Consider the following 57,671-nt stretch of genomic DNA (forward strand, 5'->3'; position numbering starts at 1 on the left):
GACGGCCCTCACCGCTGCGGAGGCCGAGGCGTGGGCGCGCGCCGAGATGCTGCGCCGCGGCCGCCGGTTCGTCACCGCGGCGGGCACCACCAACGGCAGCCCCGACCTCGTCGTCGGCGGCCGGCTCACCCTGCGCTCGGTCGGCGGCCCCTTCGAGGGGGAGGGCTACTACGTGACCCGCGTCCGGCACACCTTCGACCCGGAGCGCGGCTTCCGCACCCGCTTCGACGCCGAACGCCCTTCCCTGAACGAGGTGGTGTGATGTCCCTGCCGGCCCCGGCCGACGGAAGCGCCCCCGGCTACTTCGGCGTCTACCCGGCGATCGTCACCGACATCGTCGACGAACAGCGGCTCGGCCGGGTCGAGGTGCGCTTCCCCTGGCTGGGCACCGAAGGCGAGCGCGACGTACGCGCCTGGGCGACGCTGTGCTCCCCGTACGCCGACGACGGCCAGGGCCTGCTCGTACTGCCCGAGGTGGACAGCCAGGTCGTGGTGGCCTTCGAGGCCGGCAACCCGCGCCGCCCCTACATCCTGGGCGCGGCCTGGAACGGCCGGGCCGCCCTGCCGCACCAGCCCGAGCCCGCCAACGACCTGCGGCAGCTGCGGACCAGGGCGGACAGCAGACTGCGGTTCGTCGACACCCCCGGGGCGGAGCAGGTCCAGATCACCACGGCCTCCGGTCACGAGGTGACCCTCGACAACGCCACCCAGCAGGTGACGGTGCGGCACGGCGGCGGCTGCGTGGTGCGGCTGACACCCACCTCGGTCGAGATCGAGGCGAACGTGTCCGTGGACGTCAAGGCACCCCTGGTGACCGTGAACGCCCCGCTGTCCACCTTCAACGGCCTGGTCAAATGCGCCACGCTGGTCACCGAGCAGATGGTGATCTCCCCGGCCTACACCCCCGGCGCCGGGAACATCTGGTGAGCGCCGCGGGCCCGCCCGTCCCCGAGCACGGCTTCAAGGTTTACGCACCTTGGTACGTGTGCGAGCGCGGGGGATTCGACCGCTTCGACCCCAGGGCCCGCACACCGGCCCTCCAGAAGTACGACTCCGCCGAGTTCGTCCGCCGCCTCGTGAGCGACCCGCGGGACTCCCTGCGGTTCGAGGATGCCGACGACGTCTGGTCGTACGCGGTGCCCGTGCCCCTCGGCGACCGGGGCCCGGGCCGCGCCCGTTTCGCCACCCACCAGCTGGTCCGCACCGGCCTGCGCAAGCTCTACCAGCCCGCCCACGACCGCTTCTACGCCTTCACCGTCGAGCTGTTCTGCGACCGGCCGGGACTGCCCCGGCCGCAGTCCCCGGACGGGCTGGAGGTGGGCTTCGTCATGCGCCGCCGCCAGGTGGAGATGACCGCCCCGCCCCGTGTGCTGCGCAAGCTCGCCCACCGGCTGACCGCCGACCTGCTCGCCGCCCAGAACGGCAGCCGCGGCGAGGGGGGCGTCCACGGATCGGAGGTCGAGGACGTCCTGTGGGCCGACCTCGCGCAGCGGCTGCGCTTCGAGTCGGACCACCGCGAACTGCTCGACCAGGTGGGCCTCCAGACACAGACCCAGGCGTGGATGACCGGAGCGGCGGGCGGACAGTGGCGCGCGCTGGGCACGCCCCCGCCGCAGGGCCGCCCCGCGGACCGGGAGCAGGAGCTGCCGATGTGGCGCCTGCCGGCCCGCTCGGGCGACTGCACCGGCGGCTCGGGGACGGGGGCGCCGCCGGAGCGGTCGCTGTGGTTCGGGGTCGTGCCGACCGCCTCCGGTGACCACGACGACCTGGGCCTGCCCAAACTGGACGAGCACCACGTCTACGAACTGAGCTGCTTCGTACGCCGCCCCGCGCGCCCGGGCCACGAGCACTGCCCCCGGCAGACCTCCTGGAGCGAGCCGGGCGAGCCCTTCCGGCTGGCGGCCTTCTTCGACCCCGAGGGCACCAAGAACCGGCGGATCTCCCTGACCCTGCCCGACCTGCGGGCGGTCGCCGCCCGGGCCGGCGGCCCGCCGGGGCCGGGCGGAGTGGCCGTCACCAGCCCGCCCGGCTCCCAGCTGTCCTTCGACCCCGGCGGCGGAACACCGAGCGGCGGCTCCGTGGGCGGCACCGTCCCGCGCACCTGCACCTTCGCGCTCGAAATCTTTATGATCGTGGCGTTCTTCCTGTTCAGCATGTTCCTGCCGATCGTGGTGTTCCTGTTCCAGCTGTGGTGGCTGCTGGCCCTGCGCTTCTGCCTGCCGCCCTCCCTGTCCGCGGTCGCCGCCCTGAAGACCTTCTTCGACGGCGGCGGGAAGCTGTCCACCATGGGCCCCGCCGAGCTGGCCCAGCTGGACGAACTCCTCGGCTCGCAGGGGGCGGCCGCCCGGCTCAAGGAATCCGGCGACGTCGCGGACGAGCACGGCGGGGACCTGCTGACCACCCTGACCCCGCCGCCCACGGTGCCGCTCCCGGCGCCGACCCGGCCGGAGCCGCCGGTCGACGACCCCCTGTGCGGGGGAGGCTGAGCGTGGCGGCCCCCGCCCCGGCCGCCCGGGAACCGGTCCCCGCGCCCGCTCGCGCCCCCGCCCCGCCCAGGCCCGCCCCGGCCGCGGGCCCCGCGGCCCCCGGGCCCGGCGCGGCTCCCGGCAAGCTCGCCGGTGAACTCGCGCGGGTCCTCGTACCCGCCGACGTCCCCAAGGAGGAACTGGCGCTCCACGGCGGGGCAGCCCTCACCGCTGGCCCCGCGGTCACGGAGTACCTGGACCGCAAGGGCCCCGCGGGCGGGCCGGTCCGGGTCCGGCTCGGCGCCGTGGCCGCGGGCACCGTCCACCTGCGCAGGACCGAGCAGGGCCTGACGACCGGCCCGGGAGGCGACCACCAGGCGGTGCCGCTGCTGCACCCCTTGCTGCTGCCCCTGCGCGCCGAGGGAATCGAACCGGTGCTCGCCCTGCGTGTCCACGACGGCGTACTGGAGGGCCACGCCTCGGCCCTGGTGAAGGGCCGGCTGCTCGGCGGCGGCCGGGCCCTGCTCGACCGGATGGAGGAGTGCGCCGGGGCGCTGGGGTGGGCCGGGGTGGCCGGGCTGCGGCTGCCGGGCGTGGAGAACGAACTGCGCGGTACGACGCTGGTGCTGAACGCGGGGGAGATGTCCTTCACCCTCGGCGGCTTCCTCAAGGCCTCCGGCAGCTTCGGGCTCACCAACGAGGTGGTCACCTTCCGCGCGCTCGCCCGGGGCAGCGTGGCCGGCCTCGGCTCGGTGGAGGTGCCGGTGGTGCGGGGGCCGGACGGGGCGCTGTCCGGGAGCGCGACGGCCGATGTGGTCCTGCGCGGGTTCACCGGTCAGGTGACGGCCGCGTTCGCGGCGGGAGCCGTCGACGTCCGGGGCACCGTGCGGTACGCGAACGACAGGTTCGACGGCCAGGTGACCCTGGTGGCCACCGACGCCGAGACCGCGCGGCAGTTGACGGACGCCAAGGTTCCGCAACTGCCGAAGCCGGCGCAGGCCGTGCCCGCCGGACCTCTGCCGGCGGGGCCCGTGCCCGCCGGCCCCGCGGCCGGATCCGCGGGGCCGAGGCCCGGCCCGCGCGTGGTGGCGGGCTGGGGCACCGTCGACGTCCGGCTCGCCGACTGGCTGCGCGGCGAGGCGCTGGTGGTCGTCGACCACCGGGGCGAGGTCACCCTCGTCGGCAAGATCACGCCGAGGATGGACAAACCGCTCTTCGAGCAGAAGGACCACCTCAAGCAGCTGGCGAGGTTCGAGGTCCGCGCCGCGTACGGGGTACCGCTGGTCGGCAACGTCTTCCTGTTCGCCAACATCGGCCTCGAAGCGGTCGCCAAGATCGGACCGGCGACGCTGGACCGCATCGAGCTCACCGGCACCTGGTCGACGAGGCCCGAAGTGCTGAAGGACTTCGGCCTGACCGCCACCCTCAACGTCCCGGCCTTCGCCGGGCTGCGGCTCAAGGCCGAGGGCGGCGCGGGCGTCCAGCTCCTCGGCCACGACATCAAGGCGGGCGTCGCGCTCGGCGCGCTGGCCGGCATCCGGGGCTACGTGGAGGCGACCCCGCGGATCGGCTTCCGGGAGGTCGCCGATCCGAAGGCGGGCAAACGGGGCGAGTTCTTCCTCGCCGGGCACATGGAGATCGCCGCGCAGCCCTTCCTCGAGTTCGCCGGCGAACTCTTCGTGGAACTGGACAGCCCCTGGTGGTCCCCGGCCCCCGACGAACGCTGGAACTGGCCGCTGGCCCAGCGCGAGTACCCGCTGCCCGGGCAGTTCGGCATCGGGGCCGACATCGAGCACGTGGTCGGCTCCGGCAAGGTCCCGGAGATCACCTTCGGCGAGGTGAACTTCAGCGCGGACAAGTTCCTGACCGACCTGGTCGGTGACCACGTCCCGGCGAAGACGGCCAAGGACGCCCCGCAGAAGGGCGTGTGGAAGGAGCCCGGCGCCGCGGCCACCGGCGCCCCGGCCGCCAGGACCCCCACCGCGCTCCCGTCCCCGCCCCGGGCCGCCCCGGCCGCCCCGGCCGCCCCGTCCAGGCCCGGCAAGGACGAGGGCAAGGTCCCGTCCCCGGCCAACCAGGCCCGCTGGCTCGCGGGCATGAAGGCCGTGGGGGAGCTCCGGCAGAAGTCGCACAGCAATCCCCTGGACCAGAAGGAGATGGACGCGGCCCTCGCCGACCTCCGGACCCGCTTCGGCTTCACCGCGTTGACGGCCCGTCAGGCAGGGGCGCGGTGGCACCTGCACGCCGAGATGAACCCGAAGGTCGACGACCCCGAGATCTGGGCCGCACTGAAGGAGGCGTGGGAGTCGGGCCAGGACTTCGACCGCGCCATGGCGCGGCAATACCCGGTCCACCAGGTCGAATTGGTCGAGCCGGGCAGAAAGCGCGGTCCGATCCTCGACGCCTACGTGCCCGGTCAGTGGATCATCTCGCACAAGCGGGCGCAGATCGTGGACCTCGACGACGCCGTGTACCTGAAGTTCCTCAACCAGCTGGAGGACCACTACGCACCGGGCCGGATCATCGCCGACAAGCCGCACGCGGAGCAGCACTTCCCTCAGTTGAGGGGCCAACCACTCAGTGGACGCTGGGTGTTGGAGGTCTCCGAGCAGCGCCGGCTCCGCGAGGGCAGCCGTGAACAGGAACTCTTCTTCGACCGGATCGGCCTCGCCATGCGGCGCGGCGTACGGGTGCGCGACTGGACCCATCACGTCTACCGCGACGAGCGGGACCGCACCTTCCCCTGGTAGTCGCGACGCCACGGTGACGGTCTCCCCGGACCATCGGGGGCATGACCGTGAGCACAGGGACGACCGGGGGCCCAGGCCCGCTGGATGTGGACGGGCCAGGGCCGGCGGGCGGGGGCGCTCAGCCCTGGCTGGGGACCGGGGTCCGGTTCCCGGTGCGGCCGCGCGGAGCGGGCGGCGGGGAAACGGGCGCGCTGGCCTGGGTGGGCGGGGAGGCGCTGATCAGGCAGTCGATCGAGACGATCCTCGACACCGAGCCCGGCGAGCGCGTGATGAGGCCCTCGTTCGGCTGCGGACTGCGCCGCTACCTGATGGCACCGAACACCGCCGCCACCCGCACCGCCCTCAGTGAGGAGATCAGCGAGGCCCTCACCCGCTGGGAGCCCCGGATCAGGGTCACCGAGGTCGCCGTGACACCGGGGGAGGAGCCGACCCTGGTGTGGATCGACATCGCCTACGTACGGCTGGTGGACCTGCGTCCGGACCGCCTCGTCTACCCCTTCTACCTGCGGTAGCGGCCGGGAGATGACGGCATGCCACTGATCGGCCCCATCCTCGACGACCGCACCTTCGAACAGCTGCGGGACGAGCTGGTCAAGCGGATCCCGGTGTACGCCCCCGAGTGGACCGACCACAACGCGGGCGACCCGGGCATCGCCCTGCTCGAACTCTTCGCGCACCTCGGAGAGTCCCTGCTCTTCCGCTTCAACCAGATCCCCGACACCACCAAGGTCGCCTTCCTGCGGCTGCTGGGCGTGCGGCCGCGTCCGGCGCTGGCCGCCCGTACCCTGATCGTCCTGGAGACCGAGCGTCCCGAAGGGGTCCAGGTGCTGCGCGGCGCCGAGGCCCGCGCCGGCGCCGTCGTCTTCGAGACCGGCAACGAGGTGGTCGCCTGGCCCCTGGAGGTCCTCGCCGTCGGCAAGACCGCCGCCCCCGTACCGCCCGCCGAGGGGGGCGGCCGGACCGCGACCGAGCACCGGCGGCGGGACGACGCCGTCGAGGCACTGCCCTTCGCCGAACGCGAGCGGGCCCGGAGCGGGGCGGCGCCCGTCCTCTTCTACGTCACCACCGCGGTCCCCGCCGACCCGCTCGCCGAGGACCCGCCCCTCGACGTCGCCACGACCGTCGACCAGTGCCTGTGGATCGCCCTGCTCGGGAAGAACACCACCGACCCCCGGCAGCTGCGCGGCCAGACCCTCTTCATCGGCGTGGTGCCCGACGAGGAACTGCCCCGCCCCTTCGACCTCGTGGCCCGCGACCCCCACGACCCCACCCGGCTGCGCGCCGGCGATCTGGCGACCGCCCCGCCCGGCTTCCTGTGGGAGCTGTGGAACGGCCCCGGCGAGGCCACCGCCTTCACCCCCCTCGCCGTACTGGGCGACACCACCCGCGGACTGACCACGGCCGGAGTCGTCAGCGTCGCCCTCCCCGGCGCCTTCCCCACCCACCCCCCGGCGCAGAGCAGTCCGGGCGGATCCGGCGCCCCGCCGCCGCTGGACGACGAGAAGCTCGCCGCGCGCGTACTGGGCTGGCTGCGCGTACGCCGCCCGGCCGGCGAGAACGACGCGATCCACCGCATCCGCTGGGTCGGGGTCAACGCCGTCGGCGCGGTGCAGTCCCGCACCGCGGCCCCCGAACTCCTCGGCACCGGCACGGCCGACGCCGGACAGGCCTTCCGCCTCGCCCTCGGCCCGGTGGTCCCCGGCAGCGTACGGCTGGAGGTGGAGGAGGCCGACGGCTGGCGCCCCTGGACCGAGGTGGAGGACTTCGCCACCAGCGGCCCCTTCGACCGCCACTACACCCTGGACCCCGAGGCCGGGCTCGTCCGCTTCGGCACCCGCTGCCGGCTGCCCCAGATCGGCGAGCGGATCCGGGTGCTCTCGTACCGCTACGGCGGCGGCTCCGCCGGGAACGTACCCGCCGGCGCCATCGGATCACTGACCGGGGTCGCGGGCGCCAAGGTCCGCAATCCGCTGCCCGCCACCGGCGGCGCCGACCCCGCCTCCCTCACCGACGCCCTGGACGCCCTCCCCGCCGAGGTGCACCGCCGCGACCGGGCCGTCACCGCCGAGGACTTCCGGGCCCTCACCCTCGAAGTCCCCGGCGTCCGGCGCGCCGAGACCCTGCCCCTGCTGCACCCCGACACCCCCACCCAGCCCGCGGCGGGCGTCATCAGCGTGCTCGTCTTCCCCACCGAGGACCTGCGCGACCCGGGCGCGCCGCTGCCCGACCTCGCCCTGCTGCGCCGGGTGGCGGCCCATCTCGACCCGAGGCGCCTGGTCACCGCCGAGCTGTACGTCATCCCGCCCACCTACGTGGACATCGCCCTCTCCGTCGGCATCCGGACCCGGGAGGGCTACCAGCCCGACGCCGTACGCCGCTGGGTCGAGCTGATCCTGCGCCAGTACCTGGCCCCGCTGCCGCCGTACGGGCCCGAGGGCGGCGGCTGGCCACTGGGGCGGGCCGTGCGCCGCGCGGAACTGGAGGCCGTGGCCGTGCAGGTGGAAGGGCTGGAGTACATCGAGGAGGAGCTGCTGCTGGCCCGGCGCGGCGAAGCGGGGGCGGGCGGCCCGGGGGCCGGCGGCGGGGCGTGGACCGCGCTGCCCCTCGTACCGCTGCGGCCGTGGGAGGTCCCACGGCTCGCCGAGATCACCGTGGTCACCGGCAGCCCCCTGCCCGTGGGCACCGGGTACGGGGAGCCGGCGCCGCCGCCCGGCGACCCCACGCCCGTCGTCGTACCGCTGCCGCCGGAGGTGTGCTGATGCACGGGGACCGAGACCTCGCTGTGCTGGCCGACCCGGATCAGTGGGCACGCTGCCGCCACGAGTCCACCGCCCTGCTGGATGCGGGCGGGGTCTGCCTCGGCTGGGAGCCGGAGGAGGGGCCCGGCCCCGCGCCCGGGCCGGGCGGCCCCTCCGGACACGGGCCCGCGGGGCTCGCCTTCGACCGCTGGGGCCGCACCTACCGCTCCTTCCCGCGCGCGGGGCGCGTCGAGGTCACCTCGGCGGCTGCCCCCGTCGGCACCGCCGCCCCCGCCCGTGCCGCGTCGGCCGCCCCTGCCGTGTCGGCAGCGCCCGCCGCCCCTGCCGCCTCGGCCGGGCCTGCCGCCCGTGCCGCGTCGGTCGCCCGTGCCGCGTCGGCAGGGCCCGCCGCCTCTGCCGCGTTGGCCGGGCCTGCCGCCCCTGCCACCTCGGCCGCCCCTGCCGTCCCGGCAGCCCCCGCCGCCCCGCCCCCGCCGCGGGGCGCGCCGCACCGGCCCGGTGTCCTGTGCGTCCCGCGCGGCCTCGCCGTCGACGGCGCCCAGCGGCTCTACATCGCCGAGTCCGGCGCCGGCGCCGTCCACGTGGTGGACCTGTGGGGCGAGCGGCTGCTGCGCCGGATCTCCGTACGCGACGCCGCCCACCCCAGTCGGCGGCCCCTCGACGTCACCGCCCAATGCGACGGCGCGGTCGTGCTGCTCACCCGGCCCGCCGGCCTCGCCGTCCTCCAGGGCCGCCGCGGCCCGCAGCGGGGGCCCGCGCTGCGCCGCCCGCCGGGCGCCGACGGACTGCGCCCCACCCGGATCGCCGCCCGCGCCGGGCACCTCCACGTGCTGTGGACCGACCCCTCGGGCACCCGGGCGGTCATCGCCCGTACGGACGGCAGCCGCGCGCTGGTCGTCCCGTACGCGTCCGACCTCGACCTGGCGGCCGACGGCACCCTGGTCGTGGCGCGCGCCCCCGGGCAGCCCTTCCGCCGGTTCAGGCCTGACGGGGTCTCCTGGTCCGAGGCCGAACCGCTGCGGGCACCGGGCTTCGACGGCGGCGCCCTGTCCATCGACCCCGACGGGCGGATCGCCTTCACCACCCCCGCCGGGACCGGCCGCACCGCCGGGCCCGCCGCCCGCTACACCCCTGCCGGCAGCGTCCTGTGCTACCGGCTGGACGCGGGCGCCTACCGCACCCGCTGGGGACGGCTGTTCCTCGACGCCTGCCTCCCGCCCGGCACCGAGGTACGCGTGAGCTTCCTGTCCGGCGACGAGGACACGGTCCCCGACCCGCTGCCCTGGTCGCCACCCGCCCGCGGCGGACGTACCGTCCGGCACCCGGACCTCACCCCTCCGCTGCCTTCGCGCGCCAGGATCGCCGCACAACTGCCCCCGTCCACGCCGCTGTTCAAGCGGCCCACCGGCCGGGAAGGGCCCTGGGCCCAGATCGCCCCCGACGACAGCTACGAGACGTACGAGACACCCGTGCACGCCCCGCCCGGCCGCTACCTGTGGATCGTGCTCCGCCTCACCGGCACCCGAAGGCTCACCCCCCGCGTCCGGGCCCTGCGCGTGGAACGCCCCGGGCACCGGCTGCCCGCCCAACTGCCCAGGTCCTGGAGCAGGGAGGAGGCCGACGCGGCGTTCCTCCAGCGGTTCCTCGCCCCGGCCGAAGGGCTCCTGCACGAGCTGGACGACCGCGCCGCCCTGCGCACCCTGCTGCTCGATCCCATGGCCACCCCGCAGGAGGCCCTCGGCTGGCTGGCCGGCCTGGCCGGACTGGCGCTCGACCGGCGCTGGCCGGTACCGGCCAGGCGCGCCCTGATCGCGCAGGCGTACGACCTGTTCCGCATCCGGGGCACCGTGGCCTGCCTCGAACGCATCCTCCGGCTCTACCTCCCCCTGCCGATCAGCGTGGTCGAGAACTGGCGGACGCGCGGCCTGGGCGGCGCGGTGCTCGGCACGGCCCCCGGCGGGCCCGCCGCACCCGCCGTGGGAGGCGGCGCGAGCACGGCCGGGGCCCTCGGCCGCTTCACCGTCGGCGGCACCCGGCCCGGAGCGGACGGCTACACCGCCACCGCGCACCGCTTCAGCGTGCTGATCCCCGCCACCCTGCGCCCCGAACAGCTCGACGTCGTCCGGGCCGTCGTCGAGACCCACAAACCCGCCCACACCCTGGTGGACCTCTGCCCCCTGGGCGCGGGCATGCGGATCGGGCGCACCCTGCACCTCGGCCTCACCTCCGTGGTCGGCCCCGGCGCCGCGTGGGGGCCCGCCGTGGTCGGTGCGTCCTGGGTGGGCGGGGACGGCGTCGTGGGTGTGCCCGCTGCCGGGGCTCGTGTCGGCGAGACGTCCGTTGCCGGGGCGGTGAGGGTCGGATGAGTGGTCCCGCCGTCGTGATCGACCGCCTGTCGGCGACCCTGCGCCACCTCGCGGCCGCGCCGCCGCCCGCCGCCGACCGGCTGCGCGGACCGCTGCGCCACGCGGTCGGCGGGCAGCTCGAAGCGGCCCTGCGCGCCCTGCGGCTGCCGCCCGGGCGCTGGTGCCTGTCCCGTCTCGACCTGACCGTGCCGCTCGACCTGGCCCGCCCCGACCTCGCGCTCGGCCAGGACTGGTCCCGGGCCGTCGCCGCCGCGATCGAGCGCACCGTACGCGAGGGCGGCGGCGCCGTCGTGCACTACCGGCACGACCTGGAACTGCTCGCCGACGCCGTCGCCGGCCTGGCCGGCGGGCGGACCGAACGGCTGTGGGCCTGGCGGCAGACCGGCGCCGTCCGCCCGGAGGACCCCTCGCCCACCGCTTCGCCCGGCGCGGCCGTCCTCGCCGTGCTCGACCGGCACCCCGAACACGTCGCCCCGGCGGTGCTGCGCGCGGCCGAGGAGTGCGGACTGGCCGCGCTCGACCGGGTGTTGGGACGCGGCGGCTGGCGCCACCTGGCCAGCACCCTGGCCCCCTTGCCCGGCACTTCCCCAGGGGCGGACAGCCCGGCTGCCGGGCCGCCGGAGCCGTGGCCGGCCGGGGGCTCCGGCGCCGCCGCGGACCCGGCCACCCGGGAGCTCGCCCGGGCCCTGCTCGCCGGATCGCGGCTGGCCGCCGTGGTACGGGAGACCCGCCTGCGCCCCGGCGAAGCCGCCCTGGCCGCCTGGGCGTTGCTGGTCGCCGCGGAAACCGATCCCGCGTCCCTGTACCGGCCGGCGCGCCCGGGGCTGGCCCGTCTGCTCGCCGAGGGGCTGCGGGGCCCGACCGGAGCCCCCGAGGGCTCGCCCATGCCCGTACCAGCCCCACGCGGGCCGCAGCCCCCGGCGGAGGACGGCAGCCGGCCCCGTCCGCCGGAGCGTCAGGCCGAGGCGTCGGAGGCCGAGGCCACGGACCGGGGCGGGGCCCCGGCCCCGTCGTTGTCGCCCCGAGCCCGTACGGCCGCGGCCGCGCCCCCGGCCCGGCCCGTTCCGGAGCCGCGCCGGGCGGCCGGAGCGCCGGGCGCGCGGCCGACCGTACCGGCGCGGGCGAGGGACGCGGGGGAGCCGGGGGAACCCGAACGGCGGACGCACGGACCCGCTTCCGAGGGCGGCGCCGCCACCTCCTGGGCCGGCCTGCTCTTCCTGCTCGCCACGGCCGCCGACGCCGGCCTCCCCGCCCGCGCCCAGGACGAACCCGCCCTCGCGGCACGGCCCTTGCCCTGGGTGCTGCACGCCGTCGGCCGCGCCCTCCTGCCCGCCGCGGCGCCCGACGACCCGGCGCTGCTCGCGCTCGCCGGCCTCGGCCCCGCCCGGTCCGCCCTCGTCCTCGGCGCCCCGCCCCCGACCCCGACCGAACGCGCCGTCGTCGCCGCACTAGCCGCCCACTGGGCCCGCACGACCACCGCCCGTCTCCACGCCACCGCCCCGGCCACAGCCGCGTCCGCCCCGGTCGACTCCTACTCCGCCGGGCCAGTTGCTGCCACATCGGCCGTCTCCGCCCCGGCAGTCGCGGACCCCGCCGGGCGAGCGGCCGCCGACCTGGCGGTCCCCGACCCGACCGTCCCCGGTCCCGCAGGGCCGGCCGCCGCCGAACCGGCCGTCCCCGCCCCGGTCGACTCCTGCCCCGCCGGACCAGCTGCCGCCGCACCGGCCGCCCCCGCCCCGCCCGGGCGAGCCGCCGACCCAGCCGTCCCCGGCCCGGCCACTGCCGCACCGGCCGTGCTCGACCCCGCCGGGCCAACCTCCGCCGAACGAGCCGTCTCCGCCCCGGCCCTCCCCGCCCCCGCCGGGCCGGCCGCAGGCGACCCCGTCGCCGTCGTGGCCGCGCTGGCTCGTCGGGGCGGGCGGATCGTCGCCGAGCCGGGGTGGATCGAGGTGCGTCTCGCTGTCGCCGACGTCGATGTCGCCGTCCGCCGGGCCGGGCTCGACCTCGATCCAGGCTGGGTGCCCTGGCTCGGTGCGGTCGTGAGGTACGTCTATGTCTGAGCGCGTCAGCCACGACCTCTCCGCGCGGGCCGCGGGCGTCGCCCTGCGCCTGGCCGAACTGCTGGAGTCGACCTGTAGCCAGGAGGCCGGCGGCGACGCCTCGGGCTTCCTGCGCGACTGGGCCCGCGGCGCGGCCGGCCGCGCCGAACGGGTCCGCGGCACGCCGCCCCTCACCGGCGCACCCCTCGACCGGCTCGCGCAGCGGCTCCGCATCACCCCGCTGGAAACCGAACTCGTCCTCCTCGCAGGGCTGCCCGAGGAACACGAGGGCCTGGCCGCCACCTTCCGCGCCATGCACCCCGGCGGCGAACCCCACCCCGGCGTGGGCCTGGCCTCCCTCCTCGTCGACCGCGCCGCACGCAGGAAGCCGGTGGGCGGGCGCGTGTACGGCACCCGGGCGCACGGCCAGCCCCCGGACCGGGTGGCCCTGCGCCGCCTGCTCCACGAGGGCGCCGCCGTACGCGCCGGAGTGCTGGTCCTGAAGGGGGAGGGGCCCTTCCACGAACGCTGCCTCACCCTCGCCGACCAGCTGTGGGAGGCGCTGCACGCGTATCCCGCCTGGCCCCGCTCCCTGGAGGAGGTGGACCCCGGCCCGCCGGTCGCCGGACTCGACGGCTGGCTCGCGCTGCCCGAGACGGCCCGGGCCGTAGCCGCCCTGCGCTCGCTCGAATCCCGCGTCCTGCTCGTCACCGCCCGGGACGAGACCGTGGCGCTGAGCCGGTGCGCGGCGCTCGCCGCAGCCGCCGGCCTCGGCGTCGCCGGAGCCCGGGCCCGGGCCGAGGACCCCGGGGCGGTGGCGCTGCTGGGACTGCACGCCGCCGTACGGGGCGCCGTACCCCTGCTGGTCGCCGTACCGCCCGCCGGGGGCGCGCCGCCGCTGCCGCCCGCCGCCCTGCGGCTCCCGGGCCCGCTGCTGCTGTGCGCCGCGCCCGGCGCCGTACGCCCCGGGCCGCAGCAGCCCGTACTGACCGTGCCGCTCGGGCCGATCGGCGTGGAGGACCGCCGTAGGGCCTGGCGCGCCGCGCTCCCCGGGGCCCGGGAGCGCGCGCCCGAACTGGCCGCCCGCCACCCGCTCGACCCGGCGCTCACCGCACAGGTGGCACTGGACCTGCGCAGCCGGGCCGGTCTGGCCCCGGACGGTATCGGCCAGGACCCGGCGGAGCCGGACGTGTCCGGGGCGATCCGGGCCCGGGCGGGCGCGCTGCTGCCGCCGGGAGTGGAACTGGTCAGTCCGGGCGCCCGCTGGCCACGGCTGGTGCTGGCGGAGGAGGCGGAGGCCCAACTGCGGGACGCCGTCGCCCGGTTGCGACACCAGGCCGTCGTGCTGGACGACTGGCGGCTGCGCGAGGCGGCCCGCGCCGCCGGCGGAGTACGGCTGCTGCTCACGGGCCCGCCCGGCACCGGGAAATCGCTGGCGGCGGAGGTACTGGCGACCGAGGCGGGGCGGGACCTGCTGGTGGTCGACGGTTCCGAACTGATCTCCAAGTACATCGGCGAGACGGAGAAGAACCTCGCGTCGTGCTTCGAGGTGGCCGAGCGCACCCAGGCGGTGTTCCTGCTCGACGAGGCCGACGCGCTCTTCGGCAGCAGGACCGAGATCTCCGAGGCCAACGACCGCTTCGCGAACATGGAGACCGCCTACCTGCTCCAGCGGCTGGACCGCTTCGACGGTCTGGCCGTGCTGACGACCAACCTGCGGCAGAACATCGACGCGGCCTTCATCCGCCGGATGGACTTCGTCGTGGAGTTCCCGCTCCCCGACGACGCCGGGCGCCTGCGGATGTGGGAACTACACCTGCCCGCCCGCCTGTTGGCCCTGGACGTCGACCTCGAAGCGCTGGCGCGCTGCTACCCGGTGCCGGGCGGCTGGATCCGCAACGCCGCGGTCGGGGCCGCCTTCCGCGCCGCCGACGACGGGAGCGCGGTCCACCAGGACCACCTCGTCGACGCCATGCGGCGCGAGTACGGGAAGGCGGGCCGCCCGTTCCCCGGCGCCCCGCCCGGCCGCGGCGGGGCGGACACGGACCCGCGGGCGGCCCGGGCGCTCGCGGCGGCACGGACCACCGGCCCTCCCGGGACGGCCGCCGCCCCGGACACCGTGCACGACAGGCCCACTGAGAAGGAGAGATCATGACGGCGCTCGGCACCGGCAGCACCCCGTGCGGCTGCGGCGGCGGGTCCGCCCCGGACCTGCCCGACACCACCGTGCACGGCTGCGGTCCCTGCGGTCCGGGACCCTGCGCCGGGGAGGAGTTGCCCGTCAACCCCTTCCTCGCGCTGCGCGTGGCCTTCGGGATGCTGCTCGGCGAGGACGACTTCCGTGTCCTGATGGGCAATCCGCGCGGCAAGCACATGCTGCACAACGCCTGGCTGCACGGCCCGGGCGTGGTGTGGGGACTCGGCGTGGAACGGGACGGCGACGAACTCAAGGTCCTGCCCGGCCTCGCCGTGGACGGACTGGGCCGGGAGCTCAGCCTGGACGCCTCCTGGTGCCTGTCCCTCACCGAATGGGCCGCGTCCTGGATCGCCCGGTACCCGCCGCAGGAAGAGCCACAGGAAGAGCGGCAGGCAGACGCCCGGCCGGACGGCGGGCACCGGCCCTGCCCGCCCCAGCCCCCGCGCCGGACGGTCAAGGCCTGGGTGCTCGCCGAGTTCGCCCCCTGCCCGGACCGTCCGGTGCCCGCGCTGGCCGACCCCTGTGACGTCACCCGCCGGCACGACGACTTCTCGCGGGTCGTCGAGACGGCGCGGATCACCATCCGCCCCTGCGCCCCCGATCCCTGGCGTCCCTACCACCGCCTACGGGTCCTGCTCGGCCTCGACGCCGCCGAACCCGGCGACGCCGCCGGCCAGGAGGCCCTGCGCGCGGCGGCCGAAGTGGCCCAGGCGCCCGCGCACTCGCGGGCGCGCGCCCTGCTGCGGGCCTTCCGGTGGCTGGCCGCCAAGGACGCCACCGAGCAGCGGCCCCAGTGCGCGGAGGGCGACGCCTGCCCGCCCTGGGCGCCCGTGACGGAGGAGCACGCGGCGGTGGTGCTGGCGCGGCTGACCGTCGAGCTGACGGAGTACGACGCGTGTGTGCGGATCGGCGGGGTGACGGTGGACCCGGCCGTCCGCACCGCGATCCTGCCCACCACCACCGTCCAGGAGCTGGTGTGCGGCCTGGCGCCCGGACTGATCGGCTCCGGGGCCGAGGAGGACGCGGGCGGCCCGCGCCTGATCCCCGCCAGCCTGACCTGGGAACGGGAGAACACCCGCCTGACCTTCGAGGTCACCGCGCCCCTCGCCGCGGGCTCCGCCGAGCCCGAGGGCGTGGAGATCACCTCGCTGTCCGCACAGGGGCGGGGCTGGGCCACCGACGAGGTCGCGGCGGTCCGGCTGTCCCCGGACCGCCGCCGGGTGTGGGTGGACCTGGACCAGCGGCCCGCGTACGAGACCGTACGGATCCGGGTCCGCGGCACCGGACCGAAACCGCTCTACGGAGCGGCCCCGCACCACGTGCCCTTCGCCGGGCTCGTCGGCGGCCCGCCGGGCACCCGCCACGAGGGGCACGACGCCGTCGTCACCACCGACATGCCGCGCGAGTCGGCCGCTGGGAGGACCGAGGAATGACGATCACCGAAGGAAGCGCCGGGGCCGACGGCAGCGCCGCGACCGCGGGCGGTGGCATCGAACGGCTCAACGCCTTCGACGGGCTGTTCCTGCGCGCCGAACACCTCAACCGCATCCAGGACTACGCGCGCGAACTCGCCCTGGCCGTCGGCGAGGCGGGCGGACCCGGGGTGGTCGAGGGGTACGAGGTCACCCTGCGGGACGGCACCCTGCGGGTCGGCGGCGGGCTCGCCGTGACGGCGGGCGGGCGGCCGCTGCGCTCCCAGCGGCTGGTCACGCTGCCCCTGTCCGGGCTGCGGCCCGGTCCCGACACCTTCTGGTGGGTCGAAGCGGTCCCCGAGGCCTGGCCGTACGGCGAGGCGCCCGTTCAGGGTGCGTACTGCGACGACCCCTGTTCCGGCGCGGGCACCACCCGGCGGCCCTACACCGCGGAAGGGGTGCGGATCAGTCTCACCGAGGCCACCGAACGGGGCCTGGACCAGCGCGAGCCGGAGCTGCGGCGCAACTGGCTCGCCTCCCGCCTCTTCGCGGCCGAGCGCACCGAGCACTCCCCGTGGCCGTACGGGACGGCCGCCGCCGACCTGCCCCGGTCCTGGGCCCCGCCGGGGACCGCGGGCAAGCCCGAGGCGGTGCGGCTGGGGGTGCTCCTCCCGCAGCCCGCCGGGCTCGACGCCTGGGAGGCCGACATCTGGGCCGCGCGCCGCGACCGGGGCGCGCCCCCGCCGCAGCGGCAGTGGCAGTCACGGCTCGGCATGCGTCCGTGGGACGTCTTCGTCGCGCAGATCCTGCAGTTCCAGGCCCACTTGGCGCAGCTCGTGGAGGCTCCGGCGCAGCGGACGGAGTCGGACCTGGCGCCGCTGCTGGAGCAGTTGGCGAGGATCGGCAAGCAGACGTTCCTGCAGAGCCATACGAAGGACCAGCTGGGCCGGGAGCTGGCGCAGCTCGTCGAGGGCATCGACGCCGGCGAACTGATCGCGTCCGCCCCCGTCCGGCAGGGGCCGTACTCGCTGGTCCGGCTGGGCATCGAGGAACTGCCGCCCGCCGGCTACCTCCCGGTGTGGGGCGGTGGCGGGGAGGAGGTGCTCTCGCTCGATCAGGTGAGGACCTGGCTGGAGCCGTGCCGGGACCTGCGGTGGTGCGCGTGCGCTCCGGCCGACGTCGCCCAGGCGGTCCAGGAGGCCCAGCACCGCGACCGTATCCGGCTGGACGGATCCGCCGACGTGGACGTACTCGTTCCGGCCGATGAGCAGGGCGAGCCCCTCACCCGGTGGGTGGCCTTCGTCCGGCGCGATCGGCGGCGGTGCCGGGAGCCTCGGGAGGAGGACGGCCGGACGGTGGCCCGTCACCCGGACGGGGGTGGCGCCCAGGAGCCGGGGGAGGCCCGGGAGGAGCCCGGTTCCGGTGCCGGGACAACTGATCCCGGGGCGGCCGGATAGTCGCTCTCGGTGACGGGTAGGTGACGTACCGCGCATAGCATCTGCGGGCCTGGGTTTCTAGCAGGAGGACCGCCTGTGAATCCTCATCCGCAGTTCTTCGAGTCGCCGGTCAGGGTTCCCGGGCAGGGGGACGCGCCGGCCCTGCACCTCCTCGGCGGGCCGCGCGTGGTCCACCAGGGGAGACGGCTCGACGTGCCGGAGGGGAGCAAGCGGCTGCTCGCCTTCGTCGCGCTGAACGGCGGGCGGGTCGAACGCCGCCACGCGGCGGGCACGTTGTGGCCTTCCGGCGACGACCTGCGGGCGGCGGGCAACCTGCGGTCCGCGCTGTGGCGGCTGAAGGCGGCCGGGATCGACCTGCTCGACTCCGACAAGTGCTCGCTCTCCGTGCGCGAGCACACGGTCGTCGACCTGTACGTGCTGTACGGCTGGGCGAGCCGGCTCATCAGCGGGAACGCCGCGAGCGAGGACCTGTGCGCCCTCAAGTGGCGTACGGACGCGCTGGATCTGCTGCCCGGCTGGTACGACGACTGGGTCCTGCTGGAACGCGAAAGGGTGCGGCAGCGGCTGCTGCACGCCCTGGAGGCGCTGAGCCGCCAGCTGTCCCGGGTGGGCCGTCACGCCGAGGCGGTGGAGTCCGCGCTGGTCGCCGTGAGCGCCGAACCCCTGCGCGAGAGCGCCCAGCGCGCGCTGATCGAGGCGCATTTGGCGGAGGGGAACCTGGTGGAGGCGCTGCGCAGCTACGACGCCTACCGCGGCCTGATCCGGCGCGAGCTCGGTGTGGAGCCGGGGCGCGAACTCTCGTCCCTGATACGCCGGTTCTGCGAGTCCGCCCGCAGCCCCGTACGACAGGGAGTGGCCGGCCGGGTCTGAGGCGGAGGGTGCGGTCAGTGCCCGGAGTGGGAGCCGGTCGGGGAGCCGGTCGGCGCCGCCGCGGTCGGGGAGCCGCTCGGAGAGCCGGTGGGAGAACCGGTGGGGGTGTCGGCGGGAGAGCTGGCAGGGGGATCGGCGGGGTGTGCGGTGTGCGCGGAGCCGGACTCCAGGGAGCCGCCGAGCCGCCCGCGCAGCGCGGTCAGGGCCTCTGCGGACGGGGCGGTGACGACCCAGCGGTTCCCCACCAGGTAGGTGCCCCCGTAGGCCTGGGCCTCGGTCAGCCAGTCCCGCAGTCCCCGGTCGGCGGTGAAGGTGGCCATGCGGAAGGAGCTCTGCCCGCTCTGGCACCCCCCTTGCCGCAACTCCTCGGCCTCCACACTCAGTTCGGCGGTACAGCCGATGGCGGCGGCGATCTCCTCGATCGAAGCGGCCTTGGTGTCCGGGGCGGCCGGGGCGGCCGGGGCGGCCGGGGCGGCGGGGGCGGCCGGAGTGTCCGCCGCCTTGGTTCCGGCGCAGCCCCCGTACAGCAGCGCGGCGCACAGCGCGGCGAGCGCCGCACGCGCGGGGCGGATGACGAGGGTCCGGCGGTCCGGCGATGCCATGGCGACCTCACAGAGGGGGGTGGGTGAGCGGCCGTGGCGCCCGGGAGGGGAGGAGGCCCGGGCGCCACGTGTAGGGGGGGCGGATACCTGTCCGCCGGCGGAGATGGCCTAGGAGACCTTCGCCTTCTTTCCCTTCTCGGTGACGGCGAACCAGAGGCCCTGTTTGTTGTGGCCGGTGATATCGCCGGGCTTCGCGTCGCCGGTGAATGAATAGACCGGCCAGCAGTCGATCGTCAATTGTTCCGTTCCGTCGGGCCGCTTCACCTTGCCGATCAATTCGTCGGCGATTCCGTTTACCTTTGACTTGTCCACCGGTGCGGCGGGCTTCCAGGTGTCCAGGCAGGCGCCGACGCAGCCGATCTTCATCGGCCAGGCGCTGTCCTTGTCGAAGCGGTACAGCGTCCGGCCCTCCGCGTCCGCGACGACGTGGCCGAGGGTGGCGTTCGGGTTGACGGAGAGTTCGGCCTCCTCCTTCGGCTCCTCCTTCGTCTCCTCCTTCGGGTCCGGGGCCGGCTCGGCCTTGGCGGCCGCGGCCGGCTTTCCGTCCGGGCCCAGCGCGTGCCAGGTGCCGCCGACGCCCTCGCCGAGGGTGTCGCCCGGCTTGGTGTCCTTCGCGTAGCGGTACACGGGCCACCCCGCGAGCGTCAGCTGCCGGGTGCCGTCGGCCCGGGCCACCGAGCCGAGGAGGCCCCCGTCGATGCCCTCGCCGGCCGTGGCCTCGTCCGCCGCCACCGGGGGCCAGGCCGTGGCGCAGTCCCCTTCGCAGGCGGACTTGGGGGGCTTGGGGGTGTCCTTGTCGAAGCGGTAGAGGGTGAAACCCGCGCTGTCGGTGACCGTGGTGCCCAGGTCCGCGACCTGCTGCGCCTTCAGCTGCCCGGCCGGTCCCGACCCTGCCCCACCCGCCGGGGCGGCGCCCGGGTTGGTGCCGTACCCCGAGCCCGCCCCGTAGGCGTCGCCCGAGCCGTCCGCGGCACCGAGCTGCTGGCTGCCGCCCACCGGCACCACCGCATTTCCCGCTCCGGAGGGCTTGTCGGCGGTTCCGCATCCGGCCGTCAGCAGAAGTACCGCGACCGCCGACCCGGCGAATATCCCACGACGCATTCTCTTCACGATCTCTCCTTCAGATACGGTTCCGCGTTTCTTTCCTTCGGTACCTGTGGTCATTGATACGGGGCCCGGGAGAGCGGAAGCAGATATCCGGGGGAATTTGTCAGATCCGGCAAAGATTGAACTCGGAGCAGTCCGGGGACGTTCAGCGGGTCAGTCCTGGATGCGCAGGGCCAGGGCCGGGCAGCGCCGCACCGCCCGCAGGGCCTTGGGCCGCAGCCGGGCGGGCACCGGCATCGAGGCCTTGGCGGGGTACCCGTCCGCGTCGAGCCGTACGACGTCGGGAAGGATGTCCACGCACAGGCCGTGCCCCTTGCACAGCGTCCAGTCCACGACCAGCCGCTCCGGGCTCTCGTCCTGAGGCAGCGGCAGCGCGCCCAGTACCCGCCGTCCGCACCCGCTGCCGAGGGCGTGGTCCCGGAACTCGTCGGGGAAGGCGGTGAGCGCCGAGGCCACGAAGTACGAGGTGCCGTCGGGATGGCTGCACGCACCCCGGCCCCGGACCGCGACCAGCCGCGCCTCCACCGCCTCCAGGGCGGCCCGGCCCCCTCCCGCGACGGCGCCCTCCAGTACGTCGGCCAGTGCGGGCAGCCCGCGCACGCAGGGTCCGCACTGCCCCGCCGACTCCTTCGCCATCCAGCGGGTCACCCGCGCCACTTCACCGGCCGGGCAGGTGTCCTCGGGCAGGGGGAGCACCGCCCCCGCCCCCAGCACCGCGTCGTAGGCCGCCAGGGCCTGTCGGGAGACCTGTACGGAACGGGCGGTGTGCGGGTCCAGCCACCGGCCGTGGTAGCCGCCGACCAGCACGCCCTGACCGGGCTCGGTGCCGCACAGGTCCAGGACGTACGCCAGCGAGGTGCCCGTCGGCGCCTCGACGACCGTGGAGCCGGCCACGGTCAGCAGGACGGTGCCCGGCTCGGAGGGCAGCCCGGCCGTACGGTAGTCCAGCGCGCCGAGCCGGGCCGCGACGGCGAGCTGGGCGTAGGTCTCGGTGTTCGACAGCAGCGTGGGCACGCCGCCCAGGCCCCTCTCGCTGGTCCGCACCTTCCGCCCGGACGGCAGCGTCGCACCGCCGTTCAGTCCGCTGACGAGGGCGGTCCCCTCACCCGTCACGAAGCGCTCGGGCAGGAGCGCCACGCGCACCCGGCGGCCGCCCGGACCGCGCTCGGCGATGGCGCTGCGCACCGACTGCTCCACATCCGTCCGGGTCACGCCCACCACGACCTCCTCGGCGTCGAGCGCCGCGGCGGCCAGCAGGGCCCCGTCGAGCACCAGGTGGGGGGCGTGCAGCAGCAGCGCGGTGTCCTTCAGGCAACTCGGTTCGCCCTCACTGCCGTTGACGACCACGGCGGTGGTTCCGCCCTGCCCCCTGGCCGACCGGGTGACGGCCCGCAGCTTGCGTGCGAAGGGGAAACCCGCCCCGCCGCGCCCCCGCAGGTCGATGTCCTCGGCGAGGGCGACGAGTTCGTCGGGGCGGTACCGGGGCAGCTGGCCGTGCTCGGTCAGATGGGCGACCCGGTCGAGCCGCGCGACCTGGTCGAGTCCGGCCAGCAGCCGGGGCGCCCCCACGCAGCCCAGGCCCGGGCGCGGCCCGCCGGTCACAGCTGCCGCTCACGGGAGGCGAGGGAGTCCACCAGGGGTGCGTGGACGAACGACCGCTGGGTGGAGTCCTGTTGGGGGGCGGCGGGCACGCGGACGGCAGCGGGCGGGGCGGTCGGCCGGACGGGAGGCCGGACCGGCGGTCGCAAGGGCGGCCGGACCGGAGGCCGGACGGGCGGCGCGCCGCGCATCCGGGACCTGAGGCGGAAGGCGAGGACGGTGGCGACCCCGGCCAGGCACAGCGCGTAGGCCCCCGTCACCCAGGCGTCGGCGGGCCGGCCCGCCTTCAGCCCGTGCACCAGCGAGGCGCCCCACGCGGGATAGGCGCCGATGTGCAGGGCGCGCCACCACAGGGAGCGGCTCTTGGTGGCGAACACGCTGCGCACCGCTCCGGACACCGCCACGGCCACGAAGAGGTACCCGGCGAGCGAGCCGAGGCCGATGAGGAAGGGGCGGTCGGGATCGGCGAAGGGGAGCAACGCCCCTGCGGCGGAGGTCTGTTGTTCGGCGATCTTGACCCAGATGTGCAGGGCCAGGAAGCCCAGCCCCGCCACGGCCAGCCCGCGGTGCGCAGCCTGGGCGAGCAGCCGGTGCCCCGACTCCAGCAGCACCCGGTCGGTGGCCACCAGCCCCCACAGGACGGTGGCGGTGAGCGAGACGAGGGAGAGGACGCCCGCCCCGAAGTCGAGGAAGTCCCAGACATGGGTCAGGACGCCCGCGCGGGCGGCGACCACGACGGAGACGAGGGCCGCGACGCAGGCGGAGACGGCGCCGGGGCGCAGCCTGCCGGTGACGGGCAAGAGGGAAGGCCGCCGGACGGCCCGCCGTCCGGCGGCCGGAGCCGCTGCTGCCGCCGCGTGGCGACTTCTGCGGCGGGCTCGGTGCGAACGGGGCGTGTGCGGCTGGGACAGGGGCATCCAGTTCTCCTGTGCGCCTAGGGGGGTGCCCGACCCATCCCCCCGGACCTCCCCGGGGCTCCGAGCGCGCTCCACCTGGCGCTCGGGACCCGGGCCTTGTTGTCGGTCGTGCCCGGCAGCGCTGTGAACTCCTGCGCCGGCCGAGGAGCTTGGGCCGGAGTGCAGAAGCATCGTGGAGCTACCCAGCATCTCCACAGGATTTATCGAAACGTGATAATTTCTCGCACCGCGTCTCCGGCGCATCGAACAACACCGGAAGATTCCCCTCCAGCGGAGGTTGCGACAGGCCACCGCACCGCCCGCCACCTACGCGTCCCCAACGGCAAAATCACGGCAAAACTGCGGGACCGTACGGGGCCGGACCGCTCCAGGAGGGAGTACGAGGGTCGCAACTCACTTGCCAGATACGGATGTTGGCAAGCGTGGCCACCCCGGCGGGCTTGTCGCTCCTCCATCGGACAGGCCTCACCCCGGCACGAACGAGGTAACGATGTGCGAACTTCTGAACCGCATCTGGTCCCGCCCCCGAGGCGAGTGGACCCGCGTCCTGCGCAGGGAACTCCCCGCGCTGGCCGCCGAGATAGTGGAGGAGCTTCTGCATGGAATTCCGGAATTTTCCGACCTTATGGATGACAACGATGCCATCGATGAGGAATTGCTCAGACAGCGGGTGGAGGAGGCACTCCTCAACGCACTCGGCTATCGCGATCCGGCCGACGGGTCACCGGCTCCCGCACCGGGCCGGAGTCCGGCACCGGCAGTGCCGGTGACCGCGCCGGTGAGAGCGACACCCGCAGTGACGGCGACACCCACAGCAACCGCGACACGGCCCGGCCAGGACGACGAGGACCGGCACGACGGCAGGCACGAGGGCCGCCGCGAGGACATGCGGGAGGCCGTACGGGACTCCGTACGCGAGCCCGTGCGCGAGTCCGCACGAGAGCCGGTACGTGAACCCGTACGTGAACCCGTACGTGAACCCGTACGCGAGGACGGTGCGAGGAGCGGTCAGGCCGACCGGCCCGAGAGCGCCGAGCCGCCCGACCGCGCACGGCAGGACCTCTTCAAGGCCCTCACCGACGACCGGGCCGCATCGGAGGCCTCCCTCACCCAGCTCGCCGAGGCGGCCGGCTGGCCCCTCCCGGAAGCGGTGCGGGCCATCGTGCTCGCCACGCCCGGCGAGACGCACCAGCTGGCGGCCGTACTGGACGCGGCCCTCCCCGGCGTGTTCGCGGGCCGGCCCTGCCTGCTGGTCCCGAGCCCGGACCCCGACACCCGGGCCCCGCTCGAACCCCCGCTGCGCGGCCGGACCGCGGCCGTCGGCCACGCGGTCCCCCTGCGGGACACCGCGTCCTCACTGCGCTGGGCCCTGCGGCTCCTCGCCCTGACGCCCGCCCGGGCCGGCCTGGACGCCCGGGCCGTCTTCGTGGACGACCACCTGTCCACCCTGCTGCTGCTCCAGGACGAGCCCCTGGCGCACGCCCTCGCCGCCCGGTGGCTGCGCCCGCTGGCGGACCTGACCCCCCGCCAGAGCGAACGGCTGGAGGTGACCCTGCTCGCCTGGCTGGAGGGCGGCGGAGCCCCGGAGGCGGCCAAGGCCCTGAACGTGCATCCGCAGACCGTGCGCTACCGCATGCGGCAGCTGGAGAAGCTCTTCGGACCCGGACTGCGCGACCCCCGCACCCGGTTCGAACTGGAGATGGCCCTGCGCAGCCGCCGCCTGATGGCCCAGGTGCGCCGTCAGAACGCCCGGGTGGGCCGCAGGACGGGGCGCGTGGTCACGGCGGACTTCACCCCCCTGGTCGTCGGGCGGATGGCCCGCGTCAACGGCCTGTAGGCCCAGCCACGGCCCCGGTCCGGCCCCGCCCACGCGGAGGCCGGGCCGGGGCCCTTTCGTATCCGCCGCGGGAAAGCGGTGTTGGCCCGAAGTCGGCTTCGGGCCAACACCTTTCCCGGGACGGGCGCGGTGGTGGGGGGAGGGCGCGCCCGGCCCGGGAGCAGGGGGACCGGAGCCGGTGATCACCGGTTCTGACCACGACCGGTGATCAGAACCGGCGCTCGGATCCGGCCGGGGTCAGCGGCAGGTGCGCCCGCTGTTGATGCAGTCGACCGCCCTGGACATCAGGTTGTTCGACATCACGTTGATGAAGTCCCCGTGGTCGGTCACCGGCTTGTGCAGCTGCTCGGGGAAACTGTCCACGGCGAAGCGGGCGCCCGGTGCCACCCCGTAGGTGATCCGCTGCACCAGCTGCGGCATGGCGGTGAACCCCTTCTTGCAGCGGCCGTCCTTGTCCGCGAAGGCCACGTGGGTGCGGTGGTTGGCGCTGTCGGTGTTCCGGCCGTCCCAGCAGCTCTGGAAGTTGAAGGTGCGCACCACGTCGCTGCCCTTGGGGCAGATCGGGTACTTGTCCTTCAGCTGGCGGTTCTCGAACCCGGTGCAGCTCCACGAGGCGTTGGCGTTCGCCGTGCCGTTGGTGAAGGCCTTGGCGTCGCCCGTGATGACGCGCAGGAAGCGGGGCATGGCCGTGACCCGGCTGACGGGACTCCCCTTGAAGGTGATCGTCACCTGCTTCGGCTGGAGGATGGTGCCGACGTTGCCGTCCTGGCCGCCGCCGGGCGCCTGGGCGTCCCGCTCGGCCTTGCCGTCGCGCAGCCGCAGCACCGGCCAGTAGTAGCTGGACTGGTCGCCGTTGCCGCAGGTGGTGCCGGAGGCCGCGAGGCTGTCGTTGGTGGAGAAGGCGTCGGTGGAGTTGTTGCCCACGTAGTCGTGCATGTGGTGCGCCCCGTTGGAGACGCCCGGAGCGACGATCACGTTGTCCGGGTTGAAGTGGCCGTTCTCGTTGCGGCCGCACTGGGAGCTGAAGGAACCGGTGGAGGCGCCACGCGCCGGGGCGGGGGTGCGTACGTTCGGCTTGACCTTGGTGATGGAGACGAAGTCGCCGCGGGCCGGCCCGCCCTTGCGGGAGGCGTCCGCGGCGCCGCGCTGCCCCTCCGCCCCCAAGGCCTGGGCGCCCTGCCCGCCCTCTGCCTCCGCGCCCTCGTCGGCGACGTCCGCCTGCTTCATCTCGCAGCCGCTCAGGGCCTCCAGCCCTTCCGGCCGAGCGCCGGAGCGGCCTATCGCGTCGGCGACCTGGGCGATGGACTTGTCACGCTGGTCCTTGAGTTCACCGAGGAGGGCGTCCCCGGCCGCGGCCTCGCCGGCCGCCAGGCGCCGGTAGGCATCGGCCACCTGGTCGTCCAGCTCGGCCAGGTTCTCGTCGACCTCGGCCCTGGCCGGGTCGGGGACGGCGGTGAGCCGGTCACCCACGTCGGGGCAGTCGATGGTCGCCGTCACCTGCGTCGTACGGTCGTCCTCCTGGCCCGCGGACGCGTTGCCGGCGACCACGGCGACCCCGCCGCCGCCCAGTACGAGAGCGGACACCACGGCCAGGAGTTTGTTCGACAAGCGGGGGCGTTTGTGGCCCTGTTGACTCATGCGATCACTTCACTTCGTCGATCGGACATCGGAGGAGCGGAGCGGGGTGACGGGCGGGGGCCCGTCGGCGAGCGAGTCGAAGTCGACCAGCCCGGTGTCCTCCAGGACCGTGATGTGGTCCAGGACCGTGGCGTTGGCCGACGTGGCGAGGGCCCGGACCATGGAGTTGCGGGTCTGCGCCCGCACTCCGGCCAGAAGGGCGAACACCTTTCCGTGCGCCCGGCGCAACAACTGGGTGAACAAGCGCTCGTACTCGTCGCCCTGGGCGGCGGTCAGCTGGCGCAGCCACTCCTGCTGCTGCGTGCTCGGCTGGTTGGGCAGGTCCACGCCGAGGGACTGGCCGACCTGGATGACCTGGCGGTCGAGGTCGGCGTGGCCCTCGACGAGGTGCTCCCCGGCCGTACGGACCGAGGCGCGCGTCCCGCGCTGCTGGGCCTGGCGTCCGGCGGGCAGCTCCCACAGGCCGGCGAGCCGTACCTTCCGGACGAAGTCCCGGTCAGCGGCGGTCAGCGGACCGTACGCCGTGCTCATGGTCCCGGCGCCGTCGTCCTCGCCCGCCGGGGCCGCGGCGGCGGCCGAGGCGCGGCCGCCGTAGCTCTCCACGGGGACCAGCAGCGCGATCAGTGTCATGGCCAGGGCGGTGATGACGACACCGCTTCCGATCGCGTACCTCGTGGCCACCGACAGACTGCTGACGGGTCTCCGCCGCAATGACAGCACAAGTGCCTCCTCGCTCCGTGGGCCCGGAGGGGGCGGGGGCCGCAGGCCTCATGAACCCTGCGGTGCGCACCCGCATTACCGGGGTGCCACGGGACGCTAGTGCCACTTGTGGTGCCGCTACTGAAGGACCATCACCCTTGGACAAACATCGGGGTGGTTGCCCGAAGGGCTGGTATCTTCCCGCGTTCGGGAGGCCGTGCCGGTCGGCCCGGGCCGAGGCGCGGGTGGGCCCGGGCGCCGGTCACCCCGTCCGCCAGATCACTCCCTCGTGCGGGGCCAGCACATGGGGGCCCGGGCCATGGGCGTCCGTGCCACGGGAGGCGGCGGTGGCGCCCGCCGCGGGGGCCGTCGACAGGTGCCGCTCCCAGGGATGGCCGGCGACCGTCTTGCCGATGTGGAGGGGGCCGTCCGTCAAGTTGAGGGTGATCAGCAGGGATCCGCCGCCGGGCGGGCCCGTGCGCGTGTACGCGAGCACCCCCTCGGGGGCCTCGGCGAACTCGATCGCACCCGGCCCGAGGGCCGGGTGCGCCCGGCGCAGCGCGAGGACCGCGCGGGTCAGGCTGAGCAGGGAACCGGGATCGTCCTCCTGGGCCGCCGCGGAGCCGCCCGGGGGACGGGCGACGGGGAGCCACGGCCGGACTCCGGCCCTCGTGAAGCCCGCCCCCGGCCCGTCGCTCCAGGGCATGGGGGAGCGGGCGGGATCGCGGCTGAGCTCGGGGGTGCGCAGCCCCCAGGGGTCCCGGATGTCCTCCGGGGTGATGTGCGCGTCGGGCAGGCCGAGTTCGTCGCCGTTGTAGAGGATCGCGGCGCCGGGGAGGGTGAGGAGCAGCAGCATCGCGTTCGCCGCCTGGTCCCGGCCGACGCGGGAGGCGACCCGCGGGTCGTCGTGGGTTCCCGTCACCCAGGTCGGGACCGCGCCGGCGGGCAGGGCGCCGAGGACCTCCCGTACCAGGTCCCGGATCGCGCCGGGCTCCCAGGGAGTGCGGAGCAGGCCGAAGTTGATGGGCAGGTGGATCTCGTCGAGTTCGCGGCCGAAGTAGCGGGTCCAGGCCTTCCAGTCGTACGCGTGGATCTCGCCGAGGGCGATCCGGGCGGCGGGTCCGTCCCCGTATGCGTCGAGCACCGCGCGGAACTCCCGGTACATCGCGTGGAGATCGGGATGAGCCTGGTCGTGCAGGTGCAGCTGGCTGTCGTATCCGCCCATCGGGCGGTGATGGGCCACGGTACCTGCGCCGGCCGCCGGATTGTCCCGCAGCGCGGGATCCTTGGCGATGAGAGGCACGCAGTCCACGCGGAATCCGTCGACGCCGCGGTCGAGCCAGAAGCGTGCCACGTCGAACATGGCCTCCCGCACGGCGGGGTTGCGCCAGTTCAGGTCGGGCATGGACGACAGGAAGGAATGCAGGTAGTACTGGCCGCTCTCGGCGTCCAGGGTCCAGGCGGATTCCCCGAACAGGGTGATCCAGTTGTTGGGCGGGCCGCCCCCGGGCGCCGGGTCCCGCCATACGTACCAGTCGCGCCGGGGACTGAGCGGACCGGTGCGCGCGTCCCTGAACCAGGGGTGCTCGCCGGACGTGTGGTTGGGGACGTAGTCGATCAGCACGCGCAGCCCGTGGGCGTGGGCCGCGGCGACGAGCCCGTCGAAGTCGGCCAGGTCGCCGAAGAGGGGATCGACGGCGGTGTGGTCCCGGACGTCGTACCCGAAGTCGGCCATGGGGGAGGAGAAGAAGGGGGAGAGCCACAGCGTGTCGACGCCGAGGCGGGAGAGGTAGGGAATGCGCCGGGCGACACCGCGCAGATCGCCGACGCCGTCACCGTCGGTGTCGAGGAAGCTGCGCGGGTAGACCTGGTAGATCACGGCGTCGCGCCACCAGGGCGGCGTGGCCGTGGGCTCGTGCCCCGTCACCTTCAGAAGGACCCCGTCTCGCAGCGCCGCACCCAGTCGGTCGCGGCGATCGCGTACGAGGGATCGGGGCGCAGCGCGTCCTCGCGGCGGCAGGCCTCCACGTACTTGATGGCGTGCGGGTCCTCCGTCGCCAGGGCGCGTTCGGCGAGCGTGACGTAGTCCCGGACCGGCTCCTCGGGGTGGTGCTCGCGCCGTCCCGTCCCGTAGGCGCTGCGGATGGCCGCGGAGAAGCGGACGGAGGCGGCGACACTGGGCCAGTGCAGTTCCGGCGGCAGGTGCGGCAGGACCAGGCGCACCGCCGCGGGGGTGGTGAGCGCGTGGACGAAGGCCATGGGGGTCTTGTGGTCGTCGGTGAGGTAGCTCCCGGCGGCCGCCCGGGTGAGCCGGCTCAGCGCGCGGTCGGCGTCGTCCTCGGGGAGCAGGGAGTCCACGGCCGGCGCGAAGTCGGGCTCCAGCCAGACCGTTTCGAGCCGGATCCGGAAGATCATGCCCATGCCCTGGTCGCTGCGCAGTTTGGGGACCGCGTCCCAGGCCTGCACGAGGTCCCGCTCGCGCGGGGTCGCGGGCTCCTCGGGGAGTTCCTGGTAGCGGGCGGCCCAGTAGCCGAGTCCGCGGGCGAGTTCCTCCAGGCGCCACGGGGTGTGGGCCTCCGTCAGCATCCGTACCGCGTGCCCGGTCCGGATGACTCCGTGGCCTCCTCCGGCGGCGAAGCCGCCCAGCAGCCGGGGCCACCAGCGGACGAGGACGTCGGTCCAGGGGGCGCTGTCCAGTTCCCGGCGGAAGAACTCGTTCCAGTCCCCGAGGAGGCGCATGTTGCCGAGGGCGGACCGCCAGTTGTCCCGGGTGATCTCCTGGAACCGTCCGTAGGTGTCGTCGTACAGGACCTTCCGGTACGAGCTCACCCAGGATGCGATCGACGCGCCGTGCCCGAGCTGTCCGAGGGCTTCCGCCGCCATGGGTCCGTGGTTGCTCACACCGGGGCCGAATTCGGGTCCGGAGTCGCTGAGGTACTGCAGGGCGCCGTCCAGGTCGTTCACCGTTCCCCCTAGATCGATTCCTCTCCATGGAAGGGTGCGGCAAGCCTCTTCAGCAACACGGCATGTGCACATTGGCTTGTTCTGGGGTGGGTGCGCGGTGTGCGGAACGGCGGAAGCCGGCGGTCCGCGGACCAGGGCGCATTACCGGACGATCAAGGAAAGGCGCCGGTCCGCGCGGGCGGGGACCCGGAGGGTGTGCGGCATGATCATGGCGCCCGGATTCGGTGCGCGAAGGGCTCTGCGGGGCGGCAGGCCGGTGAATTCAGGACAGCTGACAGGCAGCCGTTGACCTGGGCATGTGCCAATAGCTAGTGTCCGACTTCGGTCCGAGCTGAGGCCCGCCACTCCATCCCCCCACCACCGGTCGGTTCCGGCAGCTCTCTTTCACCGGCGATTTCCATTCCGGCCGGCCATTCGGCGCACTATCGATACCCCCATCCCTGCGGTGCCATATCTCCGTGCAGGCGCACAGCCATGCCCTCGACCGGGGCGATCACGTGACGATGAGGAGAATTCATGATCAAGCACACTTCGCCGATCAGTGGAATCGACGCACGCGGCGATCTCGTGGTGACCGCCGGGTATGACAACCGGATCATTTTGTGGAATGCGCGGACGCGGACGGCCATCACCGAGGCCCGTCACGACCACCTCGCCAACCAGTGCCGTTTCTCCCCTTCCGGCCGCATCGTGGTGACATCGAGCAGCGACTACTCCGCGCGCTTATGGTCCGTGCCCGACCTGCGTCTCATCAGCGTCCTCACGGACCAGAAGGACGACGTGGAGATGACCGTCGTCTCGCCCGACGAGACCCGGGTGGCGACGGCCTCCCGCGACCACATCGCGCGGATATACGACCTGGACGGGCGGCTCATCCACCGGCTGGTGGGGCACGAGGAGGACGTCCTGTCCGTCGAATGGGTGCGCGGCGGCGCCGAGTTGGTGACCACCAGTGACGACGGGACGGTACGCCGCTGGGACGCGGCCACCGGCGCCCTGCTGAGCACCATCGACCTCGGGGACGTCGAGACGGACACCGTGGCGGTCCTCGGCGTGGACAGCTTCGCGCTCGGCAACGACGAGGGCGAGCTGATCCTGATCGACCCGTCGGGCACCCGGCGCCACCGCGTGCACGACGCCGGGATCAAGCGGATCGCCTACGACGCCGAGGCGGGCATCCTGCTGAGCTCCAGCTACGACCGCACCGTGCGGCTGTGGCGCCTGGAACACGGCGCGGACCCCGTGCACCTCCTGACGAGCGAGGTGCCCGCCGACGTATGGCTGCGCTCCTGCGCCAAACTGGACGCCACCCGCTGGGTCTTCGGCACCTTCGGGTCGAGCTTCGCGGTCTTCGACCGGGCCGACGGGAGCTGGGACCTGACCTCCGTCGCGCCCACGCCCGGCCTCAACGCGGTGACGGACACCCCCACGGGACGGTTCACCGTAGGCGACAGCGGAACCGTCCGGCGCGACGGCGAACCGGTGGCCGAACTCGGCAGCTGCTGCAACTTCATCACCCCCGTCGCGGGCACGGTCGTCAGCGGCGGCCAGCTCGGCGCGCTCTACGACGCGACCACCGGAGCCCTGCTGTACCAGCACCGCTCCCCGCTCAACTGCGCGGCCGTGCACACCGCTTCGGACGGCGAGACACTCGTCGTCGGCACGTACACCGGCGAGGCGCTCGTCCTGCGCGACGAGAAGGGAACCGGACGGCTGGAACTGGTCGGCGAGCACCGCATCCAGGACAACGCCATCAAGGGAGTGGCGATCCAGGGCGACGTGCTCTTCAGCGTGTGCGCCACCGGCGCCGCGAAGTGGCACTCCCTGCCGGACCTGAAGCCGGTCGCCGACAACGGGGCCGCGCACGCGCGCATCGCCAACGGCGCGGCCGCCCTCCCGGACGGCCGGTTCGTCAGCGTGAGCCGCGACCTGACCCTCCGGATCTGGACCGCGGCCGGGGATCAGCAGGCGGTCGTGACGACTCCGCACCTCAACAGCATCAAGTGCGTGGCCGTCGACCCGCACACCAGCCTGATCGCGACGGGCGGTTACCACGGACAGGTCGCCGTCTACGACCCCGAGGCCGGCGAGTGGGTGTGCGACACGCGGCCCACGCCCGCCGGAATCTCGGCGCTGGCACCGGGTGGCGGCCCCGGCCGCTTCCTCGCCTCCTCCTACGACGGCTGCGTCTACGAGATCGCCGTGGACACCGCCGCGGGGCGGACCGCGGCCGGTCAGGACGGCCGATGACGACGGCAGACGAGGCGCCGGTGGTACGCCTCGCGAGCGCACCCCTCCCCGTCGCGTCCACCCTCATGCAGCTGACCGTCTTCGGGCAGGCCGGAGCGGACGGACAGGAGACGGAGGAAGTGGTCACCCTCCGGACGATCTCGCCGAACAGCGAGTCCGGCGCCCCGCCGATCGTCCGCATCCACAGCGCCTGCTTCACCGGGGACGTGCTCGGCTCCGAGAAGTGCGACTGCGGCCCCCAGCTGCACGCCGCGCTGGACACCATCGTCCGCTCGCACAACGGCGTGCTGGTCTACATGCTCCGCCAGGAAGGGCGCGGCATCGGGCTGGCGAACAAGATCCGTGCGTACGCGCTCCAGTCGGCCGGGCACGACACCATCAGCGCCAACCTCGCGCTGGGCTTCCCGGCCGAGGGCCGCGACTTCCGGATGGCCGCCGACTGCCTGCGCCAGCTGGGCATCGCACGGGTGCGGCTCATGACGAACAACCCGGTGAAGGTCGCGGGGCTCGCCGCCCAGGGAATCGTGGTCGAGGACCGGGTCCCGCTCGGCGGCTTCCGGACGCCCTTCAACGAGGCGTACCTGGAGGTGAAGGACCGGCTGATGGGGCACCTCGACGCGCTGGGCCAGGACCTTCCGGTCGCCGGGCCGGGGAGCGGACACGACCTGGAGGTCGTCGCCGCCTCGGGGCAGGGGGCACCGTGAACCGCCACGACACCGCCGGAGGAGCGAAGTGACCTCCCACATCGCGCACACCAACCTGGTCGACGCCGACATCAACTCCCTCACGGACCGCGCGGCGATGGGCCTGCCCGAGGGCTATGTGGAACCGAGGGCCGAACGCCTCGACTGCTTCGAGCAGGTGGCCGGCCATCCGGCCGCCCAGCTGTCCACCCTGGTCGAGGACGCGGCCCTCACCCTCGAACACCGGCTGGCGGCGGGCGCCGCGCTCGCCCTCGCCGGAGACCCCCGGACCCGCTGGGACGCGCCGGTGATGCTGGCCGTCCCCGCGGGCCGGGCCCTCGTCGGCACCCCCGACAGCGCGGTCGACGAACTCCATGCCGACTCCGCCCAGTTCGGCGTACAGCGGTCCTGGGTGGAGAAGGAGTGTCCGCGCCATGCGTACCCGGTCGGCGCCTTCGCCATCGCCAAGTACCCGGTGACCAACGCCGAGTTCGCCGTCTTCCTCAAGGACACCGGCCGCCCCGAGCTGCCGAGCGACTGGCACTACGGGCGCTTCGACCCCGCGGCCGCCAACCACCCCGTGTACACCGTCACCGCGGAGAGCGCCGACCTGTACGCGTACTGGCTCAGCCGCCGCACCGGCCGCCGCTTCCGGCTGCCCACCGAGCAGGAATGGGAGTACGCCGCCGGCGGACCGGACGGCCTGCGCTACCCCTGGGGCGACACCTGGAACGCCCACGCGGCCAACACGCTGGAGACGGGCCTGCTCATGACCAGCCCCGTCGGGGCCTTCCCCGACGGGCGGTCCTGGTGCGGGGCCCTGGACATGGCGGGCAACGTCGAGGAGTACACCAGCAGTACCTACGGGCCCTACCCGGGAGGGGAGCTGGTGCGCGACGACCTGTACCTGAGGCTCGGTGCCTACCGGATAGCCCGCGGCGGGGCCTTCAACCGCTTCCGGGACCTGGCCCGCTGCCAGCGCCGGCACGGACCCTACCCGCGCTCGCTGTACGCGATGGGCTTCCGGCTGGCCGAGGACCTCGACACCTCAGGGGAGGGGTGACGCGCGGTGCGCATCGTGCACGTCCACTGGACCGGACTCCCGGTCACCGGCGGCGTCGAGACCCATCTGCAGGCGGTCGTCGGCCAGCTAGCCGCCCTGCCCTGCACGGTCCGGGCCCTCGTCGGCACCCGGGAGTCACCGGGCTGCGAGTACGTTCCGGCCCTCGACATCGCCGTGCCCTTCGACCCGGCCGGCATCCCCGCACTCGCCGCGGAGTGCCTGGACGCGGACGTCCTGCACTGGCACAACCCGCAATGGCACAAGCCCGAGACGGTGACCGCCTGCGTGGACGCACTGCGGGCGCGCGGCTGGCGCGGCCGCCTCGTCTTCGACCTGCACAACATCGACGAGCGGCCCGAACAGTGGCAGTTCCTCGCGACGCTCCCCGGCCGGCTGGTCGCCCACTCGGCCTTCGTCGCCGAAGAGGTCCGGCGCAGGCTGCCCGGGGCCGAGGTCACCGTGCTGGCGCTGGCCCTGCCCCTGGCGGAGGAACCGTTCCGGCTGCCCGGCGCGGGGGGCGGTGCCACCGTGCTCCAGCCCAGCCGGATGACCCGGTGGAAGGGCTCCCACCTGAGTCTGGAAGCGTCCATGACGCTGCTGGAGGAAGGAGCCGACCTGCACTTCGTCCACGCCGGGACCCAGCACCTCATCTGGCCGCCGGGCATCCCCGACTCCCTCATGGCGCGGGCGGCCGCGTGGCAGGACAAGGGACGCGTGCACTTCACCCACTACCGTCCCGGGCAGAGCTGGGCCGCGATCCGCGCCAGCGACGTCGTCATCCACCCGACCATCGACCACGGCGCCCACGGGGAGCCGTTCTCGCTCTCCGTCGCCCAGGCCGTCATCTGCGGCCGACGCGTCGTCGCCAGCGATTCGGGCAACCTGCCCCTGCTGCTCCAGGACTACTCGGCCGCCACCATCGTCCCCGCCGGTGACGTCCAGGCGCTGACCGGAGCCCTCAGGGAGGCACTGGGCCGGCCTCCCGTCGTACCGACCGGAGCAGACCGGGCGCTGGCACACCGCCTGCGGGAGGAGTTCGCCACCGCAGGCCGCCGTCACCTGGACTTCTACCGGTCCCTCGCCGACCCGGTGTGACGGGCCGCACCACCCGGCCCCCTTACCGGTCCGCCGCGGCCGACCCGACCGACCGACACCCATGGAGTCCCGTATGCCCACCCCCATCATCCTGGACTGCGATCCCGGCCACGACGACGCGATGGCCATCCTCCTCGCCGTCGGCGACCCCCGCGTGGACCTGCGGGCCGTCACCACCAGCGCGGGCAACCAGACCATCGCCAAGACGGCCCTGAACGCCCGCCGGATGTGCGCCCTCGCCAAGGCCTTCGACGTCCCCGTGGCCGCCGGCTATCCCAAACCGCTCACCGGCCCCCTGCTCGTCGGCGACGACGTGCACGGCGAAACCGGCCTGGACGGCTGGGACTTCCCCGAACCGGCCGACGTACCGCTGCACTCCGCGCACGCCGTGGACCTCATCCACGGCCTGCTGACCGACAGCCCCGAACCCCTCACCCTCGTGGTCACGGGCCCGCAGACGAACATCGCGGGACTCCTCGCCCTCCACCCGGAGGACCGGCACAAGATCAAGGAGATCGTCTGCATGGGCGGGGCCACCCACCGAGGCAACACCCTGCCCTACTCGGAGTACAACATCCTGGTCGACCCCGAGGCGGCCCACGAAGTGCTCGCCAGCGGCGTCCCCATGACCTACTGCGGCCTCAACGTCACCCACCAGGCGCCGGTCACCCGCGAAGTGCTCCACCGCATCGAGGAGGTGGGCACGCACATCAGCAAGGTGTCCGCCGCCCTCCTCGAATTCCGCTCCAGCACCTACGACCAGATCTGGGACCTGCCCGACGCCCCGCTGCACGACCCGGTCGCCATCGCCCGCGTACTGGACCCCACCCTGGTGGAGTGCGTCGAGGCACCCGTCTCGATCGAACTGCGCGGCGAGTTCACCCGCGGCGCGACCGTGATCGACCTCTACGGTGTCACGGGGCGCGAGCCCAACGCCCTGGTGGCGACGCGGCTGGACACCGACCGGTTCTGGGACGTGTTCATGAAGGCGCTCGCCGCCCTGGGATGACCCGCTGACCTAGGAAGGCAGACCGACCTTGCCCGCTTCCTCCGTACCGACTCCCGGTGCCCGCTTACTGACGGCGCTGGCCGGGGCGCAACTACTGGTGGCGCTCGACTTCTCCATCATCTACGTCGCGCTCCCCGACATCGGGGGAAGCCTGCACTTCTCCACCGTCGCCCTCCAGTGGATCGTCAGTGCCTACGCGATCTTCTTCGCCGGATTCCTGCTGCTGGGCGGCCAGTTGGCCGACGCCTTCGGCGCCGGCCGGGTGTTCCTCGCCGCCCAGCTGCTCTTCGCCGCCTCCTCGGTCGGCGCCGCGCTCTCCGCCTCGGCCGCGCCCCTGATCGCGGCGCGCGTCGGACAGGGGGTGGCGGCCGCCCTGCTGGTGCCCGCCACCCTGGGGCTGCTCAGCGCGGCCTACCCGGCCGGACCGGAACGCGACCGGGCCGTCAGCGTGTGGGGCACCACCGGGGCCGTCGGCCTGGCCCTCGGCGTCACGGCCGGCGGCGGCATCCTCGCGGTCGCCTCCTGGCAGTGGATCTTCTGGATCAACCTGCCCATCGTGGCGGTCTGCCTCTTCGCCGCGGGCAGCGCGCTGCGCTCCACCGCGGCCGGGGAACGGGCCCCGGTCGCCGCCTCGGCCACGCTCACGGCGTGCACCGCGGTCGTCGCCCTCGTCCTGGCCTTCACCGAGCTCTCCCGCGCCCGCCCCGCCGCGCCCGTGGTCACCGCCGCCCTGGTGGTGGCCGCCCTGGCGGGCGGCCTGCTCGTCCTCAGCCGCCGTCGCCGCCGCCCGCTGGTGCCGCCTTCGCTGCTGCGCGTACGCACCCTCCAAGTGGCCTGCCTCGTCGCCGCGTTGTACATGGCCAGCTTCGGCGCCGAGTTCTACCTCGTCACCCTGTACCTCCAGGAGGTACGGGCGTACAGCGCCCTCGCCGCGGGCCTGGCCTTCCTGCCGCTGGCCGCGGCCATCGTCGTCGGCAACACCGTGGCGGGCCGGCTCGCCGGGCGCCTCACCCTCCAGCGGCTGCTGTCCACCGCCTTCGTCACCGGAGCGGCCGGACTCCTCGTCCTCGCCCTGGCCGTCGGCGCCGGCGGCGGCTACGCCCCGGCCGTCCTGCCCGGCCTGCTGCTCAGCGGCCTCGGCCAGGGCATGGCCTTCACCGGCATGTTCATCACGGGCACCCGCGACCTCCCGCCGGAGAGCAACGGAACCGGCAGCGCCCTGGTGACCACGGCCCAGTACACCGGCGGCTCCATCGGCCTGGCGCTGCTGGTCATGCTCCACGGGGAGCAGCCGGCGGCGCCGGACTTCGAGCAGACCTTCCTCGTCACCGCGGTCGTTGCCACGGCGGCCGCGCCGCTGGCGCTGCTCCTGCTCGCACGCACGGGACGGAGCGTCGGCTCCCCGTCCCCGCAAGACCAGTCTTTCGAGCCCAAGACCGGAGGTCATCGATGAACACCGCCCGCTTACTCGACCGGCCCGGACTCCTCCCGGAGACCCGGCGCACCGTCGAGGACTTCGAGAAGGAACACGACACCTACTTCAGCCACCTGGTGCACTTCGACCCCCGGGCACTGGAGTCGCTGCACGCCCCGGGCCCCCTGCCACCGAACATACGCGTCGCGTCCGACGCCCTCCCCGCGGTGATCGAGCGCATGGCCACCGTCACCGAGGTCGCCAACCTTCCCGCCCAGAGCGACGCCGACCGAGGCCGCTACCTGCGCGCCCTCCTCGACATCTACGGCATGCTGCCCGTCCAGGCGGGCGACAGCGCGACCGTACCGGGAACCACCGTGATAGCCCCCGAACGCGAGGGCCGCATCCTGGCCGAGCGCCTCGGCGCCCTGCCGGAGGGCGGGAACTGGACCCCGCACGCCAAGCGCATACCGCTGGACGGCGGCCTGCTCGTGGGCGTGGACGAGTGGGTACCCTCCCGGGCCGACCGGCTGGTGATCGTCGACGGAGTCGTGGCGAGCGGGGTGACGCTCATGGCGATGATGCGCCTGACCGTCCTGCCCGGCGCCGCCGTGGAGATCTTCACCTGCCACTCCACCCGGCAGGGCGCCCTCGCCCTCGCCCGGTACGCCGAGCAGCTCGGGGTGTCGCTGACCCTCCACGTCGGCCACGTCTCGGGCGAGCTGAACGGAAAGTTCTACGCCGTGGCACCGGACGCCCCCGGGCAACTGCTCCTCGGCGACGTAGGGGACACCATCAGCCCGGTCTCCGCCGCCTCCCCACCCCGCGGGACCGCGCCGTGACGCCGCCCGGCAGCCCGGGCCGCGGGCCGGAACTGCTCAGCCGGGAACCGGCGACGGACCCGGGAGCCGTCGACCGCTACTTCTCCCTGACCGCCCGCGGCTCGACCTGGCAGCGCGAGGTCTTCGCCGGGATATCGACCTTCCTGGCCCTCTCCTACATCGTGGTCGTCAACCCGGCCATCCTGAGCCAGGGAGGCATCCCGCACGCCGCCGCCTTCTTCGCGACGGCGGCCGTCGGCGGCATCGCCACCGTGGCCATGGGGCTGTGGGCCCGGCTCCCCTTCGCGGTGGCGCCCGGCATGGAGATGAACGCGATGATCGCGTTCTCCGTGGTCGGCACGCTCGCCTACACCTGGCCCCAGGCGCTGGGCATGGTGTTCTGGTCCGGCGTCGCGATGCTGGTGGTGTCCGTGCTGCGGCTGCGCGAGGCGGTGATCGACGCCATCCCCGCGGAGCTGCGTGCCGCGCTCGCCGCCGCCGTCGGCGCGTTCATCGGCCTGGTCGGCCTCCAGATCGCCCAGCTCGTGCGCACCTCCGACGGGCGGCTGTCGGGCCTCGGCGACTGGACGGCGCCGCCCGCCGTCGCGCTGTACACCGGGCTCGCCGTCGCCCTGCTCCTGGACGCGTTCGGTGCGCGGGCCGCGGCCGTCCTCGGCGGCATCGCGGCCGCCGCCCTGTACTGCGTCTTCGCGGGCATCGACGCCGCCGCGGTCCCCGGCACCGTCGAAGGCAGCGGGGCGGCGCTCTTCCGCTTCGACCTCACCGTCATCGCCGACCCCCGTGCCTGGGGCCTCGTCCTGGTGCTGTTCGCCCTCGACTTCTTCGGCAGCATCGCGAAGGTGGTGGGCCTGTCGGCCAACACCCCGCTCCAGGACGACGAGGGGAAGGTGCCGGGCATGCGCCAGGCGCTGCTCGTCGACGCGGGCGCCACCGTCGCCGGATCCGCCGCCGGCTCCTCCAGCTTCGTGGCCTTCGTGGAGAGCGCGGTCGGCATCCGGGCCGGCGCCCGGACGGGCATCGCGGCCGTGGTCACCGGACTCCTGCTGTTCTCCTGCCTGTTCCTCGCCCCGGTCCTGGCCCACGTACCGGTGGAGGCCACCACCGGCGCCCTGGTCTTCGTCGCGGTCAAGATGCTGACCGCACGCCGTCCGGAGGCCTCGGGTCCGCTGGGCCTGGCCGTCACGGTGACCGCGCTGGCCGTCACCGTGGCCACGCTCGCCATCGACCAGGCCATGGCAGCCGCCTTCGTGGTGTGCGCCGTCGCCGGAGTCCTCGGCCGCCGCAGGCCGCATCCCGCCCTGTGGGTGACGACGTTGCTGCTCGTGGCCGCCGTCGTTCTCCAGTACCTCAACCGCTGACGAGTACCTCAACCGCTGACCAGCGCCTCGACCGCTGGCCGGCCCGCTCACCGAACCGCCAAGGAGCCCGCATGACCGACGAAGACCTCCCCTTCCTCGCCGCGTCCGTCCGCCAGCCCGAGGGCACCCCCGACCGGCTGCGCCGGCAGATCGAGTTCATCATCGAGGTGGACCGGCTCAAGAACGTCTTCCGGCAGAGCCCGCTGCTGGCCGCGGACCGCAAGGAGAACGACGCCGAGCACTCGTGGCACCTGGCGCTGATGACCCTGGTGCTCGCGGAGCACGCGGACGAACCCGTCGACACCAGCAAGGTCCTCGCCCTGGTCCTCGTACACGACCTGGTGGAGATCTACGCGGGGGACACCTTCCTCTACGACACCGTGGGCGCCGCCGATCAGGAGGAGAGGGAACAGCGCGCCGCGGACAAGCTCTTCGCGCTCCTCCCCGCCGACCAGCAGGAACACTTCCGGGCCCTGTGGGACGAGTTCGAAGCGCGGCTCACGCCGGAGGCGCGCTTCGCCAAGGCCATGGACCGGCTCCAGCCGTTGCTGCTCAACTACGGCAACCAGGGCGGCACATGGCGCACCCCGGGGGTCACGGAGGACGTGGTGCTCGCCCGCAAGTCCGTGATCAAGGACGCCTCCGCGGACCTCTGGGAGTACGCGCAGACCCTGATCCACACCGGTGCGGACCGGGGCTGGGTGCCCCGTGACCGGGCCGACGACTGACGGCCCGGCCCGGTCCGGTCCGGGGGCCGGCCGGCAACCGGCCCGCGCCCCGGCCGCCCCGGTCACGCGCCGTGATCGAGGCCGGTCGGCGGCGTGAAATACACTGACCGGGTGACTGAGAACTCCTTGCCCCCCTGTCCCGAATGCTCCGGTGCCTACACCTACGAGATGGGCGCCCTCCTCGTCTGCCCCGAGTGCGGACACGAGTGGCAGCCCGCCTCCGAGGAGTCCGGCGATGCCTCCGGGGAGCGGGTGGTCAAGGACTCGGTCGGCAACGTGCTCGCCGACGGCGACACGGTGACGGTCGTCAAGGGCCTGAAGGTCAAGGGCAGCGCGAGCGGCATCAAGGCGGGCACCAAGGTGCGCAACATCCGCCTGGTCGACGGGGTCGACGGCCACGACATCGACTGCAGGATCGAGGGCTTCGGCGCCATGCAGCTCAAGTCCAGCGTGGTCCGGAAGGTCTGACCGCCGGGCGGGTGTGCGGGCGCGCGCACGGGCCCGAAACCCCGTTCGTCAGCGCCGTGCGGCCAGGGCCGCACGTCCGGGTGGTAGTTCCCCGCCGGGGCCCATTTCGGCGTTCCGGGCGCGGCCGGGCCGCAAGAGTTGCCCCATGATCATCGACCCGCCCCCCGCGTCCGGCTCCTCCGACGAGCCCGCCCCGGCGCCCGCTCGCAGGCCCTCCCGCCGTACCGTCATCGCCGGCGCGGCCGCCGTCGCCGGAGCCGGGGCGCTGACGGTCGCCGCCGCTTCCGCCGAGACCTCGCAGGCCACCCCCGGCTCCTCGCCCGCCGACTGGGACACCTGCCTGACCATCGCGCGGGCCATCCTCGTACGGGACGACGAGGACCAGCCACTGGTGCCGCGCTACGCCGACATCCTCCTGAAGAACGGCCTCCCCAGGACCCGGAACGCCCGCAAGAAGGTGCTGATCGTCGGCGCCGGGCCGGCCGGGCTCGCGGCGGCCCACCTGCTGCACCAGGCCGGGCACCAGGTGACCGTCATCGAGGCGAACGGCAACCGGGTGGGCGGCCGGATCAAGACCTTCCGGACCGGCGGACACGAGAAGTCCCCCGCACCCTTCGCCGACCCGAAGCAGTACGCCGAGGCCGGCGCCATGCGCATCCCCGACAGCCACCCGCTGGTCACCGGGCTGATGGACGGCCTCGGCCTCAAGCGGCGGCGCTTCCACCTGGTCGACGTCGACGGCTCCGGCCGCCCCGCCTACCGCACCTGGATCCACGTCAACGGCATCCGGGTCCGCCGCGCCGACTACGCCCGCAGCCCGCAGGCCGTCAACCGCTCCTTCGGGGTCCCCGCGGCCTACGAGTCCGTGCCCGCCGCGCAGATCGTGCGCAACGCCTTCGCCCCCGTCCGCAAGGAGATCGAGGGCAAGAAGGACAAGGAACTCGTAGAGGGCTGGGGCCGCGTCGTCCAGCGCTACGGCCACATGTCGATGTACCGCTTCCTGACCGAGGAGGCCAAGCTCGACGAGCGGACCATCGACCTCGTCGGCACCGTGGAGAACCTCACCTCCCGCCTGCACCTCGCCTTCATCCACAGCTTCATCGGGGCCTCGCTGATCAGCCCCGACACCGCCTTCTACGAACTGCCCGACGGCACGGCCACCCTGGCCGACGCGCTCTACGCCCGGGTCAAGGACCTGGTCCGGCTCGACCGCCGCGCCACCCGGATCACGCACGGCGAGGGCAAGGTCACCGTCGACACCGTCTCCGAGGGCCGCGGCGGCGCCGTCGTGCGGACCGAGACCTTCACCGGCGACAGCGCGATCATCACCGTCCCCTTCTCGGGACTGCGCCACATCCCGGTCACCCCCGCGCTCTCCTACGGCAAGCGGCGCGCGATCACCGAACTGCACTACGACGCCGCCACCAAGGTGCTGCTGGAATTCAGCCGCCGCTGGTGGGAGTTCGACGAGGCCGAGTGGAAGCGCGAGCTGGAAGCCGTACAGCCCGGCCTGTACCGGAAGTACCAGCTCGGGCAGACCCCGGGCGACGGCTCGATGCTCGGCGCCCACACCTCCGTGCCCAGGGGCCACGTCTCCGCCTCCCAGCGCGCCCACTACGCCGCCTGCCGCCGCGTCACCCGCGACCAGCCCGAGGCGGCCGGGGTCATCGGAGGCGGTTCGGCGACCGACAACCCCAACCGCTTCATGTTCCAGCCCTCCTACCCCGTCGAGGGCAGCCGGGGCGGCGTGGTCCTCGCCTCCTACAGCTGGGCGGACGACGCCCTGAAGTGGGACTCCTTCGACGACGCGGAGCGCTACCCCCGCGCACTCGCCGGGCTCCAGGAGGTGTTCGGGCAGCGCGTCGAGGTCTTCTACACCGGGGTCGGACGCACCCAGTCCTGGATGCGCGATCCGTACGCCTACGGAGAGGCCTCCGTGCTGCTGCCCGGCCAGCACACCGAGCTCTTCCCGCACGTCCGCGAGCCCGAAGGAAGCCTGCACTTCGCCGGCTGCCACACCTCGATCAAGCCCGCCTGGATCGAAGGGGCCCTGGAATCCGCGGTGCGGACCGCCCTGGAGGTCCACTCGGGCGCGTAGCCGTACGAGGACCTGCCCGCCGGGAGCCCCGCCGGCAGCCGACCCGCCGCCCCTCCCCGAGGAGGGGCGGCGCCGTCAGCTCTCGGCGAGCACGATCAGCCGGTCCCCCTCGGCGAAACGGATCCGCTGCCGCTTGTCGGGATTGATCCGCACCCCGTACGCGGGGCCCGTGGCGGCCTCCGCCCGCAACCGGTAGCCGACCGCGCAGGCGCGGCGGCGCCGCGCCGAGGCCACGGCGGTGGCGAAGGTGACCTCGCGGCCGGCCAGGACGTAGTCCGTCACCGGTTTCAGGTACAGCTCTTGCCCCTCCGCCCTGAACAACTCCTCGAAGACGGCGGCGAGGTAGTGGCTCTCCGAGATCTGGGTCATGAGGAGACTGATCAGCCGCCCGCTGACGATGAAGTCGGCGCCGGCCCGGGCGGGCGCGAGCAGCCGGTTGCCGTCGTCGGACATCTCGGTGGTGAGCGTGAGTTCCCGGTGCGCGGCCTGCCCGATCGCCCGCAGGTGCAGCAGCGTCACCAGCGTCCTGTCGTCGGCCTCCGTCTCCGCTGCCGTCTCCGCGGGCGGGGCGGGGAGGGCCGCGGCCGTGTCCGTGCCCGTTTCCGTAGCCGTGCGGCCGGTCTCGCCGATGACGACGACGCTGTCGTACGAGGGCACGTCCAGCTTCTCCAGTACCTGGGGATTGGTGATGTCCCCGCTGTGGAAGGCCACTTCGAGCCGCCGCCGACCCGCCGCGCCCTCGCGGGCGGTGCGCACCGTCGCCCCGTCGCCGAGGGCGACGACGTCCAGGGTGGTTCCGGGGCTCACGTATTCGTCGAGCTGTTCCAGGATGAGCGGGGCGCGGCGGTTCCAGCCGAGGAGGAGCAGGCGTTCGGGTGCGGGGGTCCGGGGGAGGGCCGTGACGAACGCGTCCTCGTCGACGTAGGAGGCGGCGTCCGCCGGTACGGCCGTGTCGTCGTCCTGCGAGATGACGACGATCCGGTCGCTCGCGCCGATGGCCGTACCGGGGTCCGGGTTGAGGACGACGCCGCCGTCGGCGCGCAGCAGGCCGAGCACCGAGGACGTGGTGAAGGCCAGCAGGGCCTCGCCGAAGGTGCGTCCCGCGAGGTCCCCGGCGGCGGCGGTGTGGAACTCGTCCCCCTCGAAGTCCAGCAGCTCCTGGTACACCAGCGAGAGGCCGGGCTGGCGGGCGGTCTGTACGAGGAGCCGGGCGACGATGTCGTCGACGCACAGCACGTGCCCTCCCGGCCCGGCCGCCAGCCGTGCGGTGGCGTGGTTGCGGCTGTCGCGGACGGCGGCGACCACCACCACCGTCCCGGCGGCCCCGGGGACGGCCGCGTCGAGGGCGAGCAGGGTCTTCACCACGTGGGCGTCGCCGGAGTCCCCGCCCGGAGGCAGGACGAGCACCGCCTTCGCGGTCTGCGGACTCACCCTGGCCAGCTCCGTGGGGTCGGTGGTGAGGCCGGTGCGGCAGATGATCCGGGTCCTGCCGGTGTCGGTGACGTGGGTGGAGATCTCCTCCTCCATCGCCACCTTGTCCATCGGCGCGAGGACGGCGAGGGCCGACCGGCGCTGGTTGGCATGGGCGGCGACCAGCTCACCGATCACGGGGAAGACCTGGTCGGACCATCCCAGGACGACGGTGTGCCGGCGCTCGATGACGGTGGAGTGGCCGAGGCGGAGCGCCATGATGCGCCGGTTGATGCCGGTGGTGATCAGGCTGACCAGCGCCGACACGAACAGCAGGGCGACCAGGGCGAGGGCCACGGAGGCGAGGACGTACAGGGGCGGACCGACCGCGCCCCCGATCTTGAGCGTCTGACCGACGCTGACCCATACCGCCGTGAGCCGGCCGGACGGGGTCGTCGGGGCCGTGCGGTCGGCCCAGACGAGGACCGTGCTCGCCGGGACGACGACGGCGAGGCAGGCCAGCGCCAGCCAGCCGATCAGCGCGGTGGTGCCCCCGGCCACAAGGTGGTCGAACCGGTACCGCAGGCGCAGCCGGAAGGATGTCCTGTGCTGCCCCGCCATTGCCAGCTCCCGAGCCTGAGACCACGCGTCCACCGAGCGGCTGCCCGCCACCCGGGCCCACGTTAGGCAATCCCGGAGGGCGCGCCCCGCCATGGACCCCCGCCCTCACCCGGAGGTATGAACGGTGACGCTTGAACTTGTGGTTCCGGGCCCTGTCCGGCACGAGGTTACACGTGTAATCTGCTCGCGGAGCGCCGCCGGGGTCGCGGTGCGCCGCATTGCGAAGCTCCGAGGAGAAACCGATGGCACCCACTCCTGCGGCCCGGCCGCGCGTCCTCACCGCTCCGGACGGCACGCCGTTCCGTGACCTCAACGGCAACGGCGTCATGGAGCCTTACGAAGACCCACGTCTCCCCGTGGCCGAACGGGTGGCGGACCTCCTCGGGCGCATGACGCTGGAGGAGAAGGCGGGCCTCCTGTTCCAGACCATGGTCGCCATCAACCCGGACGGCTCCCTGGTGGAACCGGAGCCCGGAGCGCCGGACGACGACCCGATGCGTGCCTCCACCTCCGCGATGGTGACCGGCAAGCTGATGAACCACTTCAACCTGTTCGGGGCGGCGGCGCCGCGCCGCATGGCCGAGTGGAACAACCGCCTCCAGGACCTCGCCGCCACGACGCGCCTCGGGATCCCGGTGACCATATCCACCGACCCCCGCAACGGATTCGTCGACAATCCCGCCGCGAGCGTGCACACCGAGGGCTTCTCCCTGTGGCCCGAACCGCCCGGCCTGGCCGCCGTCGGCGACGAGGAACTCGTGCGCGCACACGCCGACATCGTGCGTCAGGAGTACCTCGCGGTCGGCATCCGCCTCGCTCTCCACCCGACGGCCGACCTGGCCACCGAACCCCGCTGGCCACGGGTCCTCGGCACCTTCGGCTCCGACGCCGAGGTCGCCGCCCGCATGGTGGGCGCGTACGTCCGGGGCCTCCAGGGCGAGACGCTCGGCCCCGCCGGCGTCTCGGCCATGACCAAGCACTTCCCCGGAGCCGGACCGCAGCTGAACGGCGAGGACGCGCACTTCCCGTACGGGCGCGAACAGGTCTACCCGGGCGGCAACTTCGACTACCACCTGATCCCCTTCGAGGCGGCCTTCGCCGCGGGCACCTCGCAGGTCATGCCCTACTACGCCATGCCCGTCGGTACGCCCTACGAGGAGGTCGGCTTCGGCTTCAACAAGGGCGTCATCACCGGTCTGCTCCGCGAGGAGTACGGATTCGACGGCATCGTCTGCACCGACTGGGGCCTGGTCACCGACACGCAGATCTTCGGGGCGCCCTTCCCCGCACGCGCCTGGGGCGTCGAGGACCTGGACCGGCTCACCCGGGTGGAACGCATCCTCGACGCCGGAGCCGACCAGCTCGGTGGCGAGGCGGCTCCCGACCTCGTCGTGGAACTCGTGCGCACCGGCCGGGTGACGGCCGAGCGCATCGACGCCTCGGTCACCCGCCTGCTGCGGGAGAAGTTCGTGCTCGGCCTCTTCGACGATCCCTACGTGGACCCCGATGCCGCCGCCCGCATCTGCGGGAGCCCCGAGTTCACCGCGGCCGGCCTCGCCGCCCAGAGCCGCTCGATCACGGTCCTCAAGGACCGCCCCGCCGACGCCACCGCGCCGCTGCTGCCGCTCGCTCCCGGGACCCGCATCTACACCGAGGGCATCGACCGGGCCGTCGCCGCGCGGTACGCGACCGTCGTGGACACACCGCAGGAGGCCGAGGTCGCGGTGGTGCGCATCGCGGCACCGTACGACAAGGAGCGCACGGCCGGCTTCGAGTCGTTCTTCCGGGCGGGCCGCCTCGACTTCACCGAGGACGAGCTGCGACCCGTACTCGACGTCGCGTCTGCCGTCGCGACCGTCGTCGACATCTTCCTGGACCGGGCCGCGGTCATTCCCGAGATCGCGGACCGGGCGGCGGCCCTCGTGGCCGACTTCGGCGCCTCGGACACCGCCCTGCTGGACGTGCTCTTCGGCCGGGTGAAGCCCGAGGGGCGGCTGCCCTTCGAGCTCCCCCGCTCGATGGAGAGCGTCGTCGTCGGGCACGAGGACGTACCCGACGACTCCGGAGACCCGCTCTTCCCCTACGGTCACGGCCTGCGCCTTGGCTGACCCCGGAGCCGCCGACCGCTCCGCCGCGGCCGGGCCGTGTGACCTGCACCTGGACGGGGCCCCGCCGGCCCGGCTCGATAGGATCGCGACCGCATACGACGGAAGGCGATCATGGCGGACAGTCCCATTCGGCCCAGCTCCCTGATCAACACGGTGTACGGGGCGTTCCTGCGCCGCCTAGGCGGGTGGATCTCCGTCGCCGACCTGATCACCCTGATGTCCGAACTGGACGTCGACGGGCCGGCGGCGCGCTCGGCGATCTCCCGGCTCAAGAAGAAGGGCGTACTCGAACCGGAGCGCCGCGGCGCCACGGGCTACCGGCTCAGCCAGGCCGCGCAGCCCGTCTTCGACGAGGGCGACCGGCGGATCTTCGGCAGCCTGGAGCCGGCGAAGCTCAGCGACGGCTGGGCGATGGCCGTCTTCTCCGTACCGGAGTCCGAACGGTCGTACCGCTACCAGTTGCGCACCCGGCTGACCTGGCTGGGATTCGGGAACATCGCCCCGGGTGTGTGGCTGGCGCCCGGCAGGCTCCTGGGCGACGCCCGCGACATGCTCGTCCGGCGCGGGCTCAGCGACTACGTGCACCTTTTCGCCGCGGACTACGCGGCCTTCAGCGACCTGCCCGGGACGGTCAGCTCGTGGTGGGACTTCCCGGCGATCCAGGAGCAGTACGCCACCTTCAGCCGGGCGTACGCACCCGTCGCCGCGGAACTCGCGCAGCGGCGCGAGCTCGACGGCGGCGAGGCCTTCCGCCACTACGTGCCCATGCTCACCCAGTGGCGCCGGCTGCCCTACCTCGACCCCGGCCTGCCCGCCGAGCTGCTCCCGGCGGACTGGAACGCGGTCGCCGCCCGCCAGACGTTCCAGCAGTTGCACGACGTCCTCGCGGCGCCGAGCCTGCTGCACGTACAGGAGGTCGCCGGCCTGGCCGAGGGCGCACCGGAGGCGTAGCCCCGGCCGGAGCACCGCGCGCCCAGGCGTCGGCGCCTCCCGTGTGAGGCCGGCGTACCGGCTACGTGCCCGGGTGGTGCAGGCGGCGCCAGTAGCCCGCTATGTCGTCGACGGCGGTGGTGACCGAGTCGAGGGCCATGGTCGTGCGGGAGTCCCGCTCGTAGCGGCCCCACTTCGGCATGGGGTCGTGGTGGGGGTCGCCGGTGCGGATGAAGGAGATCCAGGACGCGTGCACGGTCGCGGCGAGACCCTCGCGGATCCTGGGGTTCAGCCCCGTCAGGAAGGGGGCGTGCGACCACTTGTCGAAGTTGTCGAACACGAAGGGCAGTTCGAGGCAGTGCGCGGCCGCGAGCCGACCGTCGTGCGCGGGCGTCGGGAGGTTGAACTGGTACGCCCAGACCGGCCGGCCGCGGGCCGCCCGCCGTTCGGCGAGGGCCACGGCGGGCATGCGGAACAGGTCGTCGCTGATCAGGTCCATGAGCACGTCCACCGGCCGGGCGCCCGGCCGGGCCTGCTCGTACGCGGTGTACGCCTGGGCCGCCCGGTTCCCGAAGGTGTCCCGGGCCCGGGCGAGCACCTGGTCCTTGGTCGCGGCGACGTACGGCTCGCTGAGCGCGAAGGCGAAGTTCGCCTCCTCCCTGGTCCAGCCGATCAGGACGTCGATGTCCGCCCCCGCGCCGCTGAGCAGCAGGTCGGCGGGGTCGCGGTCGAGTGTGGTCCCGTCGATGACCGGCAGGAACGGGGTGGACCAGTAGCCCCACTTTCCGGTGCGCCCGAACATCTCGAAGGTCGCGGCGATCAGGCGCGGCCAGGGCACGGCCCGTAGTTCCGCCACGTTCGTGGCGCCGAGGACGTCCAGGTACTGGGCGGTGCGCTGGAGCGATTCGGCGCGGGTGGGGATCTTCAGCCCGAGCGGCGGGCTCTGCAGGATGGCGCGGCGGAAGAGAGGGCGGCCCTTGGGCCGGGCGCCGGCCAGCGCCGCGACCGACAGCGCGCCGCCGGACTGGCCGGCGACGGTGATGTTGTCCGGGTCGCCGCCGAACGCGGCGATGTTGTCCCGTACCCAGTTCAGCGCGGCGAGTTGGTCGGTGAGCCAGAAGTTGCCCCCGGCGCCGTCCTCGCCGAAGTAGAGGTAACCCAGCGGGCCGAGGCGGTAGTTGACGGTCACGACGACGAGGTCGCCGTCGCGCGCGAAGGTGTCGCCGGAGTAGACGGGCAGCGAGCCGGATCCGGAGATGAAGCCGCCGCCGTGGATCCACACCATCACCGGCCGCTTGGCGGAATCGGCCCCGGGGGTCCAGACGTTGAGCGTGAGGCAGTCCTCGTCGAAGGGGGGCGAGCCGTGCGTGCCGAGCACCTGGTCGCCGCCCTCCCGGTAGGGCTGCGGTGCGCTCGGGCCGTACGCGGTGGCATCGCGCGTGCCCTGCCATCCGGGATGGGGCCGGGCCGGCCGCCACCGGAGGGCGCCGACCGGCGGCGCCGCGTAGGGCACGCCCTTGAAGACGGCGAGCCCTCCCTCGATGCCCCCGCGCAGCCGGCCCGCGGGCAGGTCCACGACGGGCCCGGGGTCGTTCGCCCGCGGGGCGGCCTGCGCCGCGGGGCCTCCGGGGACTCCGGAGAAGAGCGCGGCACCGGCCAACACGCTGCCGTTCCTGAGGACTTTGCGTCGCGACGGTTCGTCGGTCATGGTGCTTCACTCCCTGACTGATCAAGGGCCTGGCGCCGAAATCGGCATAGCGCCAAATTGACGATGGCTAGTGCTACGGCATACGCGACGCCGGGGTCAAGGGGTGCGGCGGGCTCGGGGCCCAATATCTCGTGCAGTCTTGACGCACGTCGCAATTACGCGATAGACACGTGTCACCTCGATGCTTTCCAGCCACGCCACCCGGGAGCGGACCTCCCCTCGGGAGCCCCTCGGTCCATCCCCATCAGAAACATCCGGTCGCCAGGGCGGCCGGCTGACAACGTACGGAGTCTCCATGGCAGGTCGGATTCGTCCCGTTGGTCTGATCGCCGTCACGACAGGCCTCTTGCTGACCACCGCGTGCGGTGGTGCCAGCCTCGGGACCGGCGACGGCGACAAGCAGAACGGGCCCGTGAAGATCGGGCTCCTCGTCCCGCAGTCCGGGACCTACAAGGCGCTCGGCGACGACATGAAGCAGGGATTCGAGCTCTACGTCGCGCAGCACGGCGGCAAGCTCGGCGGCCGTGACGTGGAGATCGTGGTCGCGGACGAGGGGGAGACGGCCGATTCGGGCAAGGCGGCCGCCGAGAAACTGGTCAAACAGGACCGGGTGCTGGCGGTGAGCGGCGTGGTGAGCTCGGCCACCGTCAACGGGGTCAAGGACCTGTTCGAGACCAGCAAGGTCCCCCTCGTCGGCTCCAACGCCTCACCGACGACCCTCACCGGCACCAAGTACATCTGGCGCACCTCGTACGTCAACGACGAGCCGGGCAAGGCGCTGGGCAAGCACGTGGCCGAGCAGGCCGGCGGTCCGGTCTTCCTGATCGCCGCGGGCTACCAGGCGGGCAAGGACGAAGTGGAGGGCTTCAAGTCCACCTTCCTCCCCGCCGGCGGCAAGATCGCGGGGGAGGAGGTCTACACACCGTTCCCGGGAACGAAGAACTTCCAGCCCTACCTCGCACAGATCGAGAAGTCCGGCGCGAAGGCCGTCTTCTGCTTCTACGCGGGCGGCGCGGCCGTCGACTTCGTCAAGCAGTACCGCGACTTCGGACTCGCCGGCAAGATCCCGCTCTACGCGCCCGGCTTCCTCACCGAAGGCGGCGTGCTCAAGGGCCAGGGCGAGGCGGCCGAAGGCATCCTCACCGCGCTCAACTACAGCGCCGACCTGGACAACGCCGCCAACAAGCAGTTCGCACCGGCGTACACCTCCACGTACGGCGTCGCCCCGACCACCTACGCGATGGCGTCATGGGACGCGGCGCAGGTCCTCGACAAGGCGATCAAGGCGGCCGGCGGCACGGTGACCCCGGAGACGGTCAACGCGGCCATCGCCGGGGTGGGGGACATCGACAGCCCGCGCGGCACCTGGAAGTTCAACGCCGGGGGTACGCCCGTGCAGCCCTGGTACCTGCGCGAGGTCAAGCAGGGCGCCAACACGGTCAGCTCCGAGCTCGGCAGACTGGGCGGCTGACATGACCGGATGGTTGGACGGCAACTTCGTCAGCGTCGTCGACGGGGTCGCCTTCGGTCTGCTGCTGTTCACGATCGCGGTCGGCCTCTCCCTGGTCTTCGGCATGATGGACGTGCTCAACCTGGCCCACGGCACCCTCTACCTCGCCGGAGCCTACGTCGCCTACGCACTGTCCGACGGAACCCTCTGGGGACTCGTCCTCGCCCTGGCCGCGGGGGTCCTCGTGGGCACCATGGGCGGGGCGGCGCTGACGTTCCTCACCCAGCCGCTGGCCCGGCGCGGCCACCTGGACCAGGCCGTACTGACCCTCGGCATCACCTTCATCGTCGCCGACCTCCTCGCCGCGGCCTTCGGCGGGGAGGTCCTGCCCACCGACCCGCCGACCTCCCTGGGCGGGACGGTGGACCTGCTCGGCCACGCGTATCCGGTCTACCGGCTCGTGTTCATCGGCGTCGCGGCCGGCCTCGCGCTCGCCGTGTACCTCGTCTTCGAACGCAGTTCGCTCGGAGCCCTCGTACGGGCCACCGTCGCGGACCGGGACATGGTCCGCGCGCAGGGCGTCGACGTCCGCAAGGTCCTGTACGGGGTCTTCGCGTCCGGCGCGGCCCTGGCCGTGGCCGGCGGTGTCCTCGGGGCGCCGATCCTGGGCCCCGGGCCGGGCGTGGACGAGACCGTACTGGTCCTCTCGCTCGTCGTCGTGGTCGTGGGCGGCCTCGGGTCGGTGCGCGGTGCGCTCGCCGGAGCGCTCCTCATCGGCCAGGTGCAGACGCTCGGGGTGGCGCTGCTCCCGCAGTACGCCCCCTTCCTGCTCTTCGGCACCATGCTGCTCGTCCTCGTGGTCCGACCGAACGGCCTGGTCCCGTCGGCGGTGCGCACATGAGCCCTTCCGCGTCCGCCCGTTGCGAATCCTCCCCGTCCGAATCCACCCCGTCCGCACCCGCCCGTTCCGCATCCGCCCGGTCCCTGACACGGCGGCTGCCGGTGGCCGCCGTCGTCGGCGGGCTCACCCTGGCCCCCTTCGTCCTCGGCCCGTACGCCGTCGGCACCCTGTCGCGGATCCTGGTGTTCGCCCTGCTCGCCCTGAGCGTGAACCTGCTCACCGGCCTGACCGGACTGCCCACCCTCGGCCAGTCGGCCTACTTCGGCGTCGGCGCCTACACGGCCGCCATCGTGGCGACCCGGCTCACCGACCTCGGGATCCTCCAACTCCTCATCGCCGCAGGCGTCTCCGCGCTGGTGGCGGTGCCCACCGGATGGCTCGCCGTACGGGCCCGGGGCGTGGTCTTCCTGATGCTGACGCTCGCCATCGGCGAGATCGTCTACAGCGCCGCCGTCAACTGGAAACCGCTGACGAACGGCACCGACGGCATGTCGGGCATCCCGCCCGTCGTCCCGCTGCCCGGGATGCCCGCCCTGGAGCTCGACGGGCTGGTCTACTTCTACGTCCTGGCCGTGTTCCTGCTGCTCTTCGCGGCGGTCTCCCGCCTGGGTTCGACTCCGTTCGCCCTCGCCCTGCGCGGGATCCGCGACAACGAGCCGCGGATGCGGGCCATCGGCTATCCCACCCGGCGCTACGCCCTGACCGTCTACTGCGGCGCCGGCGCGCTGGCCGGCGCCGCCGGGGCCCTGTGGGTGTCGGTGCAGCGGTTCGTCTCGCCCGGCGACGCCGGATTCGAGATCGCCGCCCTGGCGCTGCTGGCCGTCGTCATCGGCGGCTCCGGCTCGATGTGGGGAGCCTGCGCGGGCGCCGCGCTCGTCTGGCTCACCCGCGACTACCTCGGGAACCTCGAAGCCGTCGCCGGACGCGGGCCGCTGCTGCTCGGACTGCTCTTCGTCATCGCCGTCTACACGCTGCCCCGCGGACTGGCCGGCGTACGGATCCCGCTGAAACCGACCCGGAAGAGGACGGCGTGACAGACCCCGACGCACTGGAACTGCGCCGGGCGTCCCGGCACTTCGGCTCCTTCCGAGCCCTGGACGAGGTGGACCTCAGCGTGCGGCCGGGCGCCCGGCACGCGGTCATCGGCCCCAACGGCGCGGGCAAGTCCACACTGTTCGGCCTGATCTCGGGAACCCTGCCGGCCAGCGCCGGAACCATCCTCGTCGACGGACGGGACGTGACCCGGCTGCCCGTGGACCGCCGGGTCGGGCTCGGTGTCGCGGCGACGTTCCAGCACTCCAGTCTCTTCCTGCGGGAGACCGTGCTGGAGAACGTCCTGCTCGCCGTGTTGCGCCGGGCCGCGGCCGGACTCGGCGGCTGGCGGCGGGTGGGTGCCCGGAAGGCGGCGGTCGAGGAGGCGCACGCACTGCTCGAACGGGTGGGCCTGCCCACCCGGCACGAGCTCGCGGCCGCCGCGCTCTCGCACGGCGAGCGGCGCCAGCTGGAGGTCGCCGTCGCCCTCGCGACCGCCCCCCGGCTGCTGCTCCTGGACGAACCGGCCGCCGGCATGTCGCCGGCGGAGACGGCGCGGCTCACCGAACTGATCGCCGCCCTGCCCCGGGAGGTGACCGTACTCCTCATCGAGCACGACCTCGACATGGTCTTCGAGCTCGCCGACACGGTGACGGTCATGCACCTCGGCAGACACCTCAAGACCGGCACCCCGGACGAGGTACGGGCCTCCGCCGCAGTCCAGACCGCCTACCTCGGCACCATGGAGGTCCCCTCGTGAAGCCGTTCCTCAGCATCCGCGCCCTGCGCTCCGGCTACGCCGGGGGCGTCGTCCTCGGCGGGGTCGATCTGGACCTCGAAGCGGGCGGTACGGTCACCCTCCTCGGGCGCAACGGAGTCGGGAAGACCACCCTCATATCGACCGTCATGGGGCTCGTCCGGCCCTACGCAGGCAGCGTCACCCTCGACGGCCGGGAGCTCGCCGGAGCCCGCGTCGACGTGATCGCCCGGGCCGGGGTCGGCGTGGTTCCCCAGGGGCGCAGGGTGTTCGCACCGCTGACCGTGCACGAACACCTGACGATCGCCTCGCGGCGCCCGGCGCGCGGCCCCTGGACCAGGGCCCGCGTCCTGGAGCTGCTGCCGCGGCTGGCGGAGCGGCTCGGGCACCGCGGCGACCAGCTCTCCGGAGGGGAACAGCAGATGCTCGCGATCGCCCGGGCCCTGCTGGGCAATCCGCGCCTGCTGCTCCTCGACGAGCCCTCCGACGGGCTCGCGCCCGCGATCGTCTCCCAAGTGGGCGAGGTGATCCGCGAGGTGAGCGCGCAGGGCATGTCGGTCGTCCTCGTCGAGCAGAACCTGGGACTGGCCCTCTCCGTCGCCCGGACCGTGGCGGTCATGCGCAAGGGAGTCATCGTCCACCAGGCGGCCAGTACGGACTTCGCCGCCCGGCCCGAGGACCTGCGGCGTCTGCTGGGCGTCGACTGACCGAATGCCCGACCGGATGCCCGACGGAGAGCCCGACCGGACGCGCATCGGACGCCTGCGGGACGCCCTGCCGCACGCCCGGCGTCCGGCAGGCCCACGCCGTGTTCCCAGTCGCCCCTGAGCAGGGGGGAGCCGATAATGGAGGCTGCCGGTAGTGATGAGCGAGGCGACATGCGCGAATCAGACAGTGGCGGTCAGGGCTCGGCCCCCGCCCCCGTCGGCGACACGGCAGCGGTCATACTTGATCATCATGGTGTGGTCGTGTCCTGCACGCCGGCGGGGTCAGCCCTGATGTCGTGTTCGCCGGGGGAGGTCTGCGCCCCGCTGGCGCACTCGCTCCCCGCCCCGGGAAGGGGCGACCGGCGCCGCCTCCTGATCCCCGCCGGGGCCGGTCCGGAAGCCGGCCTGACCGTGGAGTGCGTCCTGGCCCCCATGGCCTCGTCGGACCGTGCCGCGGGCCGATGGCTCGTCCTGCTCACACCGGCCGGAGGCACGCCCCGGGCGGCTGAGCGCGAGGGGGAACGCAGGCGGCGGGAGCTCTCCCACGCCGCCATGGCCACGATCGGCGCGTCCCTGGACGTCACGGACACCGCCCAGACGCTCGTGAACCTCCTCGTGCCCGTCTTCGCGGATCTGGCGACGGTGGACCTGGCCGAGCAGGTGCTCGTGGGCGACGAGCCGCCGGAGCTCGCCGCCAGCGGTGACGTCCGGCTGCGCCGGATCGCGGCCGCCCAGAGCCCGGAGATCTCCGCGGAGAACCTCCTGGCGGTCGGGGAAGCGCTGCCACCCGTGGTCGACAACGCGCTGATGCGGCCGCTCATGGAAGGCCGGCCGGTGGTCGTGGCCGACCTCCGGACGCTCCGCACGACACTGCCCGTCGATCCCGACGCCCTCGATGCGTTCATCCCGCGGGGCGCGAGCTCCTCGATCGCGGTCCCCCTCTACGCCCGGGGCCTCGTCCTGGGCTGCGTCACGGTCTGGCGCTCCCACCTGCTCGCCGCCTTCAGCGACAGCGACGCGGCCCTCCTGGAGGACGTCGTCTCCCGTACCGCGCTCGGAGTGGACAACGCCCGGCGCTACACCAGGGAGCACCGATCGGCGCTGGCCCTGCAGCGCAGTCTGCTGCCGCATTCGGCCCTGAACCTGACGGCCGCCGAAACGGCCGGCGTCTACCAGCCGGCCGGCGGCGGTGTGGGAGTCGGCGGGGACTGGTACGACGTGATCCCCCTGCCCTCCCTGCGCGTGGCCTTCGTGGCCGGGGACGTCGTCGGCCACGGCCTCGACGCCACCGCGGCCATGGCGCGGCTGCGCACCGCTGTGCAGACCCTTGCCGACCTCGACCTGGACCCCGGCGAACTCCTCACGCACCTGGACGACTTGGTGCTCGGGTTCTCGGCCGAGCGGGCGGCCGGAGCCTCCCGTTCGGAAATCGCCGTCCTGGGGGCGACGTGCCTCTACGCCGTCTACGACCCGGTGACCGGAAGGCTCACGGCCGCGAGCGCCGGCCATCCGCCGCCCGTCGTCCTGGGCGCGCGGGGCGAGAGCTTCTCCGTCGAGATGCCCCCCGGTCCGCCGCTGGGCGTCGGCGGCATGCCGTTCGAGGTGGCGGAACTCGACGTGCCGCCGGGGAGCACGCTGGCCTTCTTCACCGACGGTCTGGTCGAGAGCCGCGGCCGCGACATAGAGGAGGGAATGGCCGCGCTGCGGGACTGCCTCGCCGCCGTGCCCCCCGGCCTGACGCTGGACGAGACCTGCCAGAACGTCATCGGCACACTGATGCCCGAAGTGCCCGGCGACGATGTCGCCCTGCTGCTCGCCCGGGTCCACCGCCTTCCGCCCACCCGCGTCGCCACATGGGAGTTCGAGGCCGAACTGTCCCAGGTCGCCCACGCCCGCGAGGGCGTCGTGAGCCAGCTGTCCGCCTGGCAGCTCGACGATCTCGCCTTCGAGGCGGAGCTCGTCGTCAGCGAACTGGTCACCAACGCCATCCGGTACGCCGGAGGACCCGTAGGACTCAGGCTGATCCTGGACGAGGTGCTCGTGTGCGAGGTGTCCGACCCCAGCAGCACGCAGCCGCGCCTGCGGCGGGCCAGGGAGACGGACGAGGGAGGGCGCGGCCTCTTCCTGGTCGCCCAGCTCGCGGAGCGCTGGGGATGCCGTTTCACCGGTGAGGGCAAGACCATCTGGACCGAACAGGCCATCGACGCCTCACTCCGCGCGGATGCCGCGGAGCGCTGAGCGCGGGAGCCGAGCCGCAGGTCGCAGTCGTCCACCCCCCTAGGGGTTTGTCACGTTTGTCCGAATTCCTTGCGTGTCGTGCTGAGAGATGCTTAGCATGTTACACGTGTAACGACAAGCGAGAGGCGCGCCGGGGCACTCGGGGCGGCGGGGCGTGAGTCCGTCGGAGCATGATGTTGCGAAAACTCCATGTCTCGAAATATTGACGGTCGCCAGTCTGGCGACATACTTGCTTCATTCTCCCCGCTGCCCCAAGACTGAGGTGCCGCCCCATGGAGCTCTCCCCTTCCGCGCATGCGGATTCCTTCTGCCGCGATCGGCTTCCCCCGGCCTCCCTCTGGCCCCAACTCCACTTCGATCTACCGGAGTTGCAGTACCCGGACCGGCTCAACTGCGCCCAGCGGCTGCTCGACGACGCGGTCGACCGCTGGGGACCGGACCGCCCGTGCCTGCTGACTCCCACCGAGCGGTGGACCTACGGCCGGCTCCAGCAGCGCGCCAACCAGGTCGCCCAAGTGCTGACCGAGGACTTCGGGCTCCGTCCCGGCAACCGCGTCCTGCTGCGCGGCCCGAACAATCCCTGGCTCGTCGCCGCCTGGTTCGGTGTCCTCAAGGCGGGCGGCGTCGCCGTCACCACGATGCCGCTCTTGCGCGCCACGGAACTCTCCGAACTGCACGGCATCAGCCGGCCGGCCGTCGCCGTGTGCGACCACCGCTTCCTCGGGGAGCTCGCCGCGGCGGACACCCCCGGACTCGCCGTGCTCGCCTACGGCGGACCGGACGAGGACGACCTGACGCGGCGCTGCGCGGCCAAGGAGGGCCGGTACGCCACCGTCGCCACCGCCGCCGACGACGTGGCCCTCATCGCGTTCACCTCGGGCACGACGGGCCGCCCCAAGGCCACCTTGCACTTCCACCGGGACGTCCTGGCCAACGCGGACACCTTCTCCCGGCACGTGCTCAAGCCCCGCCCGGACGACGTGTTCACCGGCACCCCGCCCCTGGCCTTCACCTTCGGGCTCGGCGGACTCGTGGTCTTCCCGCTGCACGTGGGCGCCGCCACGCTGCTGATCGAGCAGGCGGGCCCCGAGCAACTGGCCGATCTCGTCGCCGAGCACGGGGT

43 protein-coding genes (2 of these 43 cut by a window edge) are annotated in these 57,671 nt (G+C 73.7%); 33 read left to right on the forward strand and 10 right to left on the reverse strand.

Annotated elements, in window-relative coordinates; translation table 11 throughout:
* The 12 genes from AB0D94_RS03475 to AB0D94_RS03530 all read left to right on the forward strand — a co-directional run.
* Nucleotides 1–262: the end of a contractile injection system protein, VgrG/Pvc8 family gene (locus tag AB0D94_RS03475; protein WP_362044868.1), read on the forward strand. The gene continues 842 nt to the left of window position 1, outside the view; 262 of the gene's 1,104 nt are visible here — the last part of the coding sequence; its start codon lies beyond the left edge, outside the window; it ends in the stop codon at nt 260–262.
* Nucleotides 262–927 carry a phage baseplate assembly protein V gene (locus AB0D94_RS03480; RefSeq protein ID WP_362044870.1) on the forward strand — a complete coding sequence of 222 codons (666 nt, stop codon included), beginning with the start codon at nt 262–264 and terminating at the stop codon, nt 925–927. Before AB0D94_RS03475 ends, AB0D94_RS03480 begins: the two co-directional genes overlap by 1 nt.
* Complete coding sequence (locus AB0D94_RS03485) at nt 924–2,486, forward strand: hypothetical protein (protein ID WP_362044872.1); 1,563 nt, start codon at nt 924–926, stop codon at nt 2,484–2,486. Before AB0D94_RS03480 ends, AB0D94_RS03485 begins: the two co-directional genes overlap by 4 nt.
* 2 nt (nt 2,487–2,488) lie before the next feature.
* Entirely contained in the window at nt 2,489–5,215 is a 2,727-nt protein-coding gene (locus tag AB0D94_RS03490) for a hypothetical protein (RefSeq protein ID WP_362044874.1), read from the forward strand.
* A 41-nt stretch (nt 5,216–5,256) separates the two neighbouring features.
* Entirely contained in the window at nt 5,257–5,727 is a 471-nt protein-coding gene (locus AB0D94_RS03495; RefSeq protein ID WP_362044876.1) for a GPW/gp25 family protein, read from the forward strand.
* A gap of 18 nt (nt 5,728–5,745) precedes the next feature.
* On the forward strand, nt 5,746–7,974 hold the full coding sequence (locus AB0D94_RS03500) for a putative baseplate assembly protein (RefSeq protein WP_362044878.1): 2,229 nt from the start codon (nt 5,746–5,748) through the stop codon (nt 7,972–7,974).
* On the forward strand, nt 7,974–10,340 hold the full coding sequence (locus tag AB0D94_RS03505; RefSeq protein ID WP_362044880.1) for a phage tail protein: 2,367 nt from the start codon (nt 7,974–7,976) through the stop codon (nt 10,338–10,340). Before AB0D94_RS03500 ends, AB0D94_RS03505 begins: the two co-directional genes overlap by 1 nt.
* Nucleotides 10,337–12,400, forward strand: a complete 2,064-nt coding sequence (locus tag AB0D94_RS03510; protein ID WP_362044882.1) for a hypothetical protein — start codon at nt 10,337–10,339, stop codon at nt 12,398–12,400. Before AB0D94_RS03505 ends, AB0D94_RS03510 begins: the two co-directional genes overlap by 4 nt.
* Nucleotides 12,393–14,534: an ATP-binding protein gene (locus AB0D94_RS03515; protein WP_362044884.1), complete on the forward strand. Its 2,142-nt coding sequence runs from the start codon at nt 12,393–12,395 to the stop codon at nt 14,532–14,534. The genes AB0D94_RS03510 and AB0D94_RS03515 overlap by 8 nt, the downstream gene beginning before the upstream one ends.
* Nucleotides 14,531–16,009, forward strand: a complete 1,479-nt coding sequence (locus tag AB0D94_RS03520) for a hypothetical protein (protein ID WP_362044886.1) — start codon at nt 14,531–14,533, stop codon at nt 16,007–16,009. The genes AB0D94_RS03515 and AB0D94_RS03520 overlap by 4 nt, the downstream gene beginning before the upstream one ends.
* On the forward strand, nt 16,006–17,445 hold the full coding sequence (locus AB0D94_RS03525) for a hypothetical protein (RefSeq protein WP_362044888.1): 1,440 nt from the start codon (nt 16,006–16,008) through the stop codon (nt 17,443–17,445). The genes AB0D94_RS03520 and AB0D94_RS03525 overlap by 4 nt, the downstream gene beginning before the upstream one ends.
* 75 nt (nt 17,446–17,520) lie before the next feature.
* Complete coding sequence (locus tag AB0D94_RS03530; protein WP_362044890.1) at nt 17,521–18,315, forward strand: BTAD domain-containing putative transcriptional regulator; 795 nt, start codon at nt 17,521–17,523, stop codon at nt 18,313–18,315.
* A 14-nt stretch (nt 18,316–18,329) separates the two neighbouring features.
* On the opposite strand, the gene AB0D94_RS03535 is transcribed toward AB0D94_RS03530, so the two are convergent.
* The 4 genes from AB0D94_RS03535 to AB0D94_RS03550 all read right to left on the reverse strand — a co-directional run bounded on the left by AB0D94_RS03535 (nt 18,330) and on the right by AB0D94_RS03550 (nt 22,423).
* Nucleotides 18,330–18,917: a hypothetical protein gene (locus AB0D94_RS03535; protein ID WP_362044892.1), complete on the reverse strand. Its 588-nt coding sequence runs from the start codon at nt 18,915–18,917 to the stop codon at nt 18,330–18,332.
* Between the two features lie 108 nt (nt 18,918–19,025).
* Entirely contained in the window at nt 19,026–20,018 is a 993-nt protein-coding gene (locus AB0D94_RS03540) for an SCO0930 family lipoprotein (RefSeq protein ID WP_362045047.1), read from the reverse strand.
* Nucleotides 20,019–20,177: 159 nt separating this feature from the next.
* Entirely contained in the window at nt 20,178–21,626 is a 1,449-nt protein-coding gene (locus AB0D94_RS03545) for an NADH-ubiquinone oxidoreductase-F iron-sulfur binding region domain-containing protein (protein ID WP_362044894.1), read from the reverse strand.
* A complete protein-coding gene (locus tag AB0D94_RS03550) occupies nt 21,623–22,423 on the reverse strand; it encodes a hypothetical protein (protein ID WP_362044896.1) in 801 nt (266 codons plus the stop codon). The genes AB0D94_RS03545 and AB0D94_RS03550 overlap by 4 nt, the downstream gene beginning before the upstream one ends.
* Nucleotides 22,424–23,336: 913 nt before the next feature.
* Between AB0D94_RS03550 and AB0D94_RS03555 the strand changes: the two genes are divergently transcribed.
* On the forward strand, nt 23,337–24,377 hold the full coding sequence (locus tag AB0D94_RS03555) for a helix-turn-helix domain-containing protein (protein WP_362044898.1): 1,041 nt from the start codon (nt 23,337–23,339) through the stop codon (nt 24,375–24,377).
* A gap of 237 nt (nt 24,378–24,614) precedes the next feature.
* Here the strand turns inward: AB0D94_RS03555 and AB0D94_RS03560 are convergent, their stop codons facing one another.
* The 4 genes from AB0D94_RS03560 to AB0D94_RS03575 all read right to left on the reverse strand — a co-directional run bounded on the left by AB0D94_RS03560 (nt 24,615) and on the right by AB0D94_RS03575 (nt 29,678).
* On the reverse strand, nt 24,615–26,015 hold the full coding sequence (locus AB0D94_RS03560) for a DUF1996 domain-containing protein (protein ID WP_362044900.1): 1,401 nt from the start codon (nt 26,013–26,015) through the stop codon (nt 24,615–24,617).
* 9 nt (nt 26,016–26,024) lie between these two features.
* On the reverse strand, nt 26,025–26,696 hold the full coding sequence (locus AB0D94_RS03565; protein ID WP_362044902.1) for a DUF4142 domain-containing protein: 672 nt from the start codon (nt 26,694–26,696) through the stop codon (nt 26,025–26,027).
* A gap of 280 nt (nt 26,697–26,976) precedes the next feature.
* On the reverse strand, nt 26,977–28,641 hold the full coding sequence (locus AB0D94_RS03570) for an alpha-amylase family glycosyl hydrolase (RefSeq protein ID WP_362044904.1): 1,665 nt from the start codon (nt 28,639–28,641) through the stop codon (nt 26,977–26,979).
* 2 nt (nt 28,642–28,643) lie between these two features.
* Nucleotides 28,644–29,678: a questin oxidase family protein gene (locus AB0D94_RS03575; RefSeq protein WP_362044907.1), complete on the reverse strand. Its 1,035-nt coding sequence runs from the start codon at nt 29,676–29,678 to the stop codon at nt 28,644–28,646.
* Between the two features lie 516 nt (nt 29,679–30,194).
* On the opposite strand from AB0D94_RS03575, the gene AB0D94_RS03580 reads away from it, so the two are divergent.
* The 11 genes from AB0D94_RS03580 to AB0D94_RS03630 all read left to right on the forward strand — a co-directional run bounded on the left by AB0D94_RS03580 (nt 30,195) and on the right by AB0D94_RS03630 (nt 42,686).
* Complete coding sequence (locus AB0D94_RS03580) at nt 30,195–31,928, forward strand: WD40 repeat domain-containing protein (protein ID WP_362044909.1); 1,734 nt, start codon at nt 30,195–30,197, stop codon at nt 31,926–31,928.
* Nucleotides 31,925–32,632 carry a GTP cyclohydrolase II RibA gene (gene ribA / locus AB0D94_RS03585; protein ID WP_362044911.1) on the forward strand — a complete coding sequence of 236 codons (708 nt, stop codon included), beginning with the start codon at nt 31,925–31,927 and terminating at the stop codon, nt 32,630–32,632. The genes AB0D94_RS03580 and ribA overlap by 4 nt, the downstream gene beginning before the upstream one ends.
* A gap of 28 nt (nt 32,633–32,660) precedes the next feature.
* Nucleotides 32,661–33,674 carry an SUMF1/EgtB/PvdO family nonheme iron enzyme gene (locus AB0D94_RS03590; RefSeq protein ID WP_362044913.1) on the forward strand — a complete coding sequence of 338 codons (1,014 nt, stop codon included), beginning with the start codon at nt 32,661–32,663 and terminating at the stop codon, nt 33,672–33,674.
* Between the two features lie 6 nt (nt 33,675–33,680).
* On the forward strand, nt 33,681–34,769 hold the full coding sequence (locus tag AB0D94_RS03595; protein ID WP_362044915.1) for a glycosyltransferase: 1,089 nt from the start codon (nt 33,681–33,683) through the stop codon (nt 34,767–34,769).
* Between the two features lie 73 nt (nt 34,770–34,842).
* Nucleotides 34,843–35,778: a nucleoside hydrolase gene (locus tag AB0D94_RS03600; RefSeq protein ID WP_362044917.1), complete on the forward strand. Its 936-nt coding sequence runs from the start codon at nt 34,843–34,845 to the stop codon at nt 35,776–35,778.
* A gap of 28 nt (nt 35,779–35,806) precedes the next feature.
* Nucleotides 35,807–37,231 carry an MFS transporter gene (locus tag AB0D94_RS03605; protein WP_362044919.1) on the forward strand — a complete coding sequence of 475 codons (1,425 nt, stop codon included), beginning with the start codon at nt 35,807–35,809 and terminating at the stop codon, nt 37,229–37,231.
* A complete protein-coding gene (locus AB0D94_RS03610) occupies nt 37,228–38,034 on the forward strand; it encodes a hypothetical protein (protein ID WP_362044921.1) in 807 nt (268 codons plus the stop codon). The genes AB0D94_RS03605 and AB0D94_RS03610 overlap by 4 nt, the downstream gene beginning before the upstream one ends.
* On the forward strand, nt 38,031–39,392 hold the full coding sequence (locus AB0D94_RS03615; RefSeq protein ID WP_362044923.1) for an NCS2 family permease: 1,362 nt from the start codon (nt 38,031–38,033) through the stop codon (nt 39,390–39,392). Before AB0D94_RS03610 ends, AB0D94_RS03615 begins: the two co-directional genes overlap by 4 nt.
* Before the next feature lie 71 nt (nt 39,393–39,463).
* Nucleotides 39,464–40,120 carry an HD domain-containing protein gene (locus AB0D94_RS03620; RefSeq protein WP_362044925.1) on the forward strand — a complete coding sequence of 219 codons (657 nt, stop codon included), beginning with the start codon at nt 39,464–39,466 and terminating at the stop codon, nt 40,118–40,120.
* Between the two features lie 111 nt (nt 40,121–40,231).
* On the forward strand, nt 40,232–40,588 hold the full coding sequence (locus tag AB0D94_RS03625; RefSeq protein ID WP_362044926.1) for a zinc ribbon domain-containing protein YjdM: 357 nt from the start codon (nt 40,232–40,234) through the stop codon (nt 40,586–40,588).
* 145 nt (nt 40,589–40,733) lie between these two features.
* Nucleotides 40,734–42,686, forward strand: coding sequence for an NAD(P)/FAD-dependent oxidoreductase (locus AB0D94_RS03630; protein WP_362044927.1), 1,953 nt, complete (start codon nt 40,734–40,736; stop codon nt 42,684–42,686).
* 75 nt (nt 42,687–42,761) lie between these two features.
* Here AB0D94_RS03630 and AB0D94_RS03635 read toward each other — a convergent pair whose 3' ends face one another.
* Nucleotides 42,762–44,717: an NAD-binding lipoprotein gene (locus AB0D94_RS03635; RefSeq protein WP_362044929.1), complete on the reverse strand. Its 1,956-nt coding sequence runs from the start codon at nt 44,715–44,717 to the stop codon at nt 42,762–42,764.
* Between the two features lie 242 nt (nt 44,718–44,959).
* Here AB0D94_RS03635 and AB0D94_RS03640 point away from each other — a divergent pair, with 242 nt between their 5' ends.
* Nucleotides 44,960–46,825: a glycoside hydrolase family 3 N-terminal domain-containing protein gene (locus AB0D94_RS03640; protein WP_362044931.1), complete on the forward strand. Its 1,866-nt coding sequence runs from the start codon at nt 44,960–44,962 to the stop codon at nt 46,823–46,825.
* Nucleotides 46,826–46,936: 111 nt separating this feature from the next.
* Nucleotides 46,937–47,776, forward strand: a complete 840-nt coding sequence (locus tag AB0D94_RS03645; protein ID WP_362044933.1) for a PaaX family transcriptional regulator C-terminal domain-containing protein — start codon at nt 46,937–46,939, stop codon at nt 47,774–47,776.
* Between the two features lie 61 nt (nt 47,777–47,837).
* Here AB0D94_RS03645 and AB0D94_RS03650 read toward each other — a convergent pair whose 3' ends face one another.
* Nucleotides 47,838–49,463 carry a carboxylesterase family protein gene (locus AB0D94_RS03650; protein WP_362044935.1) on the reverse strand — a complete coding sequence of 542 codons (1,626 nt, stop codon included), beginning with the start codon at nt 49,461–49,463 and terminating at the stop codon, nt 47,838–47,840.
* Between the two features lie 346 nt (nt 49,464–49,809).
* Here AB0D94_RS03650 and AB0D94_RS03655 point away from each other — a divergent pair, with 346 nt between their 5' ends.
* From AB0D94_RS03655 to AB0D94_RS03685, 7 genes are all read left to right on the forward strand, one after another.
* On the forward strand, nt 49,810–50,934 hold the full coding sequence (locus AB0D94_RS03655) for an ABC transporter substrate-binding protein (RefSeq protein WP_362044937.1): 1,125 nt from the start codon (nt 49,810–49,812) through the stop codon (nt 50,932–50,934).
* A gap of 1 nt (nt 50,935) precedes the next feature.
* The gene (locus tag AB0D94_RS03660; RefSeq protein ID WP_362044939.1) at nt 50,936–51,814 is read left to right on the forward strand and encodes a branched-chain amino acid ABC transporter permease; all 879 of its coding nucleotides are present in this window, start codon (nt 50,936–50,938) and stop codon (nt 51,812–51,814) included.
* Nucleotides 51,811–52,848, forward strand: coding sequence for a branched-chain amino acid ABC transporter permease (locus AB0D94_RS03665; protein WP_362044941.1), 1,038 nt, complete (start codon nt 51,811–51,813; stop codon nt 52,846–52,848). The genes AB0D94_RS03660 and AB0D94_RS03665 overlap by 4 nt, the downstream gene beginning before the upstream one ends.
* A complete protein-coding gene (locus AB0D94_RS03670) occupies nt 52,845–53,606 on the forward strand; it encodes an ABC transporter ATP-binding protein (protein WP_362044943.1) in 762 nt (253 codons plus the stop codon). Before AB0D94_RS03665 ends, AB0D94_RS03670 begins: the two co-directional genes overlap by 4 nt.
* Nucleotides 53,603–54,310, forward strand: a complete 708-nt coding sequence (locus AB0D94_RS03675; RefSeq protein ID WP_362044945.1) for an ABC transporter ATP-binding protein — start codon at nt 53,603–53,605, stop codon at nt 54,308–54,310. The genes AB0D94_RS03670 and AB0D94_RS03675 overlap by 4 nt, the downstream gene beginning before the upstream one ends.
* A gap of 291 nt (nt 54,311–54,601) precedes the next feature.
* A complete protein-coding gene (locus tag AB0D94_RS03680; RefSeq protein ID WP_362044947.1) occupies nt 54,602–56,548 on the forward strand; it encodes a SpoIIE family protein phosphatase in 1,947 nt (648 codons plus the stop codon).
* Between the two features lie 272 nt (nt 56,549–56,820).
* Nucleotides 56,821–57,671: the 5' portion of an AMP-binding protein gene (locus AB0D94_RS03685; protein ID WP_362044949.1), read on the forward strand. It continues 775 nt past the right edge of the window; the window shows 851 of its 1,626 coding nt (coding positions 1–851); the start codon lies at nt 56,821–56,823; the stop codon falls past the right edge of the window.

The sequence above is a fragment of the Streptomyces sp. NPDC048255 genome, from assembly GCF_040652415.1.
In the GTDB taxonomy this organism is placed as follows: domain Bacteria; phylum Actinomycetota; class Actinomycetes; order Streptomycetales; family Streptomycetaceae; genus Streptomyces.

Coding starts and splice junctions, on each gene's coding strand:
- AB0D94_RS03665 (WP_362044941.1), top strand. CDS start 51,811: ATGAGCCCTTCCGCGTCCGCCCGTTGCGAATCCTCCCCGTCCGAATCC.
- AB0D94_RS03580 (WP_362044909.1), top strand. CDS start 30,195: ATGATCAAGCACACTTCGCCGATCAGTGGAATCGACGCACGCGGCGAT.
- AB0D94_RS03630 (WP_362044927.1), top strand. CDS start 40,734: ATGATCATCGACCCGCCCCCCGCGTCCGGCTCCTCCGACGAGCCCGCC.
- AB0D94_RS03660 (WP_362044939.1), top strand. CDS start 50,936: ATGACCGGATGGTTGGACGGCAACTTCGTCAGCGTCGTCGACGGGGTC.
- AB0D94_RS03600 (WP_362044917.1), top strand. CDS start 34,843: ATGCCCACCCCCATCATCCTGGACTGCGATCCCGGCCACGACGACGCG.
- AB0D94_RS03610 (WP_362044921.1), top strand. CDS start 37,228: ATGAACACCGCCCGCTTACTCGACCGGCCCGGACTCCTCCCGGAGACC.
- AB0D94_RS03515 (WP_362044884.1), top strand. CDS start 12,393: ATGTCTGAGCGCGTCAGCCACGACCTCTCCGCGCGGGCCGCGGGCGTC.
- AB0D94_RS03650 (WP_362044935.1), bottom strand. CDS start 49,463: ATGACCGACGAACCGTCGCGACGCAAAGTCCTCAGGAACGGCAGCGTG.
- AB0D94_RS03680 (WP_362044947.1), top strand. CDS start 54,602: ATGTCGTGTTCGCCGGGGGAGGTCTGCGCCCCGCTGGCGCACTCGCTC.
- AB0D94_RS03560 (WP_362044900.1), bottom strand. CDS start 26,015: ATGAGTCAACAGGGCCACAAACGCCCCCGCTTGTCGAACAAACTCCTG.
- AB0D94_RS03645 (WP_362044933.1), top strand. CDS start 46,937: ATGGCGGACAGTCCCATTCGGCCCAGCTCCCTGATCAACACGGTGTAC.
- AB0D94_RS03480 (WP_362044870.1), top strand. CDS start 262: ATGTCCCTGCCGGCCCCGGCCGACGGAAGCGCCCCCGGCTACTTCGGC.
- AB0D94_RS03535 (WP_362044892.1), bottom strand. CDS start 18,917: ATGGCATCGCCGGACCGCCGGACCCTCGTCATCCGCCCCGCGCGTGCG.
- AB0D94_RS03495 (WP_362044876.1), top strand. CDS start 5,257: ATGACCGTGAGCACAGGGACGACCGGGGGCCCAGGCCCGCTGGATGTG.
- AB0D94_RS03620 (WP_362044925.1), top strand. CDS start 39,464: ATGACCGACGAAGACCTCCCCTTCCTCGCCGCGTCCGTCCGCCAGCCC.
- ribA (WP_362044911.1), top strand. CDS start 31,925: ATGACGACGGCAGACGAGGCGCCGGTGGTACGCCTCGCGAGCGCACCC.
- AB0D94_RS03635 (WP_362044929.1), bottom strand. CDS start 44,717: ATGGCGGGGCAGCACAGGACATCCTTCCGGCTGCGCCTGCGGTACCGG.
- AB0D94_RS03640 (WP_362044931.1), top strand. CDS start 44,960: ATGGCACCCACTCCTGCGGCCCGGCCGCGCGTCCTCACCGCTCCGGAC.
- AB0D94_RS03505 (WP_362044880.1), top strand. CDS start 7,974: ATGCACGGGGACCGAGACCTCGCTGTGCTGGCCGACCCGGATCAGTGG.
- AB0D94_RS03540 (WP_362045047.1), bottom strand. CDS start 20,018: ATGCGTCGTGGGATATTCGCCGGGTCGGCGGTCGCGGTACTTCTGCTG.
- AB0D94_RS03500 (WP_362044878.1), top strand. CDS start 5,746: ATGCCACTGATCGGCCCCATCCTCGACGACCGCACCTTCGAACAGCTG.
- AB0D94_RS03520 (WP_362044886.1), top strand. CDS start 14,531: ATGACGGCGCTCGGCACCGGCAGCACCCCGTGCGGCTGCGGCGGCGGG.
- AB0D94_RS03510 (WP_362044882.1), top strand. CDS start 10,337: ATGAGTGGTCCCGCCGTCGTGATCGACCGCCTGTCGGCGACCCTGCGC.
- AB0D94_RS03525 (WP_362044888.1), top strand. CDS start 16,006: ATGACGATCACCGAAGGAAGCGCCGGGGCCGACGGCAGCGCCGCGACC.